The 54,642-nt window shown below is 47.7% G+C and carries 51 protein-coding genes; 27 read left to right on the top strand and 24 right to left on the bottom strand.

Annotated elements, in window-relative coordinates:
- Window positions 1-173: 173 nt before the first annotated feature.
- Window positions 174-575, top strand: a complete 402-nt coding sequence (locus PF479_RS05240) for a tyrosine-type recombinase/integrase (protein ID WP_298003104.1) — start codon at window positions 174-176, stop codon at window positions 573-575.
- A 122-nt stretch (window positions 576-697) separates the two neighbouring features.
- Here PF479_RS05240 and PF479_RS05235 read toward each other — a convergent pair whose 3' ends face one another.
- The 8 genes from PF479_RS05235 to PF479_RS05200 form a co-directional block, all read right to left on the bottom strand.
- Complete coding sequence (locus PF479_RS05235) at window positions 698-1,039, bottom strand: P-II family nitrogen regulator (protein ID WP_298003101.1); 342 nt, start codon at window positions 1,037-1,039, stop codon at window positions 698-700.
- A 24-nt stretch (window positions 1,040-1,063) separates the two neighbouring features.
- The gene (locus PF479_RS05230) at window positions 1,064-2,374 is read right to left on the bottom strand and encodes an ammonium transporter (RefSeq protein ID WP_298003097.1); all 1,311 of its coding nucleotides are present in this window, start codon (window positions 2,372-2,374) and stop codon (window positions 1,064-1,066) included.
- A 207-nt stretch (window positions 2,375-2,581) separates the two neighbouring features.
- On the bottom strand, window positions 2,582-4,147 hold the full coding sequence (nifA, locus tag PF479_RS05225; protein WP_298003094.1) for a nif-specific transcriptional activator NifA: 1,566 nt from the start codon (window positions 4,145-4,147) through the stop codon (window positions 2,582-2,584).
- Window positions 4,148-4,200: 53 nt separating this feature from the next.
- Window positions 4,201-4,977 carry an energy-coupling factor transporter transmembrane protein EcfT gene (locus PF479_RS05220; protein WP_298003091.1) on the bottom strand — a complete coding sequence of 259 codons (777 nt, stop codon included), beginning with the start codon at window positions 4,975-4,977 and terminating at the stop codon, window positions 4,201-4,203.
- Window positions 4,962-5,708, bottom strand: a complete 747-nt coding sequence (locus PF479_RS05215; protein WP_298003089.1) for an energy-coupling factor ABC transporter ATP-binding protein — start codon at window positions 5,706-5,708, stop codon at window positions 4,962-4,964. Before PF479_RS05215 ends, PF479_RS05220 begins: the two co-directional genes overlap by 16 nt.
- A 1-nt stretch (window position 5,709) precedes the next feature.
- Window positions 5,710-6,276, bottom strand: a complete 567-nt coding sequence (locus tag PF479_RS05210; protein ID WP_298003086.1) for a biotin transporter BioY — start codon at window positions 6,274-6,276, stop codon at window positions 5,710-5,712.
- Between the two features lie 23 nt (window positions 6,277-6,299).
- Window positions 6,300-7,103, bottom strand: coding sequence for an HTH domain-containing protein (locus PF479_RS05205; RefSeq protein WP_298003084.1), 804 nt, complete (start codon window positions 7,101-7,103; stop codon window positions 6,300-6,302).
- Between the two features lie 57 nt (window positions 7,104-7,160).
- Window positions 7,161-9,056 (bottom strand): methyl-accepting chemotaxis protein, encoded by a 1,896-nt coding sequence (locus tag PF479_RS05200; RefSeq protein ID WP_298003081.1) that lies wholly within the window; start codon window positions 9,054-9,056, stop codon window positions 7,161-7,163.
- Window positions 9,057-9,240: 184 nt separating this feature from the next.
- Between PF479_RS05200 and PF479_RS05195 the strand changes: the two genes are divergently transcribed.
- A complete protein-coding gene (locus PF479_RS05195) occupies window positions 9,241-10,197 on the top strand; it encodes a tocopherol cyclase family protein (protein ID WP_298003079.1) in 957 nt (318 codons plus the stop codon).
- Window positions 10,198-10,201: 4 nt separating this feature from the next.
- On the opposite strand, the gene PF479_RS05190 is transcribed toward PF479_RS05195, so the two are convergent.
- From PF479_RS05190 to PF479_RS05180, 3 genes are read right to left on the bottom strand one after another with little or no spacing between them, the layout of a single operon-like run.
- The gene (locus tag PF479_RS05190; protein ID WP_298003076.1) at window positions 10,202-10,708 is read right to left on the bottom strand and encodes a hypothetical protein; all 507 of its coding nucleotides are present in this window, start codon (window positions 10,706-10,708) and stop codon (window positions 10,202-10,204) included.
- Window position 10,709: 1 nt separating this feature from the next.
- Window positions 10,710-12,179: a Na+/H+ antiporter NhaC family protein gene (locus tag PF479_RS05185; protein WP_298003074.1), complete on the bottom strand. Its 1,470-nt coding sequence runs from the start codon at window positions 12,177-12,179 to the stop codon at window positions 10,710-10,712.
- Window positions 12,180-12,206: 27 nt separating this feature from the next.
- A complete protein-coding gene (locus PF479_RS05180) occupies window positions 12,207-13,655 on the bottom strand; it encodes a M20/M25/M40 family metallo-hydrolase (protein ID WP_298003072.1) in 1,449 nt (482 codons plus the stop codon).
- A gap of 139 nt (window positions 13,656-13,794) precedes the next feature.
- On the opposite strand from PF479_RS05180, the gene PF479_RS05175 reads away from it, so the two are divergent.
- Window positions 13,795-14,898, top strand: coding sequence for a plasmid pRiA4b ORF-3 family protein (locus tag PF479_RS05175; protein WP_298003071.1), 1,104 nt, complete (start codon window positions 13,795-13,797; stop codon window positions 14,896-14,898).
- Window positions 14,899-14,910: 12 nt separating this feature from the next.
- Here the strand turns inward: PF479_RS05175 and lon are convergent, their stop codons facing one another.
- Window positions 14,911-17,256 (bottom strand): endopeptidase La, encoded by a 2,346-nt coding sequence (gene lon / locus PF479_RS05170; RefSeq protein ID WP_298003068.1) that lies wholly within the window; start codon window positions 17,254-17,256, stop codon window positions 14,911-14,913.
- 163 nt (window positions 17,257-17,419) lie between these two features.
- On the opposite strand from lon, the gene recO reads away from it, so the two are divergent.
- From recO to PF479_RS05135, 7 genes are all read left to right on the top strand, one after another.
- Window positions 17,420-18,160: a DNA repair protein RecO gene (recO, locus tag PF479_RS05165; RefSeq protein ID WP_298003067.1), complete on the top strand. Its 741-nt coding sequence runs from the start codon at window positions 17,420-17,422 to the stop codon at window positions 18,158-18,160.
- A gap of 168 nt (window positions 18,161-18,328) precedes the next feature.
- A complete protein-coding gene (locus PF479_RS05160; protein WP_298003065.1) occupies window positions 18,329-19,639 on the top strand; it encodes a thymidine phosphorylase in 1,311 nt (436 codons plus the stop codon).
- A 7-nt stretch (window positions 19,640-19,646) separates the two neighbouring features.
- Window positions 19,647-21,749, top strand: coding sequence for a single-stranded-DNA-specific exonuclease RecJ (gene recJ / locus PF479_RS05155; RefSeq protein WP_298003063.1), 2,103 nt, complete (start codon window positions 19,647-19,649; stop codon window positions 21,747-21,749).
- Window positions 21,746-22,693, top strand: coding sequence for a M23 family metallopeptidase (locus PF479_RS05150; protein ID WP_298003060.1), 948 nt, complete (start codon window positions 21,746-21,748; stop codon window positions 22,691-22,693). Before recJ ends, PF479_RS05150 begins: the two co-directional genes overlap by 4 nt.
- A gap of 29 nt (window positions 22,694-22,722) precedes the next feature.
- Window positions 22,723-22,929, top strand: coding sequence for a 30S ribosomal protein S21 (gene rpsU / locus PF479_RS05145; RefSeq protein ID WP_114628721.1), 207 nt, complete (start codon window positions 22,723-22,725; stop codon window positions 22,927-22,929).
- A 102-nt stretch (window positions 22,930-23,031) separates the two neighbouring features.
- Window positions 23,032-23,469 carry a rhodanese-like domain-containing protein gene (locus PF479_RS05140; RefSeq protein ID WP_298003057.1) on the top strand — a complete coding sequence of 146 codons (438 nt, stop codon included), beginning with the start codon at window positions 23,032-23,034 and terminating at the stop codon, window positions 23,467-23,469.
- A 105-nt stretch (window positions 23,470-23,574) separates the two neighbouring features.
- Window positions 23,575-26,532 (top strand): insulinase family protein, encoded by a 2,958-nt coding sequence (locus tag PF479_RS05135; RefSeq protein ID WP_298003055.1) that lies wholly within the window; start codon window positions 23,575-23,577, stop codon window positions 26,530-26,532.
- A 19-nt stretch (window positions 26,533-26,551) separates the two neighbouring features.
- On the opposite strand, the gene PF479_RS05130 is transcribed toward PF479_RS05135, so the two are convergent.
- Complete coding sequence (locus tag PF479_RS05130) at window positions 26,552-27,754, bottom strand: DUF4105 domain-containing protein (protein WP_298003052.1); 1,203 nt, start codon at window positions 27,752-27,754, stop codon at window positions 26,552-26,554.
- Between the two features lie 148 nt (window positions 27,755-27,902).
- On the opposite strand from PF479_RS05130, the gene PF479_RS05125 reads away from it, so the two are divergent.
- Window positions 27,903-28,088: a histone-like protein gene (locus tag PF479_RS05125; RefSeq protein ID WP_298003049.1), complete on the top strand. Its 186-nt coding sequence runs from the start codon at window positions 27,903-27,905 to the stop codon at window positions 28,086-28,088.
- Window positions 28,089-28,172: 84 nt separating this feature from the next.
- On the opposite strand, the gene PF479_RS05120 is transcribed toward PF479_RS05125, so the two are convergent.
- From PF479_RS05120 to PF479_RS05105, 4 genes are all read right to left on the bottom strand, one after another.
- The gene (locus PF479_RS05120; protein ID WP_298003047.1) at window positions 28,173-28,823 is read right to left on the bottom strand and encodes a hypothetical protein; all 651 of its coding nucleotides are present in this window, start codon (window positions 28,821-28,823) and stop codon (window positions 28,173-28,175) included.
- A 34-nt stretch (window positions 28,824-28,857) separates the two neighbouring features.
- Complete coding sequence (locus PF479_RS05115) at window positions 28,858-29,196, bottom strand: hypothetical protein (protein WP_298003044.1); 339 nt, start codon at window positions 29,194-29,196, stop codon at window positions 28,858-28,860.
- Window positions 29,197-29,213: 17 nt separating this feature from the next.
- Window positions 29,214-30,311: a hypothetical protein gene (locus PF479_RS05110; protein WP_298003041.1), complete on the bottom strand. Its 1,098-nt coding sequence runs from the start codon at window positions 30,309-30,311 to the stop codon at window positions 29,214-29,216.
- Between the two features lie 107 nt (window positions 30,312-30,418).
- Complete coding sequence (locus PF479_RS05105) at window positions 30,419-31,285, bottom strand: diacylglycerol kinase family protein (protein WP_298003106.1); 867 nt, start codon at window positions 31,283-31,285, stop codon at window positions 30,419-30,421.
- On the opposite strand from PF479_RS05105, the gene PF479_RS05100 reads away from it, so the two are divergent.
- A complete protein-coding gene (locus PF479_RS05100) occupies window positions 31,202-31,372 on the top strand; it encodes a hypothetical protein (protein ID WP_298003038.1) in 171 nt (56 codons plus the stop codon). The genes PF479_RS05105 and PF479_RS05100 overlap by 84 nt on opposite strands.
- 145 nt (window positions 31,373-31,517) lie before the next feature.
- On the opposite strand, the gene PF479_RS05095 is transcribed toward PF479_RS05100, so the two are convergent.
- The 5 genes from PF479_RS05095 to PF479_RS05075 form a co-directional block, all read right to left on the bottom strand.
- Window positions 31,518-33,080: a tripartite tricarboxylate transporter permease gene (locus PF479_RS05095; RefSeq protein ID WP_298003035.1), complete on the bottom strand. Its 1,563-nt coding sequence runs from the start codon at window positions 33,078-33,080 to the stop codon at window positions 31,518-31,520.
- Window positions 33,081-33,181: 101 nt separating this feature from the next.
- Complete coding sequence (locus tag PF479_RS05090; protein WP_298003031.1) at window positions 33,182-33,928, bottom strand: tripartite tricarboxylate transporter TctB family protein; 747 nt, start codon at window positions 33,926-33,928, stop codon at window positions 33,182-33,184.
- 117 nt (window positions 33,929-34,045) lie between these two features.
- A complete protein-coding gene (locus tag PF479_RS05085) occupies window positions 34,046-35,050 on the bottom strand; it encodes a tripartite tricarboxylate transporter substrate binding protein (protein ID WP_298003027.1) in 1,005 nt (334 codons plus the stop codon).
- 99 nt (window positions 35,051-35,149) lie between these two features.
- Entirely contained in the window at window positions 35,150-36,130 is a 981-nt protein-coding gene (locus PF479_RS05080; protein ID WP_298003023.1) for a sugar phosphate isomerase/epimerase, read from the bottom strand.
- Window positions 36,131-36,200: 70 nt separating this feature from the next.
- Window positions 36,201-37,004: a TIM barrel protein gene (locus PF479_RS05075; protein WP_298003020.1), complete on the bottom strand. Its 804-nt coding sequence runs from the start codon at window positions 37,002-37,004 to the stop codon at window positions 36,201-36,203.
- A gap of 149 nt (window positions 37,005-37,153) precedes the next feature.
- Here PF479_RS05075 and PF479_RS05070 point away from each other — a divergent pair, with 149 nt between their 5' ends.
- From PF479_RS05070 to PF479_RS05050, 5 genes are all read left to right on the top strand, one after another.
- Window positions 37,154-37,801 (top strand): GntR family transcriptional regulator, encoded by a 648-nt coding sequence (locus PF479_RS05070; RefSeq protein ID WP_298003017.1) that lies wholly within the window; start codon window positions 37,154-37,156, stop codon window positions 37,799-37,801.
- On the top strand, window positions 37,798-38,439 hold the full coding sequence (locus tag PF479_RS05065; protein WP_298003014.1) for a GntR family transcriptional regulator: 642 nt from the start codon (window positions 37,798-37,800) through the stop codon (window positions 38,437-38,439). Before PF479_RS05070 ends, PF479_RS05065 begins: the two co-directional genes overlap by 4 nt.
- 94 nt (window positions 38,440-38,533) lie before the next feature.
- Complete coding sequence (locus PF479_RS05060; protein WP_298003011.1) at window positions 38,534-40,672, top strand: xanthine dehydrogenase family protein molybdopterin-binding subunit; 2,139 nt, start codon at window positions 38,534-38,536, stop codon at window positions 40,670-40,672.
- Window positions 40,659-41,138 carry a (2Fe-2S)-binding protein gene (locus tag PF479_RS05055; protein WP_298003008.1) on the top strand — a complete coding sequence of 160 codons (480 nt, stop codon included), beginning with the start codon at window positions 40,659-40,661 and terminating at the stop codon, window positions 41,136-41,138. The genes PF479_RS05060 and PF479_RS05055 overlap by 14 nt, the downstream gene beginning before the upstream one ends.
- Window positions 41,132-41,995 carry an FAD binding domain-containing protein gene (locus tag PF479_RS05050; RefSeq protein ID WP_298003006.1) on the top strand — a complete coding sequence of 288 codons (864 nt, stop codon included), beginning with the start codon at window positions 41,132-41,134 and terminating at the stop codon, window positions 41,993-41,995. The genes PF479_RS05055 and PF479_RS05050 overlap by 7 nt, the downstream gene beginning before the upstream one ends.
- A 97-nt stretch (window positions 41,996-42,092) precedes the next feature.
- Here PF479_RS05050 and PF479_RS20735 read toward each other — a convergent pair whose 3' ends face one another.
- Window positions 42,093-42,209 carry an NAD(P)-binding domain-containing protein gene (locus PF479_RS20735; RefSeq protein ID WP_367277203.1) on the bottom strand — a complete coding sequence of 39 codons (117 nt, stop codon included), beginning with the start codon at window positions 42,207-42,209 and terminating at the stop codon, window positions 42,093-42,095.
- 143 nt (window positions 42,210-42,352) lie between these two features.
- On the opposite strand from PF479_RS20735, the gene PF479_RS05045 reads away from it, so the two are divergent.
- A complete protein-coding gene (locus PF479_RS05045) occupies window positions 42,353-42,574 on the top strand; it encodes a SlyX family protein (RefSeq protein WP_298003002.1) in 222 nt (73 codons plus the stop codon).
- A gap of 10 nt (window positions 42,575-42,584) precedes the next feature.
- Here PF479_RS05045 and PF479_RS05040 read toward each other — a convergent pair whose 3' ends face one another.
- Window positions 42,585-43,400 carry a DUF6675 family protein gene (locus PF479_RS05040; RefSeq protein WP_298002999.1) on the bottom strand — a complete coding sequence of 272 codons (816 nt, stop codon included), beginning with the start codon at window positions 43,398-43,400 and terminating at the stop codon, window positions 42,585-42,587.
- A 184-nt stretch (window positions 43,401-43,584) separates the two neighbouring features.
- Between PF479_RS05040 and PF479_RS05035 the strand changes: the two genes are divergently transcribed.
- The 9 genes from PF479_RS05035 (at window position 43,585) to PF479_RS04995 (ending at window position 54,621) form a co-directional block, all read left to right on the top strand.
- A complete protein-coding gene (locus PF479_RS05035; RefSeq protein ID WP_298002996.1) occupies window positions 43,585-44,655 on the top strand; it encodes a LacI family DNA-binding transcriptional regulator in 1,071 nt (356 codons plus the stop codon).
- 168 nt (window positions 44,656-44,823) lie between these two features.
- Window positions 44,824-46,149, top strand: coding sequence for an alpha-glucosidase/alpha-galactosidase (locus PF479_RS05030; protein WP_298002993.1), 1,326 nt, complete (start codon window positions 44,824-44,826; stop codon window positions 46,147-46,149).
- A 64-nt stretch (window positions 46,150-46,213) separates the two neighbouring features.
- Complete coding sequence (locus PF479_RS05025; RefSeq protein WP_298002990.1) at window positions 46,214-47,464, top strand: ABC transporter substrate-binding protein; 1,251 nt, start codon at window positions 46,214-46,216, stop codon at window positions 47,462-47,464.
- Window positions 47,465-47,527: 63 nt separating this feature from the next.
- Entirely contained in the window at window positions 47,528-48,427 is a 900-nt protein-coding gene (locus tag PF479_RS05020) for a carbohydrate ABC transporter permease (protein ID WP_298002987.1), read from the top strand.
- The gene (locus tag PF479_RS05015) at window positions 48,424-49,257 is read left to right on the top strand and encodes a carbohydrate ABC transporter permease (RefSeq protein ID WP_298002984.1); all 834 of its coding nucleotides are present in this window, start codon (window positions 48,424-48,426) and stop codon (window positions 49,255-49,257) included. The genes PF479_RS05020 and PF479_RS05015 overlap by 4 nt, the downstream gene beginning before the upstream one ends.
- Before the next feature lie 56 nt (window positions 49,258-49,313).
- Window positions 49,314-50,333, top strand: a complete 1,020-nt coding sequence (locus PF479_RS05010) for a LacI family DNA-binding transcriptional regulator (RefSeq protein WP_298002981.1) — start codon at window positions 49,314-49,316, stop codon at window positions 50,331-50,333.
- A gap of 116 nt (window positions 50,334-50,449) precedes the next feature.
- Window positions 50,450-51,949, top strand: a complete 1,500-nt coding sequence (locus tag PF479_RS05005) for an FGGY family carbohydrate kinase (protein WP_298002978.1) — start codon at window positions 50,450-50,452, stop codon at window positions 51,947-51,949.
- A 56-nt stretch (window positions 51,950-52,005) separates the two neighbouring features.
- A complete protein-coding gene (locus tag PF479_RS05000; RefSeq protein WP_298002975.1) occupies window positions 52,006-53,052 on the top strand; it encodes a galactitol-1-phosphate 5-dehydrogenase in 1,047 nt (348 codons plus the stop codon).
- Window positions 53,053-53,301: 249 nt separating this feature from the next.
- Complete coding sequence (locus tag PF479_RS04995) at window positions 53,302-54,621, top strand: D-tagatose-bisphosphate aldolase, class II, non-catalytic subunit (RefSeq protein ID WP_298002972.1); 1,320 nt, start codon at window positions 53,302-53,304, stop codon at window positions 54,619-54,621.
- Window positions 54,622-54,642: the final 21 nt, after the last annotated feature.

Here is a 54,642-nt window from a genome sequence, read left to right as displayed (position 1 = left end):
CATTTAAACTGTCCCCTTTTTTGAATAATGTTTTTCGGTGTATTGCATCTAACTTCTTTTATGTGAATTTCGTTTTATTATTGATGTTATCAGTTCCTGGGGCTGAAGTCAAAGCTTGTGTTTGAATTCCTGGATTAAGGAATTGCGTAATAACAGCCAGGGAGTGTTAGCCTATGAGTAATGAACATTCGCTGGTCAATCAGTTTGTAACGGCAATGAAGATAAGAAATTACAGTCCCAGGACTATTAAGAGTTATACTAGGATATTGGAACTCTATATAGATTATTCCAGGAAGCATTCTGACATTGAACCTGGAAAAAGAATCCTGGATTTTCTGATACGGTGGGAGCAACATCCGGCTACTGTAAAACAATCCTATGCTGTCTTAAAAGCAGGTCTTTCAGGACGCATAACATGCCACTGCCTGCGCCATTCCTTAGCAACCCATCTTCTGGAGGCTGGAGTGGATGTGAAAAGTATTAAAGAACTTCTGGGCCACAGTAATGTGCAGACGACAATGGTATATCTCCATGTAGCGCAAATGAGGCAGATCAGGGTACGTAGTCCATTATAATGAATTTCATAATAACAGCATTTCTATGTGTTATCCGAATTGCATAATCTAATATCAGTTTACAAATAAAAAGACCCGGCGGTCAGCCGGGTCTGGTGTTAAATCAAAGGATAGAGCTGGGATCAGCCGATGGCGGCGTCCCCTTTTTCTCCGCTTCTGATACGGATGGCTTCTTCGATGGGAAGGATAAAAATCTTTCCATCGCCGATCTCTCCTGTTCTGGCACCACGGATGATGGCATCAATTGTGGGCTGTACGAAGGCAGTTGTTACTGCGATTTCAATACGGACCTTTTTGAGCAGGTTCACTTCCATATCGACACCACGGTAGGTTTCAGTGTAACCCATCTGCTGCCCGCATCCCATGGCGTTTGTCACTGAAATCTTGTGGATTTCATCTTTGAATAATTCCTGTTTTACTGCATTCAGTTTTTCAGGCTGAATATATGCGACTATCAATTTCATATGTATGGCCTCCTGTCCTTAGCTTTAGATATTCTGGAAAATCTGGAATCCCGCATAGGATTCGGTTCCGTGTTCTGCTATATCCAATCCCTTCAATTCCTCTTCAGCACTGACTCTCAAGCCTATAGTCTTTTTAATAATGAAGAACAGAAGTCCTGAAGTAATGGTAACCCATAGGAATACGGCTACCACACCAAGAGCCTGTACACCGATTTGTCCGCCCCTGGTCAGTCCGGAACCGATCATTTCGATGTCTCCGAAGATACCAACTGCCAGGGTTCCCCACGCACCGCATACACCGTGTACGGAAATGGCACCGACAGGATCGTCAATGTGCAGTTTCTTGTCGATAAACTCAACAGATGCGACTACCAGTATACCGGAAACCAGACCTATGATTATTGCAGCACCGGGGCTGACAACCCAACAGGGGGCAGTAATACCAACCAGTCCAGCCAGAGCACCATTGAGTGACATGGATACATCGGGTTTGCCGCTGATGATCCAGGTTGTAAACATCGCTGTGATGGCACCAGCTGCTGCAGAAAGGGTCGTTGTTACGGCTACATCTGTCATGCTCAAATCGGTACCGGACAGGGTAGATCCTGCATTGAAACCGTACCAGCCGAACCACAGGATGAAAACACCCAGGGCTGCCAGGGGCATGTTGTGACCCATGATGGCTTTGACACTGATCTTTCCGTCTACCTTGACATATTTTCCGATTCTTGGACCGAGGGTGATGGCACCCATCAGAGCTGCCCAGGCACCAACTGAGTGAACTACGGTTGAACCGGCAAAGTCATGAAAACCCATGGCACTTAACCAGCCGCCGTTCCATATCCAGTGACCTGATATGGGGTAAATCAAACCGGATATGACAACACTGTAGATCAGGTAGGAAGAAAACTTTGTTCTTTCTGCCATGGCTCCGGAAACAATGGTGGCGGCTGTTGCTGCAAACACAACCTGAAAGAACCAGTTCATTGTATCGCCGCTGGCTAGAAAAAAGTCTGAAGTTCCAAAAAGCCCGTTAAAAGACTCTCCATACATGAGTCCCCAACCGACGGCCCAGTAAAGAATGGCACCTGCAGAAAAGTCCATCAGGTTTTTCATGATGATATTGCCTGCGTTTTTGGCTCTTGTAAGCCCTGTTTCAACCATGGCGAATCCAGCCTGCATAAAGAATACCAATGCCCCGCTAATGAGAAGCCAGATGGCGTCAAATGCTGCTGAATAAAGATCCAGGGTGTCTGTAAGTTCATCAGCATGGACGCTGACGCTGAGTAATAATGCCAGAATTGTGAAGATTAGAATCTTCCTGTTCTTTTTCATTTAGGATACCTCTCCTGTTTTGTGTTCTGACAATCTCTATTGCAGGACTTGTGCCAACATGGGGTGTCTTCTGAAAAAAATAAAATAATTCTATTGAATGGAAGAATATAAAAGATTCAAAAAAAAGAGATCTCCCGGGAGATCTCTTTAATCATAAAATAAAAGGGTTGTGCGATGTTACGAAAATGTAACTATAATGTTTCGATCCTACATATTTGTGCGATATTTCCGGTAATCGATATCATATCTTTTCACCCGCAGTCCCATGATTCTTTCGGTAATATCAAGCTTTCTGGCGGCTTTGGCCATATTGCCCCGGTTGGATTTCAAGGCTTCTTTAATGAGCTCCTTTTCAAGATTCTCTACAGACTGGAGCAATGTGGTGTGCAGGTCTGTATCTGAAGACTCGGCTGATTGCAGGCTGGGGGGGAGATGATAGGCATGGATGACCTGATCCGTACTGAGGAGCACGGCTCGTTCAATACAGTTTTCAAGTTCCCTGACATTCCCCGGCCAATGGTAGCTCATTAAAAGATCGATGGCTGAACTGGAGATCCTTTTCACCTGTTTTCGGTTTTTCTGACTATATTTTTCGGTAAAAAAGTCGCCCAGCAGCATCAGATCTGTTTTTCTCTCCCTCAAGGGCGGTATGTGAATGGGGAACACATTGAGTCTGTAATAGAGGTCTTCCCGGAAGGTTCCTGTTAAAATTTCTTTTTCCAGGTTCCGGTTGGTAGCTGCGATAATGCGGACATTGATTTTTATTGTCTGGGTGCCGCCGACTCGTTCTATTTCTCGTTCCTGTAGGACTCGGAGAAGTTTGATCTGGGTCATGGCTGAGATATCCCCAATTTCATCTAGAAAGATGGTTCCCCCATCAGCCATTTCAAAGCGGCCTTTTCGGGTCGCAAAGGCTCCTGTAAAGGCTCCTTTCTCATGTCCGAAGAGTTCACTTTCTATGACACTCTCCGGCAGAGCGGCGCAGTTCACCTTGATAAAAGGTTTCTCCGCCCGGAGGCTGTTGTAGTGGATGGCATGGGCAACCAATTCCTTCCCGGTGCCGCTTTCACCCCTGATCATGACAGTAGCTTCGCTTTTTGAAACCTGGGCGATCAGGTCGAAGACCTCCTGCATGGCCTGGGAGTTACCAATCATATTATCCGGCTGGAAACGGTCTTTCAGTTCATTTTGAAGGCGTGTGTTCTCTTCCAGAAGTTTCTGCTTTTCCTCTTCAGAGTGCTGCCTCAGCTTGACGGCTCTGGCAATCATACTGGCAACAATGGTTAGTAGCTGGACATCCTCTTCCAGATCCATGGATGAATCCAGATTGGGTCTATCGACGCTGAAGGCTCCGATCACTTCGTTTCCGCTTTTAATGGGGACACAGATGAAGGATGTTTTTCTGCTTTTACTTTTTCTGGCACCGGTTCTGTCCAGGAAGGACGGTTCTGATTTAATATCCGGTATGATCATGGGCTGTCCGGATTGGACAACCTTCCCTGTGACACCCTCTCCGATTTTGTAGTTGCCCTTTGTTTTCTCTTCATCCGAGAGTCCATAGGCGGCTTCAATGGAGATCTTTCCGGTTTTACGGTTCAGCAGGGTAATGGTTCCCCTTTCCATGCCGATATTCTCGGCCAGTGGTTCCAGGAGGGGAGTGATGACCTCTTTCAGATTCATATCCTGATCCAGGATCTGACTGATTTCGAATAGGAGAGTTAATTCTTTGATTTTTCTTCTGTAATGCTTTGAGTTGAGGGCTTCTTCTGACATAAAGACGATCATACATATATGTAGGATTTAATGCAAGGTCCAGGGTCTGTTAATCAGTAAAACCGTATAAGACCGTAATCTGCTTTTATCAATCTCTCTGTTAATAGTATGAAAAGAATCAGGACAAAAAGAATCAATGTATGAACCAGGGTGGAAGAATTAGAGAGTCCCTCAGGTTCTGTTGCCTCTTCGTTATACAGTCTGGATTCCATGGCATCCGACAGTGACTCGGCTTTTGCCAGGACCCCGTCCAGCAGAGGAAGACCCATATGAAAAATATTCTTCAAGGGCCGCAGGGGACTCCACCCGCATCTGGATCTCATGGCATCCCGGATTTCGGTCATTTCATCCAGCATCAGAGGTATCAGGGTGAGGGACAGGCCCATCTGGGTGCTGAGCCTTGCGGCAGGCAGGAGGGGGATGTACTTGAGAAAACCGTATAACGCCGGTGTTATGGTCATGGGGTCCGTCGAGATCGTGAAAAGATGGGCCATCCAGAGGATGAATACAAAGCGAAATGTTCGCAACAGGGCGGTTTCGAGAGCAAAGAACAGGAGTCCTCTGCCGGTAGATCCCAGTGACAGGAAATTCCCTGTAAAAATAATCAACGGCATGATCATCAATAGGGGGGATATCTCAGTCTTTCCGCTTTCTTTCCGGATAGAAATATGAAGAGTCAGCAAAAAGGGGAGTAAAGATACAAGTCTGAATACACTCACCGACAGCAGAAGGAGACTGAGGCTGATCATGCCGATTAGTTTGACCCTGACATCTGTTCTGTGGAGCGGGGATTCTCCCGGGTTGAAATGAAAAATCATGACCTCAGCCAAGTCATACTCTCAATGCTTCTATCAGGACCCCAGGGCTTTCTGATCCCGAAATTCTCGAGTTCAGAAAGCAGATCCCCGGGAGGACCTTCTTTCTGAATACATCCCCGGTCCATCAGGATCAGTCTGTCACAATGGGCCAGGGATTTTTCAAGATCATGAGTGATGAGTATGATGGTCTTACCTTCCCTGTGAAGACGGGTTATGTCCTTCAGGACATCTTCAACACCCTGACGGTCCAAACCGGTAAAGGGTTCATCCAATACGATGATCCTTGGATCCATGACGAGAACGGCCGCCAGGACACAGCGTCTTTTTTCTCCTCCTGAGAGGGTGTGGGGTCTTCTATTCTTCAATTCTGTGATGGATAATTCCTGGAGTATTTTTTCGACCTTCAGGTTGATCTTCTCCCGGGACCACCTGAGGTTTTCCGGACCAAAGGCAATATCCGAGGCGACTGTCTGCCCGACAATCTGGCTGTCTGCATTCTGAAATACCAGGCCGATCTGCCGCCTGACTTCCATCAGATTCTTCTGTATGTCTGTTTCATCCAGCAGGATCTGACCGGATTGGGGTTTGAGGAGTCCATTCAGATGCCTCATCAATTGAGTCTTCCCGGAGCCGTTGGGTCCGGCAATAATAGTAAAACTTCCGTCTTGAAATCGGAGGTTAATATTGTTCAGTACTTTCCCGGCGGAGCCATAGCTCCGGTTCAGTCCTTTGACTTCAAGCAAATTATTCTTCTTCTCCGGATTTCAGAAAATCACGGAATCTGTCTTTCATGGAGAATGCCAGTGCTGTTGCTGCAGCGGTCTTGATCAAAAATCCGGGAATAAAGGGAAGGAGTCCCGCCTTTATCGCTGTCGCCCAGTCCATGGAGAGGCTGTATTTGAGCCAGGGCAGACCTGGAACATAAATAAGGGCCCCCGCAATCAATGCCGACAGGGCAGCCAGAACCATTGTCATCCCTCTGGAGCCGCCTTCTTTTGGATGAAAGAGTAATCCTCCTGCCAGAGCTGCCAGGATATAACCGATGAGAAAACCACCTGTTGGCCCCATCACCTTGGCGAGACCGGCGGTACCGCCTGCAAATACAGGAAGACCGATGATACCCAGAAGGAGGTAGGTAATAACACTGGACAAACCGATCCAGGGACCTCCGAGCATTCCACTGAGAACCACGAAGAGGGTCGTCATGACCACTGGTACCGGCCCGACGGGAAGGACGAAGAGAGAACTGGCGGCGATAAGAGCCGTAAAAACAGCTGTGAGGACCGTCCTTCTTATTAATTGTTTTGACATTTAAGTCTCCTATAGCTTGGTGATTATTCGACTGGAGAGTGCCTCTGCGGATAGTCTCCCAGTTGTTCTTCCACCCTGGCGGCCTTCAGTGTCAGGGATGATTCCCAGTTCTTTTTCAATATACGGACAATGTCGGCTCGGTGAAAGATCTTTCCCGAGTGTTTCAGAACCGAGGTCATGGTGTCTGTCTTTTCCGGGCTGTCATTGAGGTGAAGCCCCAGTCCCAGGGCAAACCATTGAACCTTGTTCCCTCTGACCTGGTATTCTTCCAGTACACCGGCTCCTTTTTTCTTCCCCAAAAACAGATCTCCCGCAGGGGAATAGCTGAGATCCGGTATCTTCAGTTCTGCCAGGGTCTTCAGGACTGTGAGAATCCCCCGCTTTTTCATAAGGGGAACTTCCTTCCTGTCAAAAACATTCCTGGTAACAAAGGTCAGGTAGATTCCACCGCTGGGGGAGTCCCAGCTCTGTTGATCCCTGCCGACCCCGCCGGATTGATGATCTGCCAAAATCAGAAAGTTTTTGACTTCCCCGGGCTGACGGATGATCTGAAGCTGCGCTTCATTCATGGTTGAGTTCAGCTCGTCATAGTAGAGAATGCCTGAATCCGGTTTGAATTCCAGGGCGGACAAAGTGTCCTTCTCCTGGATTATTCGATATCCCCTGGGGCTGGATTCAATGGGATAACCCTGCTCGCTGAGTGACTTGATCTGTTTCCACACAGCCACACGGCTGATTCCCATTTCCCGGCTGATCTGTTCGCCCGAGTGCCACAGGGTTGAGTCTTTCAGTTGATTCAGTATCTCAATCTTTGTTGTGTTAACCATAAATGTTGAACTAGGTTAACCCAATTTCCCCCATTGTTCAAGTGGGTTCTTCCAGACTCAGGATTCTGTGTCCAGTTCCATAAATGCTTCGTTTTCTACGCATTCCTGGGGGGCCGGGTCATTGATTTTGAAGCTGTGAACGACGTCATTCAGACGGCTCAACCCTTCTTTGTTTTCTTCGCTGACCTTATGAACATCAATCATTGTTTTTGTGATTTCACGGCTTCCGTCACCAATCTCTCTGATGCTGTGAGATACATTTTCCGTTCCGCTTTTCATGGTAGATACGGCATTCCCGATGTCATCCGCCTTACCCTGAATCTGCTGAGACGAATCACTGATGCTGACGGTGATAGAATTCAGGGTCTGTGATGAATGAACAATTTCTCTGCTGGCTGCCGATAATTCGCTCATGCCTTGATTAATTTCAATCAGAGATCCCGACAGATCTGTGAGGCCTTCCTTCAGGTACCCTACGGATTTATAACTCTCTGTACTTGCCTTGAGTGCTTCGTCTATCTGGAGGGAGACTTTTTTCAGGGTTTCGTCAATCTGATGGGAGTTTTCAGAGGTCGATTCAGCCAGATTCCGGATTTCTTCCGCCACTACTGCAAAACCCTTTCCCGCTTCTCCGGCATGGGCCGATTCAATGGAGGCATTCATAGAGAGAATATTGGTTTGATCAGAAATTTCGTTGATGATCCCTGTCACGGCCATGACTTCCTGGATTGTATTTGAGACCTTCATGATAATGTTGTGAGAGGACTCGACCAGATCTTCTCCCTCAATAAGCTTTCCAACCATGACGGAGGACTTTTCATTTCCCTGTTCCGCCAGCCTGCTGATGCTGATCACGGAGGCGGATATTTGCTCATTAGCGCTCAAGTTTGACTGGATCAGGGTGTATTGATTGTTAATGTTTTCGTTCAGATGCTGTATCTGAAGGGAGATGGAATGCACCGATTCTTCTGTCTTGTCTGTATCCCCTTCCATCGTGGCAATTGTCTTTTCCAGAACATCAATGGTTTTTGTGATCTGCTGCAGGGCCGCCAGGGTTTCGGCTGTTCCCGCAGCCAGTGTGTCCTGGAGGCAGATGGTCTGATCAGAAACCTGGTTGACTTCCTGAATGAAACTTTTAAAGGATTCTGCTACTCCATTGATATGAGATCCCAATGCCACCACTTCCCGGCTGCCTTTTAAATCGGTAGAAATTGTGAGGTCTCTATCCGCCAGGTGTTTCATTGTGGCTTCCAGGTGAGTGAAATTCTGTGAAAGCTTCTGACTGAAAAGGATGACATAGATGATACTGAATGATGTAATAAGAAGAATCATGAGAAAAAGAAACAGGGCATCACGCTGAATTAATTCTGACTGATAGGAATCCAGACGGTTTGTAAGGTTTGTCAGGCTGTTGTTCAGAGTGCTGTAGCCTTTGTATACATTTTCCACATTCTTTTCCAAATCTCCAAGGAGAAGCTGCCACCCTGGATCTTCATCAGGGCTGCGGCTTAGGAAGTATCCGTGGAGACCACTGAATTGAACTTTAGAGGAAAGCTTCGAATCTTCGAGTATCATGCGGGTGGATTCTTCAAAGGGGTCCCTGTATGCCTTTTGAGCAGAAGCACTGTTGGACAGGGAATCCAGAGACGAAATGATTTCATCGGGGAGGTTTATTCGGGCACTCTGATTGATCAGGTCTTTCAGGGTGAGTTCAAATTGATTTGATTTTTCTTTCCAGTTCTTGATCAGTATGGAAAACTCATTCCGTTCCATAAAAACCTGGTTGGTACTGATATGGAAGTCTCGGCCTGCAATTTGCAGTCTGATAGCAGATTCGGAAAGAGACTGAAGTTTCTGAACCTTTTGTAATTCAATGATGATGACTGCATAGGAGAGGATAAACAGGATTATCACGAAAAAGGTATTGAGAAGTAATTGTGTTCTAAGTTTCATAATCTATCCATTATATAATATTTTTTTTGCGTTAATTTTAAAATCATATGGTATTTTTTGTATATGCTGAAGATAGTTAATCAATGTTTGCACTCAGTCTAAAAGGAAAAACCGGTAAATGCTACGGGAATGTAGGAAATTGTTTCCTCTAAATGAGCATAATTTTACATCAAGGTTGAAGATCATGAAATCATTTCTAAATCCAGCCCCTTTCCAGGGGAAGTTTAAAAGAAAATTCTATTTTGAGGGCTGGTACCTCAAACATGTCAGTTCTGACAAATCCCGGGTCCTTTCATTTATTCCGGGTGTTTCCCTGTCCCGGGAGGGAAATCATTGCTTTATTCAGGTCATCGATGGAATCAGCGGTCAAACCTGGTATTGCAGCTACCCCCTGGAATCCTTTGAGGCCGACCGGAAACATTTTTCCATCAGACTGGGAGATTCCCTGTTCTCACAGGAGGGCTGCCGTATCAGGATTGATGAGAAGGATCTGCAGGTTTCGGGAGATCTTCAATATGAGCAGTCCCTTTCCTTTCCCCGATCATTCTCAAACCCCGGAATTATGGGTTGGTTTTCTTATATTCCGGGTATGGAATGCCGGCACGATGTTCTGTCGATGAATCATTTTATCAAGGGAGAACTCCTGTTTAATCAGCAAAAGATCGATTTTACAGAGGGCCTGGGGTATATAGAGAAAGACTGGGGGTGGAATTTCCCCTCGTCCTATATCTGGCTTCAGTGCAATAATTTTGATGAACCCGATACTTCTTTTATGCTGGCTGTGGCCCTGATTCCTCTGGGACCCATCTGCTTTACCGGGTTTTTGGGGTTTTTTCATAATCGAGGACAGACAAGAGTCTTTGGTACATGGAACCGCTGGCGGATTTCATCCCTGGATTTTCAGGGGATCGGGAAAGGTAGTTTCACATTGACTGACGGGAAGGAGTCCCTAAGCTGCCGGGTGGAGGGCAAAGAGGGCGGTTCTCTCAAGGCTCCCGCAAAAGGGGCCATGAGCCAGGTGATTAAGGAGAGTGTGAACTCGGATATAGTGATTGATTTCAAAAATAGTGAAGGAGGTCTGAGGACCATTTCCGGCTCCCCTGCGGGATTTGAGGAAAGGGGTGTCTTGAATAAAAGATAATCTGTTAGAATCTTCTGCTGTCATAGGCCCAATTCATCAAAGCCTGCCTTTGTTTCGGCCGGCAGGAGAGGTCCCGATAGGCACAGTTTTTCCGGATTTGGGCGGCATGCCGGGTAATGAGGCGCCAGCGTTTTATCTGGCGGTCATCATCACCGATTCTTCTTCCCCGATAGTAACGGCAGTACCATTGAAACCAGCCCCTTGGATCTTCCGGATAGATCCAGCCTTTTGACTGCCAGATCTTCAGGCTTTGGGAGGCGTTGACAGCAAAGTAATTGAGCTGGGGGAGATGACCACCCGGGGAGAGTCTTGCCTTCTCAAACCAGTCTGAGGGAAACTCACTCCTGCAGTCGGTCATATATTTCCCCCCGAAGACACCCAGGGACAGCATTTCTTTCGGGGTGAGTTCCGGCTTAAAATCAGGATGAAAGTTTTGTCCCTCCGGTTCTGTTAAGAGATAGCTATATCCCTTTTGCATCAGGTCATTAACAGTCACTTCCTGAAATTCCATTTTAAAACGGTCCAAACCCTATGGCTACAGCACCCATCAGAAAGACCATAGAAATACCGGCAATGGCCAATTGCATCTTCCAGGTCCATCTTATCCATTGGGGATAACTGACAACGGTGAAACTGAGGCCGATGAGCAGCAGGGCATTGGTCGGAAAGATCATATTCGAAAATCCGTCTCCCATATCAAAGGCAAACACCGCTGTCTGACGGGTCAGTCCCACCAGGTCGGCCAGGGGGGCGATGATAGGCATGACAAGAAAGGCCTTGGCAGAGGCGCTGCTGATGAAGAAGTTCAGAAAGAGGGTGAGCACATAGATATAGAATGCCGCGATGTAGGGATTGGTTCCGCTGATCATTTCGCTGGCATGATAGAGGATGGTATCCATGACCTGTCCCCGGGTCATGATGTGAGGAACGCTCATGGCCATGAGAATCAGGACGATCCCCGGCATCATGTTCATGGCTCCCGAGATCAGAATCCTCAGGAGTTCCATTCCCTTATAGCCCACAATGATGCCCGCTCCGGTTCCTCCGATAAGAAAGAGGAGGGCGACTGTCGGGAAGGCTGCGTCCGAGGGTATCCCGGGAATGATTCCGGCAAGAATCATAAAAACGATGGCCACTCCCAGACAGATGCCGAAAAACAGAGCCGCCTTGACCTTGGCCGGACTGGCTTCGTTGCCTGCCTGAAGTACCTTTTCAAGTGAAAACCGTTCCTTTAGAACCTTGTCCGCCTCATACACCGCAGACGATTTCGGGTTTTTGTCAATCTTTTTGGCATAACCCCTGACGGAGAGGAAACAGATAATGTAGACGGCAATAAAGAATAGAATTCTGAACCAGGCTCCCGAAAAGAGGGGGAGGCCCGACAGTTTCTGGGCCACCGCTATGGTAAAGGGATTGGTGACGGCTGCGGCAAACCCAAAGCTCAGGGCCAGAAGACTCATTCCCAGGCCGGTGAGAGAATCCCATCCCAGTGCCAGAGCCAGGGGGACAATGATGACGATGAGAGGGACCAGTCCTTCATAGACCCCGACAAAAGCGGCCAGAAACATCATGACAAAGATTATAATGGCCATGAAGACATATTTGCGGTCTTTGAAACGGCGCACCGTTCCTGCGAGGAGCTCCTGCATGACACCGCCTTTTTCGAGAACCGTAAAAGAGCCGCCCAGAAAGACCATAAACAGGGAGAGGACGAGGACCATCAGCCAGTTGTCCCCCCAGATGACCTCGACCGGTGCGGTAAACCAGCGCCAGACGGGATAACCGGCAGATTCAACATAGGCGAAGGAATCGGCTACGACTTTCAGCCGTCCCTCTTCCAGGATGCGTTCATAGTTTCCGGCTGGAATCCAGCGGGTAAGGAATCCCGATACCATGATCAGGATAAAGAGTATCCCGAAGGCGGTAAGGAAGGGTTTCAGCCCTATTTTCAGCATAGATTCATCTTTGTCTTGGTTGCTCATGGCATGTTTCCTTAGGGTTGTGTCATTCTATAATTTTACAAAGAGAGATCGGTAAAATTGGAGGCCTCTCTCCAGATTTTCAAGACTAACCTTTTCATTGACTCCATGAATGGAGTTGATATCTTCCTGATTCAGAATCAGGGGGGTAAAGCGGACGATCTGACCTGTCAGATCCTTGTAGTACTTGGAGTCGGTTGAACCGTTGACCAGGAAGGGAACGGCCACAGCCTCGGGATGGCTTTCCTGGAGGGCTTCCCTGATCCAGTTAAACCCCCGATTTTCTCCTTTTTCCGGTTCAATCGGGTTGTTCGAGGGCCAGTTGCCTGCATCTTCCATGGTGAGGTTCAGACCTTTGAGTTTTCTCATATACCTTTTTTTGATGGATTCAATTGTATTTCCAGGCAGAATCCGGTGATTTACCAGGCAGCCGGCCTCTCCGGGAATGATGTTTTCCTGCTCTCCCCCTTGGACTACAGTTACAGCCTGGGTTGTTCTGATCAGGCTGTCCGTACTCCTGCTGCCGGAAAAGATCAGCCGGATGAGGGGGTTGAAGAACCAGATATTGGCAAAGACGAGTCCCAGAGGAAGAGAGACCCAGGGGACAAATCCCTCAAGCATCCCTCTAATCTGGGGAGTGAGAAGGGAAGGGTGACGCCTGTCTCCTATCCTTGTAATTCCTCTGGCCAGAGTGGCTATGACCGTACCGGCTGCAGGAGGCATGGAGGAGTGGCCGCTTTCTCCCTTTGCGGTGATTTTAAAGGTGACATATCCCTTTTCCGCCAGACCAATAAGGGCTGCCGGTTTGTCTCCCAGAAAACTCAGCATATTCCGGGCAATGACTCCTCCCTCATCCATGATCATGGCGAATCTCAATCCCCTCTCTTTGAATTTCATTGCCAGTTTCTGAGCACCCCTGGCTCCGGAAATCTCTTCATCTCCCCCAAAGGCAAAATAGAGGGTGCGTCGGGGGCTGAATCCTTCCTGGAGCAGTGTTTCCGCCGTTTCCATCAGAAAGGCCAGCTGAGACTTGATATCCAGGGTTCCCCTGCCCCAGAGTATCTCCTTTTCGATGATTCCGCCAAAGGGAGATTTCTGCCAGTTTTCATCCCCCTGTTCCTCCGCCGGGACGACATCGTAGTGGGCCAGAAAGAGGATCGGTTCTTCCTCCGGATGGGTCCCGGTCCACTGATAGACAATCCCATAGGGATCGGGAACCTCCCGTTCCAGATGTTTATGAACAAGAGGGAACAGTCTGACCAGTTCATCCTGAAATTTGACCAGAAGATTCGTATCAACTTTGTCCTGATCTGTCCAGGAAACAGTTGGAATCTGAATGAGGGTGGACAGCTTTTCAGGAAATCCAGCAGAGTGATTCTCCCGGGGAGCTGCTGTGGTCGGGGAATCTTTTCCATTCAGCTTAAAATAACGGATGAAAAGAAGGAGAAAAAAGAGGAGAATGAATATGATAAAAGGCATAAGCTTGTTTCCTTGGATTGTGTTTAAAAAGAACTACAGTGTATATTGTAGCGCTGTTAAAACACAAGCCATTTTTTACTGATCCGATCGCTTGTGTGATCGGCAGAAGTGATTGCCTCAGCTGTCAAGGAGTATCTTTATGGACGATGAAAAACTGGATCAATTGAACGGATATTTAAAAGCCATGGATCTTCCCTTTGCCCATCCCCTTGTAGAAGCCCTCATCAGGGAGGATCTAGCCGGTCGTGGAGAAGGTTATGCTGATCTCACCACGAGAATCTACACTCTGGCGGGATCGGTTCCTCCCGGAGAAAATGCACCACTCTTATTTGAGCAGCTGATTTTTGATCTCTTTAAGCTCCAGAAGGCCCAGTTTGATCGCGATGACGACGAAATTGTCGCCCCCTTAAGATTACGGCTTTTGACTCTTTTTGACCGCTGGATGCAGTTGAACGACTTCCTTCAGGAGAAGGAGCAGAATGAGCAGAAAGGAATCCTGGAAGTTCTGCGTGAAATGGATGAACTGCTTCAATTTGTTCAGAATCTTCTGAATCGTGTGAACCATCCCTCTGAAGAGAATCCCGAATCTCTGGGAGAGCTGGACTTCCTGATACAGCAGAGCGAAGAAGTCCTGATCCGAATCATGGAGAGGATTGACGAAATTCTTCATCCTCCCGTTTCTCATGAGCATGTAAGGTCAGATTCTATTCTGACACTGAAAATAACACTCTCTGATCTGCCTGGAACTGTGTGGCGGCGTATTCGGGTTTCCGGCCAGATGACTCTGGCTCAATTTCATGCGGTCCTGCAAAAATCCATGGGTTGGTGGGACCTGTACAACCACCGGTTTGAACAGGCCGGGCAATTCTGGGGGCATCCCGGCAGCGAAGACCAGCCCGTTCTGCCCGAGGAAGAATGCCTCTTGCTGAGCCTTCTGGAAGAAGAGGATGATTTGCTGCACTATTATTATGATCTCGCCGAGTCCTGGTATCACAAGATCATTGTGGAAAAAGTGGAATCTCCTGAGAAGGAGCAAACCGGCTATGTGCTGGAATGCCTGGCAGGAGAGGGAGCCTGTCCACCCGAAGACTGTGGTGGACCCGAGGGGTTCAGGATGCTCCTGGCATCATTGAATCCTTCTGCTTCTCAGGATCTGAAGGAAGATTTCTCCTGGGTAGGAGACTTTGATCCTACCCAGTTTTCTGTCATGACTGTGAACAAAGAGCTGAAAGAGCTTTTATAATTCTCTGATTCCTTAAAAAACGAGATCAAGAACGTCCTTCAGTGTTTCTACAGGGTGAAAGGTGATTCCTTTGCGGATGTATTCGGGAATCTCGTCCAGGTCCCGCTCGTTGGGTTTGGGGATGATGATGTCCTTCACCTTATTCCGCTGGGCGGCAATGGTTTTTTCTTTCAGCCCGCCGATGGGCAGCACTTTTCCTGTCAGAGACAGTTCACCCGTCATGGCCAGGTTTTTCTTTATTACCTTAGCCATGGCCAGTGACAGGATGGCCGTGGCCATGGTGATTCCCGCAGAGGGTCCGTCTTTGGGTGTGGCTCCCTCGGGAATATGAAGATGAATTATATTCTTGTCAAAAAACTCCTGCTTAACCCCATATATGCTGGCAATCTGCTTCACACGGCTGAAGGCAATGGCCGCAGATTCCTTCATCACATCCCCCATCTGGCCGGTCAGCTGGAGACCTCCCTTTCCGGGGACATTGATGGCTTCGATGATGAGGGTGTCGCCGCCCATGCTGGTCCAGGCTAAGCCCAGGGTCATTCCCGGAAGGCTGATCTGTTTGATCTCGTCATCCCGGAAGAAGGGCTGTTTCAGATAGCTTTCCAGTTTATCTCTGGCAACTTTAATAGGAAGCTCTTCGGCCCCCATTACGATTTTCCTGGCCGCCTTTCTGTTTATTTTATCAATGCATTTCTCAAGGGTTCTGACTCCGGCTTCCCGGGCGTATCCATCAATAATGCTCCTCAGGGCTGTCTTGTTGTAGCTGATTTGTCCCTTGATGAGTCCGTGCTTTTTCAAAGACTTGGGAATCAGATACTTTTTGGCAATCTCGATCTTTTCATCGGTGATATATCCCGAGAGCCTGATGATTTCCATTCTGTCCAGCAGGGGACGTGGGATGCTGTCCAGGGTGTTTGCCGTGGCGATGAACAGTATATGGGACAGGTCAAAAGGAAGATCCAGGTAGTGATCCCTGAAGGCTATGTTCTGTTCCGGGTCCAATACTTCCAGCAGGGCGGAAGATGGGTCCCCCTGATAGGACTGACCCAGTTTATCAATCTCATCGATCATAAACACGGGAGCTTTGTTCTTGACAATTTTGAGACCCTGTATGATTTTGCCGGGCATGGCGCCCACATATGTTCTCCGGTGACCCTTGATCTCGGCCTCATCCCTCATGCCTCCCACTGAAAAGCGGAAAAACTTCCTGCCCAGAGCACGGGCCACGGATTTACCAATGGAGGTTTTTCCAACTCCCGGAGGTCCCACCAGAATGATGATGGAGCCTTTGGAGTCATTTTTCAGCTTACGGACAGCCAGGTATTCGAGAATCCTTTCTTTGACATCGTCCAGACCGTAATGGTCATGGTTGAGAATTCTTTCTCCTTTGATCATGTCGATCACATCGGGCTTGGGTTCCTTCCAGGGAAGGTTGACGATTGTTTCAAGATAGTTCCGTGTCACAATATATTCGGAAGAGGAGGGGTCCATGAGGGCAAACTTTTCCAGTTCCCGCTCTACCTGCTCCTTGATCTCACCTTCAAAATTAAGTTTGTCCACCACATCCTTGAACTTGATGTACTCACTGGATTTTGAATCTACCGGTTCACCCAGTTCTTTTTTAATGGCCTTGATCTCTTCTCTCAGGAAGTATTCTCTCTGGCTTTTTTCAATCTTTTCGTTGATCTGGCTGGCAATCTTTTTCTGAATCCGCAGAAGGTCTTGTTCCTTTTTGATAAAAACAAGAACCTTTTCCATTCGGGCCCGTACATCCAGCTCTTCAAGAATCTGCTGCTGCTGCACCCTGTCTATATTCAGGATGGAAGTTATAAAGTCGGCAATCTTGCCGGGATTATCGATATTGACCATATTCAGGCGCATTTCTTCTGAAAAGAGAGGATTGTCTTCGGATATATGTTTCATCTCAGAGATGACCGAACGTGTCAGGGCTTTTAACTCATCCTTCTGTTCTTTTCCGATGATGTCATTCAGATAGTCTACTGCCGCAATCAGAGGAGCTTCGCTGGTAAAGAACTTCCTGATTTTAAACCGCTTCACCGTTGAAATGAATATATTCACTCCACCATCGGGAAGATTGATTTTCTTGACGATTTTGGCGGCTGTTCCTATCTGGAATATATCGTCGGGACCTGTGGCTGATTCATCTTCTTCTTTGAGTAAGATCAGACCGATGACTTTATCATTTTCCATTGCCTGATTCACAATTTCAATATCTTCATTGGACGTGATCATGATGGGTGTAAAGATCCCTGGAAAAATCGGCTTACCCAAAAGGGGGACAATAAACAGTTTTTCCGGCAAGGCCTTCTCCGCTACGATGATCTCATTATCTGACATGGCATACCTCTATGTGTTCCTGATAACAGTACTTGTTCTCTGGAGCGGGCAAGCTGATGCCATCCGGAATGTACTCTTATAGAATTTAAAATTTCGGGCCCTTAAAGGCAAGACATTTCTCTCTTTTCCCGGGCGATCCTTTAACCTATACTAAAACAGGACTATGAATCGACTGATTAAAGAAAATTATATTCCATTAAAATCCTCTGATATGGGTGAAAACCATAAACTTGTTCTTATTCTGAGTGCCGGACAGGGATTGATCCGCATTGCGGTTTTCGGTGTGAAAGGAAAAAAGTCGGGGGCTCAGAGGGCCTTGATTCAGCCCTTTTCCCTCTGTCGCGGGGACCTCTATTATGATCCGGTTAAAAAGCTGTGGCGTCTGAAAGAGGGAGAATGCCTTGAAAGCCGGGATAGTTTCCATACTCATCTGAATAAATATTATGCCGCCCTGTTCTGGTCGGACCTGATTATACAGACTTATGCGGGAGGAGGAAGCCAGGATTTCTTTAATATGTCAGAAAACCTGTTCAGAAATCTCAGCAACGCCGAGGGCGCGATGGTTCCGGGAATCTTCCTGAGATCCCTCTGGGATTATCTGGCACTGGAAGGCATTCAGCCTGAAACAAACCGCTGTTCCCGCTGCGGCAGACCCGCCCCCCCGACTAAAGCAGTCTGTTATTCCGGCGAAGGAATGGTTGTCTGCTCCCGCTGCCGCATCGACAGTCTGCCTCTGCTCACAGCTTCTGCCCGAATCTTCCTGGAAGCCGTGATGGAGAAAAAAGTGCTACCCGAGGTGGATTCAGATACCCTTGAAAGTTTGACGGCCTACATTATGACCATATTGAGGTCTATTGTCAGGTTGAAAATGGATCAGGAATCCCTCAAAATAATTTTTCAATAAGGATAATATTGAAGTCGTGGGCATGGATGCATCAAAATATGAGGTATGAAACGACTCTTTCTTGCCTTGAAACCCGGGAGGCGGAATACAGTCCTTTGTACAGGGTCCAATTCAAGGGCTGACAGAAGGGGCGATTGTAGGGTATTTTTAATTCAAGGGAGTAACAGGATGCGCATCGTTGATATCATCATGAAAAAACGTGACGGAGCGGCTCTAACAGAGGAGGAACTCCGTTTTTTTATTAATGGTTCTGTCTCCGGAGACATCCCCGATTACCAGGTCAGCGCCTGGCTTATGGCCGTTTACTTTCAGGGAATGAATGCAGAAGAGACGGGCCTCCTCACCCGGCTGATGATGGAATCAGGCAAGGTGATGGATCTCTCAGACCTGGCAGGACCTTTGGTGGACAAGCATTCCACCGGCGGTGTGGGCGATAAAACATCCCTGATCCTGGCGCCTCTGGCGGCGGCCTGCGGTGCTCAGGTCCCTATGATGAGCGGCCGTGCCCTGGGACACACCGGGGGAACCCTGGATAAACTGGAATCGGTCAAAGGTTATACCATCAATGCCTCTCAAGGTGAGTTGAAGAGAATCATAGGACGCGCCGGGTATGCGGTTATTGGACAGACCGCAGAAGTCGTGCCGGCAGACAGAAAAATGTACGCCCTCCGTGATGTCACGGCTACGGTGGAATCCATTCCTCTGATCACAGCCAGTATCCTCAGCAAAAAACTGGCCGAAGGGGCTCAATCCCTTGTCTTTGATGTAAAATGCGGTTCCGGAGCCTTCATGAAAACCCTGAAGGATGCGGAAATCCTGGCCGAATCCCTGGTGAATACGGGGAAGAGCATGGGCCGCAGGGTCATCGCCCTCATTACCGCCATGGAAGAGCCACTGGGCAATATGGTCGGTAACTTTCTGGAAGTGGAAGAATCATGGAACAGCCTGCAGGGTGACGGTCCTGATGACCTGATGGAAGTGACCCTGGCTCTCTGCTCCCGGATGCTTCTGACTGCAGGAATCTGCAGAGACCCTGACGAGGCCATGGACATGTGCCGGCAGAAAATAAGAAACGGAGAAGGAGCAGACAGGTTCCGGGAAAACATGATTGCTCAGGGGGCTGACTGGGACTGGTTTCTGGATCATGCGGGAAGATGGCGAGCCCCTTTTAAAGTAGAATTCCGGGCTCCCCGGGAGGGAGTCATTCATGAAATCAATGCCTTTAAAATCGGTATGTGCGCCCTGGGTCTGGGAGTCGGCCGGAACAAGGCGGATGATCCGGTGCAGCCTCATACAGGATTGCATTTTAATAAAAAAAGGGGAGACTCGGTAGTCAACGGGGATCTTCTCTGTGAGATTTTTGCCTTGAATGAAAAGGAGGCCTGTCAGGCCCTCGCCTCTCTTGAAGAGGCTGTCATCATCTCACCGGACCCGATGACTCCGGAGTCCCTTATCCTGAAAGAAGTCGGAGAATGGTAAAATAAGTATGAAATGGACTAAAAAAGATATAGAAGGCGGCCGTGTCCGTCAGCTCTCTGATAAAACCGGAATGAACCTGCTTCAGGCTTCCATCCTGGTGCGGAGAGGTTTTAACCTGGAGGAAAGCCGCTTCTTTCTGGAAGATGATTTTCGTTACCTTCATAATCCCTTCCTCTTTCGTCATATGTCGGATGCGATAGACAGAATTCAGATGGCAGCGGAAGAAAAAGAGCATGTGATTATCTGCGGAGACCGTGATGTGGATGGGATCACCTCGACGATCCTCCTCATTGAGGCCCTGGCGGATGCAGGAATCAATGCAGAATGGAAAGTCCCTACGGGAGAGGAAGCCTACGGACTGAATCCTGATGTTATCAGGGATTTTGCCTCCCGGGATGGAACCCTTATTTTCTGTGTGGACTGCGGGATTTCTGACTTCAAAGAGGTTGCCCTGGCGGGAGAGCTGGGAATCGATGTGATCATACTGGACCATCACAATCCAAGAGCGGAGAAGCTCCCCGATGCCCTATGCATCATCAATCCCAAGGTTCAGGATGACTCCTATCCCTTCGAAGGCCTGGCGGGCTGTGCGGTTGTATCCAAACTCATCTGGGCTCTCTGTTTTTCAAGAACAGAACTCTACGGTCATGAGTACTGTTTCTTTTATATCAACAAAGAGAAAAACCAGTTGGAAATTTACAAATATATCAACCTGGTGGAGACCAGCCGGAAGGTCTATTCCCTCAGTGAGGAAATTCCCCTCGAGGAGCTGGCAGAAAGCCTGAAAGGCTGGCCCCTGTTCAGTTATGATCTACCCTCCCAGCAGGATTTGCTGGATCAGGTCTTCGGCAAATCCGCTGAACTCCACATCAGTGATATTGCCGATGAAATCTGCCTTGATTTTCCGGGTTTAAAGGGGATGGATTTTCAGACTCTCCGGGATAAGAGCCGTCTGGCCCGGTACGGTGATAAGGCTCCCGATAATGGAGAGGCCTTCCTTCACCTGTTCTCCGGTTTGATGCTCAAACGATATACGGGAGCCTTTGAACCCTTTGAGAAAGCCCTTGACCTGGTGGCTCTGGGAACCCTGGCGGATCTTATGCCCCTGGTGGATGAGAACCGGATTCTGGTCAAAAGAGGGATGACTCTCCTGGGCAAGGCGGTCAGACCTGGGCTGAGGGAACTGTTTATCCGGCAGAGGCTGCTGGGGAAACCACTCGAAACCAATGATGTCTCCTGGATGGTGTCTCCCTGGATCAACTCTTCCGGGAGGATGGGACAGGCCGATAAGGCGGTGGAACTTTTCATCACGCAGGATGAGGCTGTCAGAACCAGCCTTGCCGATGCCCTTCATGATCTGAACCAGGAGCGGAAGAAACTGGGAGATTCCCTCTGGGACAGTGCCCTGGAAGAAGCCCGCGGCAGCCAGGAAAGCCTTCACAACAAGCTGATCATGGTCCGGTCACTGCAAATACCCCGGGGGATCACCGGGATTCTGGCCGCAAAGATGGTAAACACCTTTTCTGTCCCCTCCCTGATCCTGTCCCGGCAGGAAGACGGCAGCCTGTCCGGCTCTATCCGCAGCCCCAGGGGCTGTTCCATTCAGCCTCTTCTCCACGCCCATGCAGATCTTTTTGTTGACTTCGGAGGGCATGATTGCGCCGCCGGGTTCAGCATGGAGGGATCGAAGGAAGAACTCTTTGTCCGAAAGCTGGGAGAATTCTGCAGAACCTGGAAACCCGAAATCGCCGAAGATATACCCGATGTGGACGCGGAAATTCCCGGAGAGTATCTAAATCCTGAACTCTGGGAGATGGTCGGCCGACTGGGACCCTATGGGGAAGGATTCAGACCGCTCTTGTTTTTCAGCAGGAATCTCTTGATTGAAAAATCCGAACTCATAGGCAAGGAACCTCAGAACCATCTGAAATTCCTCCTGTCCTCGGAATCCTCTAAATTTCCAGCTCTCTACTGGAACGGTGCAGAAAATTTTAAGGAATACATGAGTCCTGACAACAGGGTTAATCTGCTGTATCATGTAAGTCGAAACTATTATATGAACCGTGAATCCTTACAGATAACAGTGATCGATATGGAGCCTGCCAATTGAAAAAACTACTGATTTTCCCCAGCCTGCTGTTTCTCCTGTTTTGTCATGTCTCCATCGCTGCCCAGACTCTCCTTTCGACTCCTCATGCCTCACCGGGTGATATTCTGACCGTCCTTGTGCATCAGGGAAGTCCTGATGATGAAATCCTTTTTATACTGAAAGATGAGAATGGGGTCGTGCGTTCCAACGCTCAAGGCCTCGCCTTTGAGCTGGAAGAAGGGACGGGTTCTGATTATATAGGCCTAATGGGCCTTGCTTCTGATATGGAATCCGGAACCTACCAGTTGCGGGCAGAAATCAGAAATTCCAAAGGCTTCTCTGTGTATGAACAGCCTGTGCTGATAAGAGCCAGGGATTTTAGATCGGAAGATATCCCTTTGAACAAGGATATGAGCACTCTAAGAACGGATGACTCCGCTGAAAAGAGAGATCAATCCCGAAGATTGTGGGCCCTTTTGAACAAGCTTTCCAAGGGTTCTATTCATCCTGTAGCTGTGTTTTTACCCCCTGTGAAAGAGTTTATCATAACCTCCTGGTATGGCGACAGAAGAACCTATCTGTATAAGGATGGCGGAACCGCTAATTCTCTCCATACCGGGATGGATATGGCCGCCGATACGGGAACAGAAATTATGGCACCCCTCGAGGGAGCCGTCGTCATGGCGGAAGACAGGATCCTGACCGGATGGACGGTGGTTCTGGAGCATCTGCCGGGAGTCTACTCCCTTTATTACCACATGGACCGCATTGATGTTGAACCGGGAGATTGGGTTTCTCAGGGAGAAATTCTGGGAACTGTTGGCTCAACAGGTCTGGTTACAGGACCCCATCTGCACTGGGAACTCAGAGTGAACACAATTCCTGTTAACCCTGAGAGATATCTTACACTTCCTCTTATTGACAAAGATGAAATATTGACCATAATGAACGATACTGTAGAGTAAGTCTAAAAGAACAAGGGAGGTGATTCAATATCGCCAACATAAGAATTAGTGACGACGAGCCCCTGGAAAAAGCTATCAAACGGTTCAAGCGTATGGTGGAAAAGGAAGGTATTATCCGGGAATGGAAAAAACGGGAATACTTTGAAAAACCCTCCACTATTAAAAACCGGAAGAAGAAAGCCATGATCAGAAAACAGGCTAAGAAACTCAGGAAGACTGAGACTACCCGGAGATAATCACTTAAATCGCGAAGAGGTCCATTTGGACCTCTTTTTTTACGCCCTTTTGAAATATCTATTCACATTCCCAAAATAATCCTTCCATGTTAGAATAAACACATGGTTCAGGTGTTAAAGTATGTCATAATCATAATAGCCGTGGGTGTTGTTGCCTTACTGGTCCCTTTCTACCGCATCAGAAGAAACAGGGACAAGCGGAATAATCTGTCTCTGAATAGTTCTCTTCAGGTATTAATCAGTCAGGATCAATATGAGTACTTTCTGATTGATGTACGTTCCAAGGCGGAGTTTCAGAAAGGGCATATCCCGACGGCTATCAATGTTCCCTACGGACAACTGAGCTCGTTCCTGCCGACGGATAATTTATTTATCAATATGGTCGTATACGGCCGGTCTCCCCTGCAGTCAGGACGTGCCGCCGCGATTCTGAGTGATTCGGGTTATTTCAATGTGACCAGTTTCGGCCCTGTCTTTAAATGGCGGGGACCTGTCAGCCGCATTGTCAATGAAAAAGAATCCCACCAGAAAACCAGTTAGCTTTTTTCAGTTCCATCTTTCCCTTCGAACTGTATCCTTCCAGTAAAGAATCCTGTCCTCTCCTGTGAAATATGATTATATTGGTACAATAGGAGATAAAAATACATGTCAAAACCGAATTATCCCGCAAGCTTCAAACACATCAGTACAGATGAGCTCGATGAGTACAGGGGCCAAGGGTACCTCTTTGAACATATACAGTCAGGCTGCCAGATTTATCATGTGCTGAATGATGATGAGGAGAACCTTTTTTCCTTCAACTTCAGAACGCCTCCGGCAGACAGCAGCGGAGTCGCTCATATTCTGGAACACTCGGTTCTCTGCGGATCCAAAAAATTTCCCGTTAAGGATCCCTTTCTTTCCATGATGAAAGGGAGTGTGAATACCTTCCTCAATGCCATGACCTATCCGGATAAGACCCTTTATCCTGCCGCCAGTGTTCTGGAAAAAGATTATTTTAATCTGATGGACGTGTACGGGGATGCCGTCTTTTTTCCCAATCTGAATGAAGAGGTTTTCAGACAGGAGGGACATCGTCTGGAATGGGATGATCAGGGACGGCTGGTGCGCACAGGAATTGTCTACAATGAGATGAAGGGGAACTACTCCTCCCAGGAGGGCATTGCCAGCGAGTGGTGCATCCGTTCTCTTTTTCCTGATAATCCCTATGGTGTGGATTCCGGGGGGGAGCCCGAGTCTATTCCTTCCCTCAGTTATGAAGAGTTTGTCGACTTTCATAAGGCCTGGTATCACCCCTCAAACTGCAAGATCTTTCTATATGGGAATATTCCTTCCGAAAAAATTCTGTCCTTTCTGGATTCCCGTTTTCTTGGAGAGTTCCAGGCAAAGAAGGTCGATTCATTTGTACCTCTCCAGAAATCCTGGACTGAGCCCCGGATCTTAGAAAAGACCTGGCCTCTGGGAGAGGATGACACAGGGGAAAACAAGAGTACCATCTCACTCAACTGGAAAATCTTTGCCCCCGATGATCCTGTCCGTTCCCTGAGCATGTCCATTCTGACCGAAATGCTGATGGGTAATGCCGGAGCCCCCCTGCACAAGGCTCTTCTGGAATCAGGATTGGGAGAGGACCTGTCTCCTGTGAGCGGTGTGGATTTTGATCTCAATGAAGCCGTTTTTTCGGTGGCTCTCAGAGGAACTGATCCCCCTAAGGCGGAGGCTCTGAAGAACCTCGTGTTTACCACCCTGGCGGATCTGAGTGCAAAGGGATTTGACGAGGATTTAAAAGAGAGCTGTATGCGCCTTGTCGAGTTCCGTGCCAGAGAGGTGAAGGGGGGCGGTCCCTTCGGAATCAGACTTCTAAGGAAGATCATGAAGGGCTGGAATTATGACATGCCCCCGGTGTCTTCCCTCCGTTTTGATCCGGTCATGAAAGAAGTCCGGGAAAAGTCAGGGCAAAAAGGTTACTTTGAATCGATTCTGAAAGAGTGGATTCTGGACAATCCTCACTGGTCCCTGGTGACAATCAAACCTGACCCACTGATGGGTAAAAAACAGGAAGAAGCACTGATAACAGAACTGGAGACCCTTCAGGCCTCCATGAGTGAAGAGGAGCGATTAGAACTGGAACAGAAGAATCAGTCCCTCAAGGACTTTCAGGAACTCGAGGATGAGGGGGGCGTACCCTTCCTCCAGAGGAGCGATATCCCGGTTAAAGTGAATCTCCTGGACTTTGATATCAGCCCTCTGGGATCGGCCACCCTGCTGAGTCAGGGTGTGTTTACAAACGGAATCCTCTACAACGACATGGCATTTTCACTGGCAGGGCTGGAGGATGACCTGTATCCCTTCCTGCCTCTCTTTACCAAACTCCTGACCGGTACAGGTTTACCAGGAGTCCCCTATGATGTGATCACGAGAGACCTCTCTATGAAAACCGGTGGATTAGGAGTGTCTGTGGAGGCGGGCCATAAGGTGGGAGATGAGCCTTTTGAAAAACCTGAGACCTATCTGTATGTCCGGCTCAAAATGCTGGAAGGTCAGCGGCAGGAGGCCCTGGATCTGGCGGCTTCTCTCCTGGCTCAGGCAGATTTTGATAATCATACACGGATGGAGCAGATTCTGGTGGAGCTTTGGAATGATATGAAATCCTCTCTGGTTCCCGGGGGTCACGCCTATGTGATGCTCCGGGCCAACAGCCGTTTCAGCAGCTCTGCCCGGCTTGAAGACAAAATGTTCGGGATTGGACAGGTGCAGTTTCTGGAATCCCTGGTGCAGCAGAAACACAGGATGCCCGAGCTGGCCTCTCTGATGAAAGGTATCCGGGACCGGGTCTTTTCCCTGTCGAATCTGACTCTCAGCCTGACCATGGATGAATCGGTCCTGAAGGAGTCGGGGACAGTCATGTCTGCTTTCTGGAAGGATACACTTCCAGAATTGACAGCAACAGGTCCTGTGCTGAGCCCCTTGATGGATGAACTTGCCGCATCCTCAACAGACTCTTCCCTGTTGAAGGCTGAAGGCCTGGGAATTCCTGCTCTGATAGGGTTTGTCGGGAAAGCCATCCGGGGTGTCTCCCTTCTGGACAGAAAAGTGGCCTCTCAGATTTTACTGAGCCACCTTCTGAAAACAGGCCCCCTCTGGGAAAAAATCAGAATGAAAGGCGGTGCCTACGGTGCCTTCAGTACTCATTCCGGTTTAGATCAGATCTTTACATTTGCAACCTATAGAGACCCTGAGGTGGAGAACACCCTGATTGCCTTTAAAGAGAGCCTGGAGGAATTTACTGATTTTGAGGATGAAGGGGAGCTTGAAAAATCACTCATCTCGGTGGTGGGAAAAGAAATGAGGCCGGTTTCGCCCTCAGAAAAGAGCATGATCGTCCTTAAGAGGCAGCTGTATCTTATCAGTGATGAACTCAGACAGAGGAAACGGGATGATCTTATGAGCTGCCGGTCTGTGGACCTGCAGGAGGCCAGCCGGGAACTCCTGTCCCATTGGGATGATGACTCTGTTTCGGTCATGGCTCATCCTGAAAAACTGGATAAGGCGGCAGCCCGGTGGCCGGGATTGAAGGATAACCGGATCGACCTGCCTCAATAAAAGAATCCTTTTTTCCTGATCAGGCCGGCTGGGTTGAATAAGTCGGCTTTTTCAGAATAAAGAGCTGGCAGGCCAGGAAGGGGAGAAAGAACAGGACTGTTATCAGGTTCTCTTGATGAAAAAATGCTGTATTCATAATTACCATCAGGATCCAGACTCCTCCCTGAATCTGCCAGAATCTTAAGAGTCTCTTCCCCGACTGTTTCAGCAGGAAAAACCCTGGAACAAGATACAGGGGATGAAACATCATGACGTTGATGTTCTGACGGGCCACCAGATGGTCAGTGAAGAAAGAGATAAACCATACAATCAGGCCGAAGAGGCTGATCACTGTGAGAATCAGGAAGAACAGGAGAGCGGCACTGCGGGCGGCTTTCCCCTTGCGTTCTAAAGAGAACCTTTGAAGCATCATCAGGATGAACCCGGCGGCCAGACCATACAATAGAGCGGGTACTCCCGAGAGGGGAGGCTGGGCCGGAATGGTTCTGCCCTGTGAGGATTTTGCCAGAATCTTTTTATTCTGAACTGCCGCTTCAAGGCCCTCATCGCTTGTAACCATCAGTGTGTCCAGATGCTTCATCAGTTCATCCGGCAGGAACATTGTGTCCCAGTAGGTTATGGGGCCGTCTATGGTTCTACCCTGAAGAAGGGACAGCAGCCAGTCGGGAAAGAAGCTATGACTGGTAAAGCGCCTGAAGCTGCTGCGGAAGCTGGCGTCTGCCTTCCGGTTGGTGGCCTCTTTCAATTGCCCATCCAGGACCTTGTCAATTATATCCCGGGGACGGGTGGAGCAATTATCCAGATAATGGTGATACAGGTAGGTATTATTTCCCGGAAGGGTATTCCTTTCCAGTTCTTCTTTCATTTCAAGTATCTTCTCTCTGGAGATATTCAGCTGCTGCAGGGTGACATCTCTGTCTTCAGTGACAATGTAGTTCAGATAGGCCTTGGCGGAGACTCCGATTTTCAGATATATGAGTCTTCCCATGGCGAAGTTCCGGTAGAAATGGTCGGCCTTGAATGAAAAATTGCCAAAATCATAAAAACGGGACTTGTCTGCCTCTTCGATGATGATCCCTGTATGGCCGAACCAGAGGTAGAGTTCTTTTCCCGGACCAACGGTCAGGAGGTAACATTTCAGGGTATCACCGGTTTCCTCCGCAGTCAGAGGGATTAATGTCATAGGAATGGCCAGTATCAAAATCAGGAAAAACTGTTTCAAATCGATCCTCCAGGTTCAAAAAGAAGAAATAACAGGAATATATTATTCTAAGAGTGCTTTTTTTTCCAGCGCTTTGCGTTTTTCTATTTATTTACTAGCTGTACCTGTGGTAGAATAGGCCTCAACTAATTGGCATAAGGAGCAATTTATGGCTGAAAAAGAAACCCTGGTGGTATCATCTAAGGTTAAAAACTACATCAAGAGCAATGGTGATCTGAAATGTTCCGCTAAAGTGATTGATGTTCTCTCAGACAAAATCAGAGAAATGTGTGACTCCGCTATTGAAAAAGCAAAGAATGATAAAAGAAAAACTGTTCAGGAAAAAGACTTCTAAACAGCGATTCCAGTGCAATCAAATCTTTAACCAACAAAAAAAAGCTGCCTTTTAATAAGGGCAGCTTTTTTTTGTTCGGGCAGATCAGGATTCCCAGCTGAATCCGAAACAGGCGAATGGGTTGATGACAAAGGTACGAAACTTATCAAATTCGGTCTCTGCAGAATATCCGTTCACCCTCAATTCCGTATAGTTGTAGAAATCCCAGACTCCCATGGCCCCTAAAGAGAAGTAAAAGTTGGGTGTGAAGTTGACCTTGCCGGCCAAATCCATGCCTACTCCGACATTGAAGGTCTTCTGAGAGACATATTCTCCGTAATAGGCACTTCCCATGCCCACCAGCAGAGCCGAGCCGTGAAGACCCAGGCCGCCGTACATCTGCATCACCCTGTTGGAAGATGTTTTAAAGGCGGGACCGGCCATCAGGCTGAAGAGGTAGTTATAAACCACATCTTTTCTCCCCAGGCTGATAACCTCGTCCCCATTTGTGAGTTTCATATGATAGGGGAAGAGAATGGACGAGTGGAAAAAGAATCCGCCACTGGAAAAATCACTGAAGGAATAGCCCGAAATATTGGCTCCGATAGAAGAGAGTTCCCTCTCTGATCCGATACCTTCAAAACTCGCGGTCTCGAATATTTTTGAGTATTCAAAACCGGAATATATCCAGTTTTCATTTGCACCTATTGATAGGGTGAACAGAACCAGGAGCAGAAGCAGCAAGATCTTTTTCATTCACATCCTCCAGGGATTCGTATCGTTGATTTCATTATTTCTTGTCCTTCTGTGCGGTGACATCAAAGGCGCCGACAGTCCCGGAAATAAAAATAGAATTTTTGCCCCCCTCAAGCTGAATGTTTTCTGAAGCTATAATCCAGGAGCCTCCGATTTTGCATTCAACGATTCCCGACCCTGTGCTGGTGTTCAGATAATCTGTAGAGGTTCCCACATAAAAGGTCTTTTCATAGACCGCGCCGTCGAACCTTACCCCCTGGAGAATGGTTCCATCCAGCATGTTTTGCCTGTACCTGACCTCAGGAATGCCGAAAAGGGTACAGGAGCTCAGGAAGAAGGGGATGATCAGCAGGATAAACAGAATCTTTTTCATTAGTACTTCCTTTCTCTTTACTCGGTCATGTAATCCCTGTACAGGGTATTGATAAAGCTGTATACGTTTCTTTTCAGGATGTCAAAATCATCAGCACCCAGGGAGGAGCTGCAGTCCATAACCAGCATGATGATGGCGCTGCTCCTCACTGTCTCTGTTTCGGTGTCTTCGTTGGGGTTGAACTCCGTATTGGGTATCCAGGAAGAACTGGTGGAGTTATACCAGTATTGTTTAATCTCGCTCAGGCTTATCAGGGACCCGCTTTTCAGGGACACATTGGTAAAGGGGAAGGTGATGCGGGACAGCGAAATCTGAGTGCCTATACTGGCATCACCCGTGCTGCTGGTCAATCCGCTGTATGAGAGATCCGCGATGGATCTGATTCCATTCACATCTGTGAAAACCCCGTCAATATAGACGGTGGAACTGGCCGCATCAGCCGCCCCGTCAAAGGTGAAACGGATGGGCTTGCCGTTGTCATTGCCGGGAATCGTCAGATTCAGGTTCTGGGTGTGGGACACAATGTCCAGGTCATTCGCCATCTGGGCGAATCGGTCTTCCAGATCTGAAATGTTGTTGGCCAGGTAGTTGGCACCGAGGCTGTTGGACAGTTGATCCATCACAGTGGAGAAGCCTGTAAAGTCCTCACTATTGTCCAGTCCCTGGTAGCCGATGGTGTAGGCACTGACAGGGACACCGTGAATCTTTTCTTCCAGTTTTGCATCAAGGGCCGCGAGGTATTCAGGACCTGAATCGTAGGCATCAACCACAAAGGCGGAACCCTGATCCAATCCATCGGAAAAGGTGATAATGGCAATACTGGAAAGCTCTTCGGGCAGTAGGTATTCATTCGAGGTAATGTACTGAAGGGCTTCATCGACGCTGCGGTACAACAGGGTTCCCGTTTCTTTCTTCAACCCGGCTACAAAATCTTCAAAATCCAGCTGGGAATCTCCCGTGAGTTTTTCAATTTCCATGTGGGAGATCTCTTCGTTAAAACCCATGACGCTGAGGTATATGCCCGGGGAGGTTATGCTCTCAGCTTTTTGCTCACAAGAGAGGGCAAGCAGAATGATAAGGGGGATCAGGAAAAACTGCTTCTTATCGGATCGCATGATTACCTCGCCTTTTTCTATAATTTTCAAAAATGATGCTCAACTAACGATTCAATCCTAAATTAAAATCGCTTTGCTGTCAAAGAATTATTGGAACAGAGAGGCGTCTAGCCTTTGATCAGTTCCAATGCCCTGGGGATGCAGTGGATATCCACTTCCGCCTCTTCTGTGCTCAGAGTCTCACCGTCGGCATGGATCACAAGTGAGCCCTGACGGGCCACGACCCGGAATCTTTCACCCATGGCGGTAAATGTATCCTCTCTCCTTCCCTGGCTTCCCTTTAGATAATCAAAGAGGGCTGAGATCATATCCCGCCTGGAGCATTGACGTGTCGTGTTCAGATTCAGAAAACCATCAAACATATCTCCCTGGGGGGCCATTATAAAGGCTCCACCCAGACGCTTTCCATTCATAAAGGAGATCAGTGCCGCCTGGCTCTGTATCATATCATCATCATAATACAGATCTACCTGGGGAGCCCTGGGGTAGGTTATGATGGTTTTGACCGCCGCAATAATATAACCCTGAAACCATTTGATTTTAGCGGCCTCGGCATTGACGATGGCATCGAAGCCGATGCCCACACCGTTGGCAAAATAACGTCCTTCCGGGGCTTTTCCGCCCCTGATCCAGCCGATATCCAGTGTAACAGTCTTATCCTGAATCAGATTCTCCAGGGATTTTGTCAAATTCAGGGGCATTCCGGCTCCGAAGACAAAGTCATTGCCCCGGCCGATGGGCAGGACTCCAAAGGCGGGAAGGGGACTGTCATTCATGATATTTCTGAAATTCATCAGGCCGTTGACGACCTCGTTGCAGGTTCCGTCCCCCCCGGCGGCGACGATGGCTATGTTGTGATGGTGTTCATTCTCTGCCAGTGAGGCTGCCAATTGAGCCGCATGACCCGGTCTTTCCGTCTTGTGGATGGTATAGGCCGCTCCATACTCTTTAAAGTATTTTTCAATGACCGGCAGCTTCTCCTGGGCTTTACCCTTGCCGGCCGCTGGATTCAGGATCAGATGGTAGTGTTCTTTCAGAGGATGCTCCTCAAAATTTACTGATTGATATGGATTCTGTCATAATTTTATTTAATCCTATACTAACTCTGTTATTTGTCCATTCATTTTTATTAAAATAAGCAATGATCAGTGCCCAAAAAAGGCTGTTCTCCTAAGAACAGCCTTCATTAAACTTGAGAGAGAGAAATCAGTCTTTCATATCTTCCGGTGTTTTTGGAGATTTTTTCTTCAATATTAAGTTGATTCTGTTTCCTATCCGTTTCTGCAGTTTCTGGAAGACCGGGATTTGACCGGCAATGAGAAGCAGAATCAAAATGAACAGAATCAGGGAGACGGGGCGGGTGATCACAGGTAAAAAGCTTCCCTGTGATACCATCTGGGCTCGTCGCAGATTCTGGTCACACATATCTCCCAGACTGACACCGATGATCAGAGGCGCAATGGGATACTTCATTTCTGAGAGGAAATAGGCAATGATTCCGATGGGGAGCATCAGGTAGAGGTTGAAGATCCGTATTCCCAGAGCATAAGAACCAATCACACAGAGTACTGCAATGACAGGCATAAAAAGGGAGGTAGGAATCTTCAGGACTTTAATCACCTGCTTGGCCAGAAGGATACCGCAGACCCACATGGTTAATGAGGCCAGAAGAAGAATGGCGGTGATGTCCAGAATGAATGTGGGATGATCTATCATCAGCATGGGTCCGGGCTGTATTCCATGGAGCAGCAGGGCTCCCAGCAGCATGGCTGCTGGAGGACTTCCGGGGACACCCAGGGTCAATAGAGGGATCATTGCTCCACCGATACAGGAATTGTTGGCTGTTTCTGTTGAAATAACAGCCTCGACAGATCCATTTCCAAATTCCTCGGGATGTTTACTTGCTTTTTTAGCGGCACCATAGGATACCCATCCGGCGATATCTTCTCCGATGCCCGGTACGGATCCAATTCCAACACCGATCAGGGATGAACGGATGATTGCAGGAGTATTGTGAGCGATTGTCTTAAAATCAGGGATAATTTTGTCGAATTTTTTGGTTTTTCCAATTTTAAAGTTATCCCGGATGGTGCTCATAATCTGGGGTATTCCAAAGGCTCCGATTAATACAGGGACCAGGTCCAGACCGCCTTCCAGTTCACTCATCCCGAATGTAAAACGGGGATAGAATTGAAGTTTATCTCTTCCGATCGTAGCCAGAAAGAGTCCTAAGAATCCGGCAATCCAACCCTTGTATACCAGGTCCTGGCTTGTCAGGGTACCGCTGATAACGATACCGAAAAGGGCCAGCAGGAAGAACTCAAAGGATGTAAACTGAAGTGCCATGGCTGAGATGACCGGTGAAAGCATCACCACGAACATCATCCCGATAAAGGTTCCGATAGCCGATGATGTTGTAGTCAGTCCAAGAGCACGGCCTGCCTGGCCTTTACAGGCCAGAGGATAACCATCGAGTGCCGTAGCCGCCGATGCTGCGGTTCCTGGAATATTAACCAGAATGGCTGTGTAGCTACCTCCATAGACACCTCCCACATAGATTCCCATCAGGGCAACCATGGCTGTGGATGTATCCATACTGTATGTCAGTGTTGTTAACAGTGCAACTCCAAGGGTGGCTGTCAGACCGGGAGTCGCTCCGAAAACAATCCCCATGATGACCGATGAGAAGAGGAGCAGCATGATCGTGGGGCTTATCAGCATCCCACCGATGTTGATAAAAAAAATCTGTAAGGGTTCAAAAACTCCCATAAAATCTCCTTGTTAATAAGGCTCCGAAGGCCCATGATGTCATTTTTCATTGTGACCCAAGGGGCTCTCTTGAGCAAAATAACCGCGATAAATTGAAAGACCTATCGTATGGTGTAATATACGAGGTTCATCAGCTTGATGATTCCTCCTTCTACGGGCAGGGGAACCAGCAGGAAGTATCGGAATAAAGGACAAAGAATCAGCGGTACAACTAATGATATTATGGTCACCTGACGGATGAGCTTTTTGGGGATTTCAAAGCCTTTTGCCATTTTTCTAGCTACGATATTCAGGTAGATCAGGAAGATCAGAGACAGTATATCCATATTGTACTTCAGGATGCTGTTCAGTACACCTGAAAGACCCGTGATGAGCAGAATCAGAATTATCCCGATTCCCACCAGGTAATGTTTGACAAATCTCTTTCTGAATTCGTCATGGTCTGGATAGAAGGCAGTGCATAGAAAAAATAGAAACAGAGTAATACTCATAAAAAAATCAATATAGGGGATCAGTATATAAACGAATGATACAAGTGCGAGCAAGACCGTCAGAACTCGGACGGACTTGTTCGATATTCTGGATTTACCAATGCTTTTCATTGCATGAATGAAATCTGCTGCACCACCGGTTTTTATAGAATTTCTCAAAAGAATAAATCCCAGGAGGATAAGGGCTGCACCTATAAAAAGAGGAAACAGTGCCGGAGAAACATACCAGACGGTCTCGACCCCTCCATAGGAGTCTGTCATTGGCATTTTGAATGTTTCAAAGAGTTCCCATATCCCGAATAAAATAAGAAATGCAGCTGTCAGGAAATCATACTGACGTAATTTTTGTTCTTCCATTATAAAATCTTCCTTATCTGTGAGTCCTAAAAAAGCTGTCCCCCGGAGCCTCATTATATAGGACTCCACACCCAGGAACAGCTCTTTTTTTTAGAACATTTTTTGAGACTGTATCAATTATGGTTTGGGGATTCCAAGAGAAGCAGGATCTACCTTGGCAGCTCCCAGTTCTTGCAGAGTCCATCCAAAGTTGGATTCGAGGCTGTCAAATACTTTATTGGCTTCAGCACCGGATTTACCTGAGAGGATGTAGTAGTTTTTCTTTCCGAATTCTATTACAGCTTCAGAGTTCATGGCAACTTGAAATGCATTTGTCAGTTTTGATTTGATCTTTTTATCTGCATCTTTGCGGATAGCAAAACCGATAGCCTGAGAGATGGGCAGGAATTCGCTCATGCTGGGGTAAGCATCAAAAGCAGAAGGAATCTTTGTGTCTCCCAGTTCAAAAGCTTCAGGTACGAGCATTCCAAGAGGTCTCAGTTTTCCACCACGGATCAACTGTGCCTGTTCTGCAACAGAAGTAATAACAAGAGTTATTTCTCCAGTCATGGCTGCATTCTGGGCAGGGGCTGAACCGTCGTAGGGAATAAAGTTAAACTCAACACCAGCACCTTTTTCGAAGGCCAGAAGGTTCAGGTGGTGAATAGAACCGGCACCGGAAGCACCTGCTCTGATAGATCCGGGATTAGCTTTGGCAGCTTTAACCAGTTCTTCAATAGAGTTATAGGGAGCATCGGGAGTTACAGAAACGATGTCGGGTGAACCACCGATGATAAAGAAATCCCATACATTCATTCTTTCAGGGAATCCGCCCATTACTGCTGAAGTTACACAGGATTCGGACAGACCACAGATAGTGTAACCGTCGGGGTCCTTAGCAAATGCAGCTGCCATACCAACAGAACCGGCAACTCCACCGGGGTTGTTGACGACATTGATGTTAACTCCCAGTTCCTTGGCCATTTCGGGCATGACTACTCTGTTGCAGGTATCGGTACCACCACCGGCTCCCCATACCATAACATTTGTAATATCTCTTTCGGGATATTCACCAGAACCTTCAGCAAAGACCATTCCTGTCATTGCTGCCATACACAAAACCAGTACAAACAGTTTTTTCATACAATTCTCCTTTCCTATTTTTTACAGACTTCTACAAGTCTGCCAGATCACTTGTTTTACTTTATCCGGATAGAATTGCATCTTCCAGATAAGATCCAATTATTTTCCTTCTCTGAAAAACAACTCGTTTTCCAGAAATTTCCAGTTTTTAACAAAATCAGTCTGATTCAGAAGTTTTGTCAGCTTGTCCGTGTTCATATTATCCAGAAGATCCCAGATTTTGCTGGTCCAACGGGCATTGGCTTCAAAACACTCCTTGATATCTAATCTGGTGGGAGATGTGTCAGAAGTAATGTAATCACTGTATTCAAATCTTTTCAGGTAGTAGATAAACTCAACATAAAGCTGAAAATTGTTGGTACCTACCATATAATCCCAGTCCCATTTTCCATCATTATCATTGATGTGAATGTAGTAGGGAAAGGGGCTGTTGGCCACAAGACTCAGGGCTTCTGCGGGAGTTTCTCCACCATATTTGGAGTGACCGTAATCCAGAGTGACTCCAATATTCTTATTCCCTATTTCGTGGAGCAGGCAGAGTGTTTTGGAACAGTTTTCAAGGAAGCAGTTCCCTCTGATTTCATTAGGTTTGTATTCCAGGAAGAGGGGAATCTCAGGTTTGTAATCTCCCGCTTCGGCAATGCAATCTACCATTCTTTTCCAGCTCGTAGAGTAATCGGATTGAAAGCTGTACTCATAACCGTCTCCCAGGGGACAGCACTGCACTTTGTCGGCACCTACTTCAGCAGCAAAATCTTTGGCTTCCTTAATAAAGCGGACAGCTTTGTCCCGGACGGCTTTGTCGGGGTGGGATATGCTCCCATGGATAAAATCATCATCTTTTTTGATGTTGACATTCACTGCCGCCATATTCAGGTCGTATTTTTTCAGCAGAGGTTTTACTGTTGCCGCTTCATTCACTTCATAGGGGAAAACCAGCTCTAAACCGTCTACATTTTCCATTGAATTCATCATCTTGAATTTTTCTTCCAGCGTCTGAGGTGCATTAAATGCCCTGAAGCGGTCCTGGGTTTGTCCCAGGAATCCGGTAATTACAGCAAACTTTGGTTTTTTACTCATTGTATGTTAACTCTCCCTGTTTCTGCAGATTATGCAGAAACGAATATATTAATTTGAATATGTGATATTTTTACTCAAAACTTTTTAAAAAAATCCGGCCTGTCCTGTATCGGGATACAACTTCTTCCGCCGGGCAGATAATTTCTACATCTAAAGATCCTTGAAAACCTGCATTTTTAAGGTTCTCAAGCAACATTCCCCAATCCTCTCTACTGTGAAAGGTTCCGGGAATATCGGAAGTATTCTCTCTTCCGTTATTATCACAAAGATGGGTGGCGAAGACCCGATTCATAACAGATTCATCAAGGTTAAAAGGATCAAGACCGCTGCATAATATATGACCAGGGTCCAGGTTGAGCCCCAATTCCGGCAGAGACTTCAATATCTTCAAATCTGATCCCAGACTTCCCGGCATGGGCTCTACAGCCATTCTCTGACCCTGTTTTTTCAAAATATCTTTCATTCGGGACAACTTCTGAACAAAATCTGACTGAACTGATTCTGTATGAACACCCCGAAAAACTCCCAGAGGGATAGTGACCAGATCGGTCAGCTTAAATCGTTTAAGGAATAAGGAGATTCTTTCGATTTCTGCCAACCCTGCCTCTGAGGATAGTGTCTCAGGGGATACAAAAGTGTCCAGAAGGAAATGGGCTACGAATTGACTCAGCTTAATTCCGCTTTCAACACTGGCTATTTTAAGTTTTTCACAATTTGTATCGGTCCATTCTTCCAGCTGTTCAGGATAGAAAACCTCAATCTGCATTGCATTATATTCAAGTTCTTCAAGTTGGTACAAACTGCTTACCATATCGCTGAAGGTGAATTTTTTTGAAAAGAGGGACAGGTAGTAAGCTGGAGATATACCAATCAAATCTTTTTGCCTCCTTTATTTTGTATACAATATTTTATGCACAACATGCATGGCCTGTCAATCTTTTTTTTGCTGCTTTTTTGATTTTCCCATTTTGTATACAAAAAATATATTGACCTCCCATCATTTTCCATTCATAATTGTCTACTATGCAGACATATAAAGTAGAAACAGAAGATCTAGCTGAAAAAGTATATAAAAATATAAAACAGATGATCCTGAAGCGTCAGCTCGTTCCCGGGCAGAAACTCACTCAGGAGGAGATGGCCAGAGTATTGGGTGTTTCAAGAACCCCTCTCTTATCCGCTTTTTCCAAACTGGAAAAAGAATGGCTTGTTGAGAGCCGGCCCCGGAGAGGGTATTACATCCGTGAGTTGTCAAGAGAAGATGAGTTGAATCTCTTTGATATCCGCCTGCGTCTGGAACCTCTGGGTGCAGGGAAGGCAGCTTTACACGGCAGCCCCCAGGAGAAAAAACGTCTGTTGATGTTAATTGAAGATGTCCCCGATTTTAACTGTGCCGACAGCCGTAAACTCTTCAATGATCTGGATTATCATTTTCACGGTCAGGTCATGGCCATGAGCCGGAACAGTATGCTGGAGATGATGCTTTCTTCCTATAATATAATCAGCCTCAGTAATCAGGATGAAATTCATATTGACTGCGAAAAAAGTATGGAAGGGCATAGAGCCATCGCGGATGCCATTGCCAGGGGGGATCAGGACGCTGCCGAAGAAGCCATGCGTCAGCATATAGAGATTGGCCGGAACAGAATATTCGAGCAGAGGCACCTATGAGCCGAATATCCCGGGATGCCCTGGGTGATCTGGTGTATGACCAGATTGTCCGTATGCTCCTGAACCATGATCTGGAACCTGGAGAAAAAATTCTGAAGAAGAATTTGGCAGACGTCATCGGAGTCAGTCAAACTCCTATAAATGAAGCGGTCAGCCGGCTGATCAGTGAGGGAATCATTGAACAGAAAGGCCGTTCCGGCCTCTTTATCCGGATCTTTACCAATAAGGATATGATGGAACTTTTTGCAGTCAGAGCCGGTCTGGAAGGTACGGCCCTTCATCTGTGTATGGAAGAACCCGAAAATCCCCGTTTCAAACGCGTATTAAATCTTTTTGATGATTTTTCATACCCCTTGCCGGAAGAACGATTTCTGGAATACCAGAAAAGGGACCAGGAATTTCACGGAGAAATTCTTAAAATATCAGGGAACAGGGTCATTCTGGATTTTATAAGGAATTTTGAGTTTATCCTGCGCTGTTATCAGAAAGGACTGATCCGTTCTCCCAATGAAACCCTGATGGAACACAAGAGTATTGTAGAAGCCATCCGCAGCGGGAATACAGAGCAGGCGCAGCAGCTGATCATGAGTCATCATTGGAAAACAAGAGAACGATTAAAGGAAATGCCCGAGTCTTAAGGTATGACCTTTCCCTATTCTCCTAGACAAATGAATCCCTCCACCGGATAATTTAAAAATAAAACAGGATTTATCCTGATATCGGGGGAATCATATGCCGCATTCAATCAGTACCTCAGTGCGCCGGAAGGATGCCGTTGCCAAAGCAGCAGGCACTATGGAGTATCTTGCAGACCAGTTCCCAGTTTCACCTCTTCATGGAAAGTGTTATTACAGCTCCATCTCGAGAGGAACTATTGAGTCAGTCAGCCTGCCTGAACTGCCGGAGGGCTATTATATCGTTGGGGCCGACGACATTCAGGGGGTGAACCGCCTTCATATGATCATCGAAGACTGGCCTGTTTTTGCGGATAAAGAAGTCCGTTATCTGGGGCAGATCATTTTTCTGGTAGTGGGGCCCGAAAAGGATGTGATTCTGGATCTTCACAAACAGATTCAAATCACATACAGGGAACTGACTCCCTGCATTACCCTGGAAGAGTCGACAGCACTCCTGGAGGGGGTGCAGCACGGGGAAGACAATGTGTTTACCCGCTATGATATTCATCACGGACAGGTCGAATATCCCTTTGAGAAAGCCCACCGCATCCTGGAAAAAGAGTATTACACCGGGCATCAGGAACATGTGTACATGGAACCTCAGAGTCTGTTTGCTCATTGGGAGGAGGATACTTTTATCCTTCATGCGTCGGCTCAGTGTCCCTTCTATATCAGGAAATCACTGGTCAATGCCCTGGGCATGGATAAAGAGAAAATCAGGATCATACAGACTCCTACAGGAGGAGCCTTCGGTGGAAAGGAACACTTCCCCGATGTTCTGGCTGGACCCCTGGCGGTGGCCGTATGCAAGATAAAAAAACCTATAAAACTGGTTCTGGACCGCAAAGAGGATATGGCCTACTCCATCAAGAGGCATCCCAGTGCGATTCATATAAGGACGGCTCTGGATAAGGATGGCCGTATCCTGGCTCATGATATTGATCTGCGCCTGGATGGTGGTGCCTTTGCCAGCTGCTCCGCTGTCGTTCTGGCCCGGGCGGTGTTTACTGTGGGTAATGTTTACAACATCAATAATATCCGTATCTGCGGCAGAGTTTTTTGTACCAATAAACCTCCTTCCGATGCCTTTCGGGGCTTTGGAGCTCCCCAGGCGATATTCGCCATGGAGTCTCATATGAATTTCCTGGCCTATGCGCTGGGGATTGACCCCCTGGCCTTCCGGCAGCCCTATCTGATGAAGCAGGGAGATCCGACAAGTACGGACGGAAAAATACATGAGGAGGTCATGCTTCCTGAAATGACAAGGCGTATCCTGGAGATGTCGGGATACGAAAAAAAGTATCAGGACTATAAAACCAGGCCCAATTGGGGCATAGGCCTTTCCTATTTTTTTCATGGAAGCGGATTCACCGGTAACGGAGAGAGGGATCTTATCAAGGCCCGGATCTATCTGAAAAAAAACAGAAAGGATCAGGTCTTTATCTACGGTTCTAATGTTGAGATGGGCCAGGGAATCAGCACCACCTTCTGTAAGGTGGCATCCAAAGCCCTGGATATTCCCATTGATCAGGTCCATTTTGTAGAACCCGATACGGAGATCGTTCCCGATTCGGGACCAACCGTCGCCTCCCGGTCCATCTCTGTTGTCGGTTTTCTGGTTCAAAAAGCGGCGAAGAGGCTGAAAGCAGAGTGGAAAAGCGGTGAAGACCAGTCGATCATTCAGGATTATGAAGCTCCTACCCATATGGTGCCCTGGGATCAGGAGACCCTGACCGGGGACGCCTATCCCGCCTATAGCTGGGGTGTGAATGTGATCGAGGTGGAAGTGGACCCCCTCAGCTATGAGGTGAATACCAAAGGGATCTGGGGTGTTTATGAGATGGGGGTTCCCATCGATCGTCAGATTGTGGAGGGCCAGATTATCGGCGGTATGATCCAGGCTCTGGGATACAGCTATCTTGAAAAACTGGAATTTTCCCAGGGACGTTTCAGGCAGGCTACCATGTCGGATTACATGATACCAACCAGTATGGATTTTCCTACAACCCAATGCGATATCGTGGATAATCCCTTCGAATATGGAGCTTTTGGAGCCAAAGGGGCGGGTGAGATGGTTTTTGATGGTGCCGCCCCGGCATTTGGGGCCGCCGTTTCGCAGGCGGTAGACACAATAATTGATGAGGTGCCGGTTCTTCCGGAAACCCTGATGGAGCTGACAGATGAAGGACGGTAAGATTAGATTCACCCTGAACGGCAGAGATGTCGTGTATGAGGACAGTCCTCTCAGGCGGCTATTAGATGTGCTCCGGGAAGACCTGGGTGAAACCGGGGTCAAGGAAGGCTGCGGAGAAGGGGAGTGCGGCGCCTGCAGTATCCTGCTGAACGGAAAACTCGTGAACAGCTGTATGATTGCCATGGGAACCATTCATGAAAAAGAGCTGATGACCATCGAAGGTCTCAGAGAGACGGAACAGGGCAAGTGCATCATCGATGCCTTTGCCGATGCGGGAGCCGTGCAGTGCGGATTCTGCATCCCCGGTATGGTCATGGCCGCCCAGTCGGTCCTCCAGGATGCACCCCGTCCCAGTGAAGAGGAAATCCGGAAAGGAATTTCGGGAAATCTCTGCCGCTGTACCGGTTATGATCAGATCGTTCAGGCCGTTCAGATGGCTTCAGAAAAGGGAGCGGGATTATGGTGAAGTTTTTCTATCCCGAGAGTCTTTCTGAGGCTCTGGACATTAAGAACAGCAAGAAAGTTCTCCCTCTGGCCGGCGGTACGGATCTGATGGTCCGCTATGAGAACTGGAGCAGTCTTCCTGCTGATTTTCCCTCATCAGTCATGACCATCGGGCATCTGAAGGAGCTTCAGTTTGTGACCGAAGAAAAGGGATACCTCTGCATCGGCGGGGGAGTGACTCTAAATCAGCTCCTGAATGATTCACGAATTCCCCGCTCACTGGCACTGTCTCTGGATGAAATAGCCGCCCCGGCGCTGAGGAATCTGGCGACTCTGGCCGGAAATATTCAGAATGCCTCCCCCGCGGCGGATTCTCTCCCTCCCCTTATTGTGGCCAATGCCAGTCTCCGGCTGATTTCTAAAAATGGATCGAGAAAAATGACTGTTCGGGACTTTGTGACCGGACCGGGAAAGACCAGTCTGAATGAAAATGAATTGATCGAATCAGTACGGATTCCTCTGGATTTTATCCGCAGCGAAGAGAAGGGCCATCTGATCTACCGGAAGGTGGGAACCCGTAAAGCCAATGCTCTTTCCAAGCTTTCGGCCTGCTTCTGGGTTCTTAAGGATCGGGGAGTGATCAAAGATATCCGTATGTCTCTAGGGGCGGTCGCCGCTGTTGTAGTCCGTCTCGAAGAATCTGAAGAGAAACTGACGGGATTGAAGTCGGGTGAACTGCTGTCTGCCTGGAAGGATGTTCGGGGGGATTATGAAAAAGCCGTCCGGCCCATAGACGATCAGCGTTCCACTGCTGTTTATAGAAAACGGACGGCTCTCAAATTAATGGATGCTTTTATTCAGGAAGCTTCGGAAGACTGATCATGTTGGATTAAAGCGATGGCAAGCTCCCGGAGAATCAACCGAGGAATTGGTCATTTGATCAATCTTTGATCAAACTTTGATCAAACAGGCTGATTCAGGGATTCGAAGACCTTATAAAGCCCCTGGGTTCCAATACCCTTTCCATCAGATGGAGACACATAGACCGGCCCATAACGCCTGTTCCGATCCAGGCTATATTTTTTATACTCAATTTATTCCTCCTAAAGAGTAATGTCCTTAAAGATTAGTTTTATATGAGAGTATAGTTGTTTTAGAATTTTATGAGTAGTATGCAATTCGGGCTATTCAAAAGGAAGAGCCTATGAAAGTATTCCTGGAAATGAGGGGAAGATTATGGATGAACGTGATGAAAAACTTGTGAACCTGGACAGCAGGATCATGTACCTGGAAGACAGCCTTCGGCAGATGAACCTCCAGCTGATGAAAAAGGATCGATTATTAGACTTAATGCAGGAGAAAATCTCCGGTCTGGAAGAGAAGATGAAGGACATGGATGAGAGGAAAATGAATGTCTCCTCCCTGGATGCGGGAGAAGAACGGCCTCCCCATTATTGATCCACCAAAATTATTGAATTCTTCCTATGTACCAGGCATAGAGGGCCTTCACCCTGTTGTAGAAAGAATTGTTAGCCTTTTCTCTGAAGGCCCTGATATTGATTGTGTCTGCTGCGGAGATTCCATAGAACAGGAGTCCCTGATCTGTGGGCATCACCAGAAGGTGGATCTGCAGCTGCTGAGGGTTCATGGCTTTCAGGAATCCCTTGTAATACATGGGAGTCTGGTTGATGATCACCGACCAGATAACCGGTGATGAATAGACAAACTCCATGACCGATTCGTGTCTTCCGAAGCTCTTGTCTTTCTGATGGATAAAAAAACTGTCTTTGCCGGGTATGGTCGTCACAATAGAATCTGAAAGTCTGTTCCTGGCGGAATCAAGATCGGGAATCATCCAGGACTCTACAAAGAGGGTTCTCATTTCTTCCCGGGAGGCGGAATAGTATTCGATTCCCTCCAGGGTGCTGACAGAGCGCAGGGCATTGTAGAGAGCCAGTTTCGTCGTTTCGGGATTGGCATTGTAGGCGGCGCTGTCAAAGTCCTTAAAAAGGAAAAGCCCCTCTATTCCCATATTCAGTTCTTCCTTCAGCACCATGCTCCGGATCTCATTGACCATGCCTACATCCGGAAGCAGGAGGGGATCAAAGCTGCTGAAGTGAAACTCTGTCAGCTCACCCGTGTTGAGTAGGTCTGATTTTTGTTGACTGCTGAGGAAAGATGTCATCTTGTCAAAGGAGAGAATATCGGAATCTGCCGGAAGGGCAGTTATAAAGACAGAAATAAAGGTGCTGAGAAGGCAGAGTGCAATTGTTCTTTTAATCATGTGATCTCCTGATTATTCCCATCGGATTGAGTATTCTGACTCATAATATATCCAAAATGTCTTCTTTATCCTATTCTTTTTTAATATTCCCATAAAGTAGGACTCTCGATTTATGGATTCTCTGTTTGACATTTTAAGAAATTTCCTATAATTTAGTGTTTTAGAACACATGGAGTTGCATCATATGACCCTTGAGGTAGACAGATCCATAAGCATTCCTCCCTACCAGCAGATCGTCAGGCAGCTCCGGGAGAGAATCACCCATGAGGAAATGAATGAGGATGACCACATCCCCTCTGCTCGTGAAATCGTACAGATTACAGGTGTCTCTCTCGCTACTGCCCAGAGAGTTCTGAACGAACTTAAAAATGAGGGACTCATCTACAGCCTTCCCGGAAAGGGCAGCTTTATCTCCCCCCGGAAAGAGGGCATCCCCGAAGCCATCCATATATTCCTTCCCTCTACGAGACTTTCCTTTTTTATGGAAATCCTCAATGGGGTTTATGATGCCCTGTCCAGCATGAAGATTGACTTGAAACTACACAGTCTCAATACGGATAAACTTGTATGGGACTGGAAAACCATAGAAGAACTGGAAGACGTCGTGAAGTCCCGGGGTGGGGTGATTTTCATTGAAGAGGCCTTTGATTCTGTGAGGACCGCCTGCCTTAGAGCGGCCCGGCAGATTCCTTTTGTCACCGTCGAGTGGCAGCTGGACGGTGCCTGTGCCATCGTCAATGATTATGAAGATTCTACCGCGTCTGTCGTGTCCTACCTCTGCTCTGATAAACATTGCTCTTCCCTGCTGGTTTTGAAGGGACGGGATTTCCAATACAATGCCAGCCTCAAACTGGCAGGCATAAAAAAAGGGGCAGAAGCTGCCGGACTTCGGGAAAACAGGGATCTGTTTTTTCTGGATACCGATTTTGATGCCTATAGCGGTTACGAGTCGGTGACGGCCTATCTGAAAGACCATGAGGCTCCGCAGGCCATTTTCTGTGCCAACGACTATGAGGCCATCGGGGTTATCGGAGCGTTGACGGAACAGGGACTCCTCACCGGACGGGATGTACAACTGGTGGGTTATGGCGATATGACGGATAAAACGACCCTATATTTTCCTCTCACCACGGTGAAACAGAACCTGGAAGAGATGGGGCGTCAGGCTGTCAAAATGCTGCTCCTCAAGGCCAAAGGAGAAGACGTTCCCCCTCAGAAAATTGTTGCCACCGAATTGATCGTTCGTAAAACATAATATTTAAACATTTACCATACAACATTTTAATCTCATAATAATTTACTTTTGGACAGTCTGATCAGAACGGCTCAAGGGGACTTCAAACTTTTCATTGACAGATTTTTAAAACAAGGTGTAAAATTACTTAAAACGTTTACAGTAATATTACAAGGTGATTATTTGTCTATGAAAACAAGACCTAAGATAACTTTCCTGGGAGCAGGAAGTACGATCTTTTTAAAAAACCTGATGGGGGATTCCTTTTTATTCGAAGGCCTCAAGGATGCTGATATTTCTTTGTATGATATAGATGCGGTAAGGCTGGAAGAATCCAGGATTGTTCTTGAATCCCTGAACAGCAGCATCAATGCGGGCAGAGCTCTTATCAGGACTTTTCTGGGAGTCAGCAATCGGAGGGATGCTCTAGGACAGTCGGATTTTGTATTCAATGCCATACAGGTGGGTGGTTATGACCCGGCCACAATAGCGGACTTTGAAATTCCCAAAAAATACGGCCTGCGTCAGACCATCGGAGATACTGTGGGAATCGGAGGCATCTTCAGAGGATTGAGGACGATTCCGGTGATGATGGATATAGTCGGTGATATGGAAGCTGTATGCCCGGATGCTCTTCTTTTGAACTATACCAATCCTATGAGCATTGTGACAGGCGCTGTTCTGAAATATTCCTCTATTAAGACTGTAGGACTCTGTCATTCCGTACAGGTCTGCGTACCCGATTTACTGATAGAACTGGGTATGGAAGCCAATAATGTCCGATGGAAAATCGCCGGAATTAACCATATGGCATGGCTCCTGGATATCCGGGACGGAAAGAAGGATCTCTACCCCGAAATAAAAAACAGAGCGGCGCGGAAAAACCTTGATGAAAAACATGATGATATGGTTCGTTTCGAAATGATGAAGTATTTCGGTTACTACATAACCGAATCTTCTGAGCATTTCAGCGAATATACGCCCTACTGGATCAGAAATGACGTTCCTGAACTGATTGACCGGTTTAACATCCCTCTGGATGAATACCCCCGTCGCTGTGTCAGGCAGATTGAAGAGTGGAAAGAAAGAAAAACCGAAATTATGAGCGGGAAGGCTCTACAGCATGAAAAAACCAGAGAGTACGGGGCGGATATCATGAATGCCTTTCTCACGGATGTCCCGGTCTGTATCCATGGGAATGTTCTGAACAGTAAGAACTACATTAGCAACCTGCCTGCTGAAGCAGTTGTTGAGGTCCCCTGCATGATTGATGGAAACGGTATTCAGCCTGTAGATGCCGGAGCCCTTCCTGTACAGTGTGCCGCCCTGAATCAGACCAACATAAATGTTCATCTCACGACCATTGAAGCGGCAATGACATTGAAGAAAGAACATGTGTATCAGGCCGCACTGTTAGACCCCCATACCTCTGCCGAACTGGCTCCTGAAAAGATCATAGCCTTGTGTGATGATCTGCTGGAAGCTCACAGTGAATGGCTGCCTGTGTATAAATAAGTTTTCATCCGGGAATTGGTCCCGGTTGTAATATATCCGGAAATCCCGGAAAAAGGAGTTTTTTATGAAGATTTTAAAAACATGTTTACTGGTCCTTTTCTGTCTGGTGGCAGGAACGTCTCTATTCGCAGCAGGTCAGCAGGATTCTGATACTACCAATCTCACCCTGATGCTGAACTTTCAGTCCACAGAAGCGGTTACGACCGCCTTCGAAGAAGTCATTTCTGATTTCCACAGTGCCAACCCCTCGATTAAAATTGATCTGATATCAGGTACTTCTGATTACGAGGCTCTTATGAAATCTAAAATGGCCACCAATGACCTTCCTGATATGTGGTCGACCCATGGTTGGTCTGTACTCCGTTACAGCGAGTATCTGATGCCTCTGGAAGATCAGGAATGGGCTTCCAGACTGCACCCAGCTATCAAGCCTGTTGTGACAGATGAAAAGGGACACATCTATGTTCTTCCTATTGATGTTGATATGGCCGGTGTCGCCTATAACAAGACCGTTCTGGCTAAAGCTGGAGTCAAGGTTGAAACTCTGAAAACATGGAAAGACCTCTATGGCGCCATGGATAAAGTTAAAGCTATTGGTGTGACACCTGTTCATATCGGTGGAAAAGACTCTTGGACTGTGGGAAACTTCTTTGACTGGGCTGCTCCTGCTGTTTATATCACAGATCCCAAGCATTACAGTGGTGATGATCTGGTTGCCGGAAAATTTGACACAGCCAAATGGGAACTTCTGGCCGGCCTTATGAAAGAAATGAATGAAAAAGGCTACCTCAATGTGGATAACCTGACATCTACCTATAGCGACTCTGCAAGAGCACTGGCTGTGGGCGATGCTGCTTTCACATTCTATGGTAACTATGTCCTGGCAGAAGCCTGGACCTTTGATCCCGATGCAGACCTTGGATTTTTCCCTGTTCCTGCTTATTATGAGGGAGACTCTCCCAGTCTTATTTCAGGTGAAAGAAGCACCGTTGGAATCTGGAAAGATACAGCAAATGTCGAAGCATGCAAGACCTTCCTGAGCTTCCTTGCCATCCCGGCCAATGCTGCCAAGATTGCCGGTTCCAACGGAATCCCTGCCGGTTTGACCGATGCGGAAAGCGATACAGGCAAACTGAAGGCCGATTATAAAAAATGGGCCGATGCTCCGGCATTCCCTTACTTTGACAGAGCTTTTCTACCCAGCGGAATGTGGGACACCATGTGTTCAACAGGAGCCGGAATCCTTTCGGAAAGCATGAGTACGACCGAAGCCGCAGAAAAAATGAAAGAAGATTTTAACAGGATGTATAAATAAGTTATCCTTTACCGGGAGAGAGGAGCCTCTCTCCCGGTGACTACAATTTCAAGGACAAGATGCATGAAGAAGCTTCAGGAAAAATCAAGGACCCATTCAAAACACCCACATATCACCAACCTTATGTACCTCCCGGCGCTGCTGTTGTTTACGGTCTTTATCGTTTATCCGTTTCTTGAGGGGATCAGAATTGCCTTTACCAACTGGAATGGTTTTTCCCAGCATTATGATTATGTAGGTTTTAAAAACTTCATATATCTGTTTCAGGATAAAAATATGTATACCGCTTCCTGGAATACCATAATCTATGGATTTGGAAGTACTGTATTTCAACAAATTCTGGGCCTGTCTTATGCTCTGTTGTTGAATCGAATGATCCTGGGCCGAAACTTTGCCCGAACCTTTGTGTACCTTCCCGTTCTGATTGCACCGGTCATCATGGGCTATATGTGGTATTTTATGTTTCAGTACCGCTATGGTGCACTGAATGATATACTTGCTGTACTGGGTATGGACCCTGTTGACTGGCTGGCCAAAGGAAAACGGGCGGTGGGTCTCATTGTCTTTGTCAATACAGTACAGTTCTGCGGGATTTCCATGGTTATTTATCTGGCGGGTCTTCAGACCATTCCTACCATGTATTATGAGGCCAGTCAGATTGATGGTGCCAATGCCTGGAAGCAGTTTATCAACATCACCATGCCACTTCTCAGGCCAGCCTTTATCACTTCTATTACCTTGAACCTGATAGGGGGATTGAAACTTTTTGATGCCATCAAAGCCATGACCAACGGCGGCCCCGGATATGCATCCCACTCTCTTTCCACTCTGATCGACTATACCTATTTCAGGTCTCAGTCTGCCGGATATTCGGCGACCATGGGTATTCTGCTGTTTGCCATGATTCTGCTATTTACTCTTATCATTCAGAAATTGTCCGCCAGACAGGAGGTCCTCCTGTGATTACCGGAAAAAAATCTCTTATTTCTAAGATTCTCTGGAGTGTTTTGACCATATTCATAGGGTTCTTTCATTTTATCCCTCTGTTTATCTCTATCAATGTGGCCTTCAAGCCCAAGACGGATTTGTCTTCCCGCTGGACTCTGCCGGCCGAGTTTTATCTGAAGAACTTCAGTTATGCTGCAGAGAAAGCGAAAATTATCCTGGCTGTTCAAAACAGTCTGATCATCACCATTACCAGCATCGCCGTGATTGTTATGATCGGGGGAATGGCTGCCTATCCGCTGGCCAGAAACCGATCCCGTTTCAATGAAAGAATTCTGCAGTTTGTCCTGGCTGTTATGATGGTGCCCCCTCTGAGTATGCTGGTTCCTCTTGTAACCATCATGACCCGTCTGGGAGCCGTCAGTACCTATTGGGGTATTATTGTGGTTCTTGTCACATTTCAGCTGCCCATCAGTATTTTCCTGTATAGCAGTTTTATTCGGACAATCCCAGGAGAACTGGATGAGGCCGCCCTGATTGATGGATGCAGCAAGTTTACAATTTTCTATAAAATCATCCTGCCTTTGCTCAAACCTATCACCGCCACCGTGATTATCCTGACTGGTGTGGCCATCTGGAACGACTATCAGTTTTCATTATTTCTGCTCCAGTCGCCAAGGATGAGGGTTGTTACTCTGGCGGTATCCACTTTCTTTGCCCAGTCCTCATCCAATCTGGGAGCCGCGGCGGCAGCGGCACTTATTGCCGTCATGCCCATTGCCTTGCTGTTCCTCTTCCTGCAGAGGTATTTTATACAAGGAATGGTAGATAGTGCAGTTAAGGGATAATATCATTTGAGTTTTTCAATGCCTCAAAGAAACATATGTAAGAAAGGAGCCTTTCTTTGAAAGTTAAACTGGAAGACGTCGCCCTGGAGGCTGGTGTCTCTATCGCCACTGTATCCAGAGTTTTAAACAATCATCCTGTAAAAGAAGCGACCCGGCTTCTGGTGGTTGATACAATTGCCCGCATGGACTACCGGCCTAATCTCACAGCAAGAGGGCTCATCAAAGGAACATCCAATAGGATAGGTGTTATCGTTTCCAATATGGAGAACCCCTATTTCAGTTCCATAATGAACACAATGGAAATCCGTATGAGGAAAGATGGGTATCTCTGTAATTTCTCAAGTGCCATCAACAGAGGCAAGGATGAACGGGACATCATCAACCGCTATCTTGATTCGGGTGTGGATGGTTTGATCCTTGTGGATGTGAGCAGTAAAGAGGAAAATATGGGACTCTATGCCGATCTGAACAAATCCATTCCTGTTGTCCTGATCAATGGAAATCCCGACAGGGATGATTCCAATCTGGTTATGGTAGATCAGAGAAAGGGCATGGAAATAGCCATGGATTACCTCTTTGCCCTGAATCATAAAAATATTACTTTTATCAGAGGTTTGTTGGATAGCGTCGCTTTTGATATCAAGGACCGTATATACACCAAGAGAATGATAGAAGCCGGTTTCCCCCCGGAATATACAAGTATCATAGAAATTGAGGATACAGACCATTACACAGCTATCGAAAGGGTTGAGGAGCTGGTCCTTCCCCTTCTGGATTCTCCCCTCCGCCCCAGTGCCATCTTTGCATCAAATGAACTGCTGGGCATGGGAGTCATCAAAGCGGCACGCAAGTTGAATCTGTCCATACCGGATGATCTGTCGCTCATCGCCCATGATAATACATATCTTTCCATTATTTCCCAACCAACCATGACGACGATCAATCTGAATCCTCCCCGTCTGGGAGCCGAAGCGGCTGAAATGATGCTGCAGCTCCTTAAGCAGAATTGTCCCTATCCCCGAAAACTCATCTTCAATCCGGAACTGATCGTCCGAGAGAGCAGCAGAGCCCTTTGATTCCATCTCTGTAAGTATTGACAAATACTTTTGGATGGTATATTTTAGTGTTCTAAAACACATTGGATTGCGTCGGGATTTGATCCGGATTGTTTCCGATGGGACAGGAGATCGAAATGCCGAAATATATCCTGAGTATAGACCTGGGAACCACCAGTACCAAAACGGTCTTATTTGATGATAAACTGAAAGTTGTCGCCTCGGCCAAGGCCGAATATCCGACTGTTTATCCCAGGCAGGGCTGGGCAGAGCAGAATCCTGAAGACTGGTGGGAGGCTCTTGTCAGCACGACAGCTGAAATCCTGAAGAAAAGCGGAGTTGATCCGGTCGATATTGTCGGAATCGGTGCCGATTCCATGTCCAGCATGGCTCTGCCCCTGGATAAAGATGGTTTGCCCCTCAGAAACGGCCTTATCTGGCTGGACCGCCGCTCTCAAAGTGAATCCGATTGGATCAGGGCCAGCTACGGAGATCTTCAGAAAAAAATCAACAGCAATGATTCAGACCCTTCCAACTTTGCTCCCAAAGTATTGTGGATGAAAAATAATGAAAGGGATCTCTATAATAAAACTTCTGTTTTCCTCCACTGCAACGGTTACCTTGTCTATAGGCTGACGGGGATCATGTCCATGGACCTGTCCGAGGCCGGCATGTCCCAACTCTGTGACATAAGAACGGGTCAGTGGTCGGATGAACTGATCACTGCCAGCGGGATAGACCGCTCCAAGCTCCCAGAAATTTTTGCCTGTACGGATGTTGTGGGAGGATTGAACACCGCAGCCGCCACTGTTATCGGGCTGAAAGAGGGCACCCCTGTCATCGCGGGAGCCATGGACAATGTCTCGGCCACCCTGGGACTGGGCCTGCGCCACGACGGTCAGGCCTACATCTCGGCGGGGACAGCCACCAATGCCGGAGCCTGTGTGGCCTCGGTTCCCTCTGACCCGACCATGCTGAATTACCACCATGCTGTCCCTGGTCTCTATCTGGTGAACGGGGGAGTGGACTACGGTGGAGCCGGTCTGCGCTGGTTCAAATCCCTTATCGAAGAAGAAGACTTTGCAGAAATTGACCGTCTGGCCGAAGAGGCGGGTTATCTGGAGGATGTTCTGCTCTATCTGCCCTATATGGTCGGTCAGAGAGCACCCCTCTGGGATCCTCACTCCCGGGCTGCGGCCTTCGGGATGAACCCCGATACCAGCCGGAAGGCCATGATCCGCATGATCATGGAAGGAATCGCCATGGGGGTGCGCAACGTCTTCCGTCTGATGGAGGAAAAGGGGTATACCATCGATGAAATCGTCATGACCGGAGGCTGCGCCAACAGCCCCATCTGGACGCAGATCTTTTCGGATATCCTTGAGAAAACCATCATTCTCCCCGGCGAAATGGATGTAGCCCCCCTGGGGACGGCCATCATGATTGCCGTGGGTGTGGGGCTGTATCCCGATTTTGACAGCGCTCTGGCGATACAGACTGTCCGTGGATCCCACACTCCCGATACGGAGCGTTCCGGGTATTACAATGCCCTGTTTAAAGCGTTTGTAAATCTATATAAGGCAGTCGGACCTGTTTACAAAGAACTGGATGAGATAAGAGAAAAATTTCAGTCATAACTGAATCGAAATAGAGTTTATACCCGGAAGCAGAGTCTTCCGCAGGAAGGAGAGATATGAAAGCAGCAGTACTGTACGGAGACAATGACATACGTTATGAAGACTGGGAAAAACCCGAGGCTCAAGCCGGGGAGGTCCTGGTCAAGGTAAAAGAATCAGGACTCTGCGGGTCAGACATACCCCGGACCATTCACGGTGGAGCCCATTTTTACCCCATCGTTCTGGGACATGAGTTTTCCGGAGAGATTGTCGCTCTGGGAGAAGCTGTCTCGGAAAGAAAAGTAGGAGACCGCATCGCCTGTGTTCCCCTCATCCCCGATCGCAATGATCCCCAGAGCCAGAAAGGGAACTACTCCCTCTCTAAAGGTTACAAGTTCATCGGCTCCCGCATCCAGGGAGGCTGGTCAGAATACGTCACCATGCCCTGGGAAAATGCCGTTGTGCTTCCCGATGCAGTCAGCTACACAGAGGGCGCCTTTTTTGAACCCATTACCGTCGCCCTCCATGCCTTGAACATCATGAAATTCGAAGGCGGCAAGGATGTGGCCATCACAGGTATGGGAACCATCGGCCTTCTGGCTCTTCAGTGCGTCAGAGCCATGGGTGCCCGGAAAGTTACCGTATTCGACATCGATGAAAGTCGTCTGGAACTGGCTAAAGAACTGGGAGCCGACCTCTGCCTGAACACCATGAACGAGGGCTTCAAAGACGAAGCCATGGGCTTTACGAATGGAATCGGATATGAAGTCTGCCTGGAAACGGGCGGAGTCCCCATCACCGAGATCCTCTGTCTGGATCTGGCTGCCCCCAAGGGGACGGTCATGTTTATCGGAACTCCCCATAAACCTGTGACCCTGCAGCCTCACGAGTTTGAAAACATCAACCGCAAGGAGATTATTGTCACCGGTTCCTGGATGAATTACTCCGCCCCCTTTCCCGGTTGGGAATGGGAGATGGCCAATTACCTCTTCAGCAAAAACCTGGTCAAAACAGAGCCGCTTATAGACCGGAAGATTCCCCTGAGTCAGGCTGCCGATGCGCTTGCCGACCTCTTAAAACCAGGTGCGGTGAAAGGGAAAATCCTTTTCGACTGTTCAAAATAATTTGTGCGCCCGGGCGGGCTATCCGCTGTAATGTCTGATCCTGCCTACTGTTTCCGGCTATCGCCGGTCCGGCAGGGACATTGTCGCTACTATCCTTGGCGCTACCAGGGCTATAACATTGCCCTGGTGATTATCGTGGTAAGGCCTAAGGGTCTGGCGCTACCAGGGCAATAACATTGCCCTGGTGATTATCGTGGAAAGGCCTAAGGGCCTAAGGGTCTGGCACATAGAAAATAGGAGTATTTTATAATGAGTGCAACAAGTGAATTCCTTCAGCTTATGAAAGACAATAAGGCCGGTAAAAGTACGGGACTCTACTCTGTCTGTTCCGCCCATCCGGATGTCATCAAAGCCTGTATGCTTCAGGCAAAGGATGACGGTTCCATCGTCCTGATCGAATCCACCAGCAACCAGGTAGACCAGTTCGGCGGTTATACCGGCATGGTCCCTGCCGAATTTGTCAGTTATGTCCAGGGCCTGGCGGGTGAAACAGGTTTTTCCTTTGAAAAGGTTCTTCTGGGGGGCGACCACCTGGGACCCAATGCCTGGCAGAGTGAGCCGGCAGAAAAAGCCATGGCTAAGGCCCGTGATCTGATTGCCGCCTACGTCAAGGCCGGTTATAAGAAGATCCACCTGGATGCCTCCATGTTCTGTGCCGATGACGCGGGGGACAGGCACAAACCTCTGGCAGACGAAATTGTCTCCTCCCGGGCCGCAGAACTCTGCGCCGTGGCGGAAAAAACATACGCTGAATCCTTCGGAGGTGAATCGGACATCATCTATGTGATCGGAACGGAAGTTCCCATTCCCGGGGGGGCTCAGGAAGAGGAAGAAACCGTCACTCCCACATCCGCAGCAGATGCGAAAAACACAATGGCCGTCACCAGAGCCGCCTTTGATGCCCAGGGCCTGCAGAGTGCCTGGAAACGGGTCATTGGTCTGGTTGTCCAGCCCGGTGTGGAGTTCGGTGACGATCAGGTTTTTCATTACGACAGCGCTGCCGCATCAGATCTGAGTGCCCTGATTGACGGGGATGACCAGTTTGTTTACGAGGCCCACTCTACCGACTATCAGAGTGAAACGGGGCTGTCTCAGCTGGTCAAGGATCATTACTGCATCCTCAAGGTCGGTCCCTGGCTGACCTTTGCTTTCAGAGAGGCTCTCTTTGCCCTGGAAGACATGGAGAAAGAACTGCTGGGACAGAAGGGAATCAAACTTTCCGGTCTGCGGGAAACCCTTGAAAAAGTCATGATGGACAATCCGGGATACTGGAAAAAGTATTACCCCGGAAATGAGGAACAGCAGTACTTCAAACTGAAATACAGCTTCAGTGACCGGAGCCGCTACTACTGGCCCCAGGCCGAACTAAAATCCTCTGTGGAACTTCTGAAAAAGAATCTGAATGATCATGGAATTTCCCTGTCACTCCTCAGCCAGTATATGCCCAACCAGTACAATGCGGTACAGGAAGGAAAGATCAAGCTGACCGCCGAGGATCTGATCATCAGCCGGATACGGGATGTGGCAGGGATGTACGCCCGAGCCTGCGGATTTGGAAAGTGTTGCTGATTTTGTTTGAATTATAAATAA

Source organism: Oceanispirochaeta sp. (assembly GCF_027859075.1).
Taxonomy (GTDB): domain Bacteria; phylum Spirochaetota; class Spirochaetia; order DSM-2461; family DSM-2461; genus Oceanispirochaeta.
The sequence above is the reverse complement of the archived record's forward strand: the minus strand, read 5'-3'. Positions and strand labels throughout refer to the sequence as shown.

Excerpts from the sequence above, each read along its gene's own strand:
- PF479_RS05210 (WP_298003086.1), bottom strand. The coding sequence starts at position 6,276 with ATGTCAAAACAATTAATAAGAAGGACGGTCCTCACAGCTGTTTTTACG.
- PF479_RS05030 (WP_298002993.1), top strand. The coding sequence starts at position 44,824 with ATGAAAACAAGACCTAAGATAACTTTCCTGGGAGCAGGAAGTACGATC.
- PF479_RS05240 (WP_298003104.1), top strand. The coding sequence starts at position 174 with ATGAGTAATGAACATTCGCTGGTCAATCAGTTTGTAACGGCAATGAAG.
- recO (WP_298003067.1), top strand. The coding sequence starts at position 17,420 with ATGAATCGACTGATTAAAGAAAATTATATTCCATTAAAATCCTCTGAT.
- PF479_RS05050 (WP_298003006.1), top strand. The coding sequence starts at position 41,132 with ATGGTGAAGTTTTTCTATCCCGAGAGTCTTTCTGAGGCTCTGGACATT.
- PF479_RS05230 (WP_298003097.1), bottom strand. The coding sequence starts at position 2,374 with ATGAAAAAGAACAGGAAGATTCTAATCTTCACAATTCTGGCATTATTA.
- PF479_RS05025 (WP_298002990.1), top strand. The coding sequence starts at position 46,214 with ATGAAGATTTTAAAAACATGTTTACTGGTCCTTTTCTGTCTGGTGGCA.
- PF479_RS05045 (WP_298003002.1), top strand. The coding sequence starts at position 42,353 with ATGGATGAACGTGATGAAAAACTTGTGAACCTGGACAGCAGGATCATG.
- nifA (WP_298003094.1), bottom strand. The coding sequence starts at position 4,147 with ATGTCAGAAGAAGCCCTCAACTCAAAGCATTACAGAAGAAAAATCAAA.
- PF479_RS05085 (WP_298003027.1), bottom strand. The coding sequence starts at position 35,050 with ATGAAAAAACTGTTTGTACTGGTTTTGTGTATGGCAGCAATGACAGGA.
- PF479_RS05200 (WP_298003081.1), bottom strand. The coding sequence starts at position 9,056 with ATGAAACTTAGAACACAATTACTTCTCAATACCTTTTTCGTGATAATC.
- PF479_RS05055 (WP_298003008.1), top strand. The coding sequence starts at position 40,659 with ATGAAGGACGGTAAGATTAGATTCACCCTGAACGGCAGAGATGTCGTG.
- PF479_RS05135 (WP_298003055.1), top strand. The coding sequence starts at position 23,575 with ATGTCAAAACCGAATTATCCCGCAAGCTTCAAACACATCAGTACAGAT.
- PF479_RS04995 (WP_298002972.1), top strand. The coding sequence starts at position 53,302 with ATGAGTGCAACAAGTGAATTCCTTCAGCTTATGAAAGACAATAAGGCC.
- PF479_RS05140 (WP_298003057.1), top strand. The coding sequence starts at position 23,032 with ATGGTTCAGGTGTTAAAGTATGTCATAATCATAATAGCCGTGGGTGTT.
- PF479_RS05080 (WP_298003023.1), bottom strand. The coding sequence starts at position 36,130 with ATGAGTAAAAAACCAAAGTTTGCTGTAATTACCGGATTCCTGGGACAA.
- PF479_RS05190 (WP_298003076.1), bottom strand. The coding sequence starts at position 10,708 with ATGGAATTTCAGGAAGTGACTGTTAATGACCTGATGCAAAAGGGATAT.
- PF479_RS05120 (WP_298003047.1), bottom strand. The coding sequence starts at position 28,823 with ATGAAAAAGATCTTGCTGCTTCTGCTCCTGGTTCTGTTCACCCTATCA.
- PF479_RS05235 (WP_298003101.1), bottom strand. The coding sequence starts at position 1,039 with ATGAAATTGATAGTCGCATATATTCAGCCTGAAAAACTGAATGCAGTA.
- PF479_RS05060 (WP_298003011.1), top strand. The coding sequence starts at position 38,534 with ATGCCGCATTCAATCAGTACCTCAGTGCGCCGGAAGGATGCCGTTGCC.
- PF479_RS05195 (WP_298003079.1), top strand. The coding sequence starts at position 9,241 with ATGAAATCATTTCTAAATCCAGCCCCTTTCCAGGGGAAGTTTAAAAGA.
- PF479_RS05040 (WP_298002999.1), bottom strand. The coding sequence starts at position 43,400 with ATGATTAAAAGAACAATTGCACTCTGCCTTCTCAGCACCTTTATTTCT.
- PF479_RS05175 (WP_298003071.1), top strand. The coding sequence starts at position 13,795 with ATGGACGATGAAAAACTGGATCAATTGAACGGATATTTAAAAGCCATG.
- PF479_RS05035 (WP_298002996.1), top strand. The coding sequence starts at position 43,585 with ATGACCCTTGAGGTAGACAGATCCATAAGCATTCCTCCCTACCAGCAG.
- PF479_RS05090 (WP_298003031.1), bottom strand. The coding sequence starts at position 33,928 with ATGGAAGAACAAAAATTACGTCAGTATGATTTCCTGACAGCTGCATTT.
- PF479_RS05005 (WP_298002978.1), top strand. The coding sequence starts at position 50,450 with ATGCCGAAATATATCCTGAGTATAGACCTGGGAACCACCAGTACCAAA.
- PF479_RS05070 (WP_298003017.1), top strand. The coding sequence starts at position 37,154 with ATGCAGACATATAAAGTAGAAACAGAAGATCTAGCTGAAAAAGTATAT.
- PF479_RS05205 (WP_298003084.1), bottom strand. The coding sequence starts at position 7,103 with ATGGTTAACACAACAAAGATTGAGATACTGAATCAACTGAAAGACTCA.
- PF479_RS05185 (WP_298003074.1), bottom strand. The coding sequence starts at position 12,179 with ATGAGCAACCAAGACAAAGATGAATCTATGCTGAAAATAGGGCTGAAA.
- PF479_RS05115 (WP_298003044.1), bottom strand. The coding sequence starts at position 29,196 with ATGAAAAAGATTCTGTTTATCCTGCTGATCATCCCCTTCTTCCTGAGC.
- lon (WP_298003068.1), bottom strand. The coding sequence starts at position 17,256 with ATGTCAGATAATGAGATCATCGTAGCGGAGAAGGCCTTGCCGGAAAAA.
- PF479_RS05180 (WP_298003072.1), bottom strand. The coding sequence starts at position 13,655 with ATGCCTTTTATCATATTCATTCTCCTCTTTTTTCTCCTTCTTTTCATC.
- PF479_RS05125 (WP_298003049.1), top strand. The coding sequence starts at position 27,903 with ATGGCTGAAAAAGAAACCCTGGTGGTATCATCTAAGGTTAAAAACTAC.
- PF479_RS05065 (WP_298003014.1), top strand. The coding sequence starts at position 37,798 with ATGAGCCGAATATCCCGGGATGCCCTGGGTGATCTGGTGTATGACCAG.
- PF479_RS05020 (WP_298002987.1), top strand. The coding sequence starts at position 47,528 with ATGAAGAAGCTTCAGGAAAAATCAAGGACCCATTCAAAACACCCACAT.
- PF479_RS05110 (WP_298003041.1), bottom strand. The coding sequence starts at position 30,311 with ATGCGATCCGATAAGAAGCAGTTTTTCCTGATCCCCCTTATCATTCTG.
- PF479_RS05160 (WP_298003065.1), top strand. The coding sequence starts at position 18,329 with ATGCGCATCGTTGATATCATCATGAAAAAACGTGACGGAGCGGCTCTA.
- recJ (WP_298003063.1), top strand. The coding sequence starts at position 19,647 with ATGAAATGGACTAAAAAAGATATAGAAGGCGGCCGTGTCCGTCAGCTC.
- PF479_RS05095 (WP_298003035.1), bottom strand. The coding sequence starts at position 33,080 with ATGGGAGTTTTTGAACCCTTACAGATTTTTTTTATCAACATCGGTGGG.
- PF479_RS05000 (WP_298002975.1), top strand. The coding sequence starts at position 52,006 with ATGAAAGCAGCAGTACTGTACGGAGACAATGACATACGTTATGAAGAC.